At 74.4% G+C, this 57,671-nt stretch carries 44 protein-coding genes (2 of these 44 cut by a window edge); 18 read left to right on the top strand and 26 right to left on the bottom strand.

The window, feature by feature from the left end; all coding sequences use genetic code 11:
* Nucleotides 1-231, bottom strand: partial view of a HAMP domain-containing sensor histidine kinase gene (locus DMB38_RS28410; protein ID WP_047018508.1) — the start only. The gene continues 1,038 nt to the left of window position 1, outside the view; only the first 231 of its 1,269 coding nucleotides appear in the window; its start codon is at nucleotides 229-231; its stop codon lies off the left edge, out of view.
* A gap of 39 nt (nucleotides 232-270) precedes the next feature.
* Nucleotides 271-924 carry a response regulator transcription factor gene (locus DMB38_RS28405; protein WP_125937530.1) on the bottom strand — a complete coding sequence of 218 codons (654 nt, stop codon included), beginning with the start codon at nucleotides 922-924 and terminating at the stop codon, nucleotides 271-273.
* Between the two features lie 294 nt (nucleotides 925-1,218).
* Between DMB38_RS28405 and DMB38_RS36270 the strand changes: the two genes are divergently transcribed.
* A complete protein-coding gene (locus DMB38_RS36270) occupies nucleotides 1,219-1,395 on the top strand; it encodes a hypothetical protein (RefSeq protein WP_164492590.1) in 177 nt (58 codons plus the stop codon).
* A 234-nt stretch (nucleotides 1,396-1,629) separates the two neighbouring features.
* On the opposite strand, the gene DMB38_RS28400 is transcribed toward DMB38_RS36270, so the two are convergent.
* On the bottom strand, nucleotides 1,630-2,454 hold the full coding sequence (locus tag DMB38_RS28400; protein ID WP_125937529.1) for an inositol monophosphatase family protein: 825 nt from the start codon (nucleotides 2,452-2,454) through the stop codon (nucleotides 1,630-1,632).
* 86 nt (nucleotides 2,455-2,540) lie between these two features.
* Nucleotides 2,541-3,656, bottom strand: coding sequence for a ferrochelatase (locus DMB38_RS28395; RefSeq protein ID WP_125937528.1), 1,116 nt, complete (start codon nucleotides 3,654-3,656; stop codon nucleotides 2,541-2,543).
* Between the two features lie 151 nt (nucleotides 3,657-3,807).
* Here DMB38_RS28395 and DMB38_RS28390 point away from each other — a divergent pair, with 151 nt between their 5' ends.
* The gene (locus DMB38_RS28390) at nucleotides 3,808-5,139 is read left to right on the top strand and encodes a D-arabinono-1,4-lactone oxidase (RefSeq protein ID WP_125937527.1); all 1,332 of its coding nucleotides are present in this window, start codon (nucleotides 3,808-3,810) and stop codon (nucleotides 5,137-5,139) included.
* Between the two features lie 25 nt (nucleotides 5,140-5,164).
* Here the strand turns inward: DMB38_RS28390 and DMB38_RS28385 are convergent, their stop codons facing one another.
* On the bottom strand, nucleotides 5,165-6,247 hold the full coding sequence (locus DMB38_RS28385) for a hypothetical protein (protein ID WP_125937526.1): 1,083 nt from the start codon (nucleotides 6,245-6,247) through the stop codon (nucleotides 5,165-5,167).
* A gap of 411 nt (nucleotides 6,248-6,658) precedes the next feature.
* On the opposite strand from DMB38_RS28385, the gene sepH reads away from it, so the two are divergent.
* The gene (gene sepH, locus DMB38_RS28380) at nucleotides 6,659-7,744 is read left to right on the top strand and encodes a septation protein SepH (protein WP_125937525.1); all 1,086 of its coding nucleotides are present in this window, start codon (nucleotides 6,659-6,661) and stop codon (nucleotides 7,742-7,744) included.
* A 130-nt stretch (nucleotides 7,745-7,874) separates the two neighbouring features.
* Here sepH and DMB38_RS28375 read toward each other — a convergent pair whose 3' ends face one another.
* Nucleotides 7,875-8,702 (bottom strand): sulfurtransferase, encoded by an 828-nt coding sequence (locus DMB38_RS28375; RefSeq protein WP_206337756.1) that lies wholly within the window; start codon nucleotides 8,700-8,702, stop codon nucleotides 7,875-7,877.
* 207 nt (nucleotides 8,703-8,909) lie between these two features.
* Here DMB38_RS28375 and DMB38_RS28370 point away from each other — a divergent pair, with 207 nt between their 5' ends.
* The gene (locus DMB38_RS28370; RefSeq protein WP_240662511.1) at nucleotides 8,910-9,671 is read left to right on the top strand and encodes a VOC family protein; all 762 of its coding nucleotides are present in this window, start codon (nucleotides 8,910-8,912) and stop codon (nucleotides 9,669-9,671) included.
* Between the two features lie 45 nt (nucleotides 9,672-9,716).
* Here DMB38_RS28370 and DMB38_RS28365 read toward each other — a convergent pair whose 3' ends face one another.
* The 3 genes from DMB38_RS28365 to DMB38_RS28355 form a co-directional block, all read right to left on the bottom strand.
* Nucleotides 9,717-10,931 carry a nucleotide pyrophosphatase/phosphodiesterase family protein gene (locus DMB38_RS28365; RefSeq protein ID WP_125937523.1) on the bottom strand — a complete coding sequence of 405 codons (1,215 nt, stop codon included), beginning with the start codon at nucleotides 10,929-10,931 and terminating at the stop codon, nucleotides 9,717-9,719.
* Entirely contained in the window at nucleotides 10,931-11,521 is a 591-nt protein-coding gene (locus DMB38_RS28360) for a DUF5998 family protein (protein ID WP_047018498.1), read from the bottom strand. Before DMB38_RS28360 ends, DMB38_RS28365 begins: the two co-directional genes overlap by 1 nt.
* 182 nt (nucleotides 11,522-11,703) lie before the next feature.
* Nucleotides 11,704-14,643, bottom strand: a complete 2,940-nt coding sequence (locus DMB38_RS28355; protein ID WP_125937522.1) for a GNAT family N-acetyltransferase — start codon at nucleotides 14,641-14,643, stop codon at nucleotides 11,704-11,706.
* A gap of 222 nt (nucleotides 14,644-14,865) precedes the next feature.
* On the opposite strand from DMB38_RS28355, the gene DMB38_RS28345 reads away from it, so the two are divergent.
* Complete coding sequence (locus DMB38_RS28345; RefSeq protein WP_047018496.1) at nucleotides 14,866-15,150, top strand: HPr family phosphocarrier protein; 285 nt, start codon at nucleotides 14,866-14,868, stop codon at nucleotides 15,148-15,150.
* A gap of 118 nt (nucleotides 15,151-15,268) precedes the next feature.
* Here the strand turns inward: DMB38_RS28345 and DMB38_RS28340 are convergent, their stop codons facing one another.
* From DMB38_RS28340 to DMB38_RS28330, 3 genes are all read right to left on the bottom strand, one after another.
* Nucleotides 15,269-15,958 (bottom strand): GntR family transcriptional regulator, encoded by a 690-nt coding sequence (locus DMB38_RS28340; protein ID WP_125939329.1) that lies wholly within the window; start codon nucleotides 15,956-15,958, stop codon nucleotides 15,269-15,271.
* Between the two features lie 151 nt (nucleotides 15,959-16,109).
* Entirely contained in the window at nucleotides 16,110-17,474 is a 1,365-nt protein-coding gene (locus DMB38_RS28335; RefSeq protein ID WP_125939328.1) for a pitrilysin family protein, read from the bottom strand.
* Nucleotides 17,475-17,494: 20 nt separating this feature from the next.
* Nucleotides 17,495-18,850, bottom strand: coding sequence for a pitrilysin family protein (locus tag DMB38_RS28330; protein WP_125937521.1), 1,356 nt, complete (start codon nucleotides 18,848-18,850; stop codon nucleotides 17,495-17,497).
* Nucleotides 18,851-19,027: 177 nt separating this feature from the next.
* Between DMB38_RS28330 and DMB38_RS28325 the strand changes: the two genes are divergently transcribed.
* The 4 genes from DMB38_RS28325 to DMB38_RS28310 all read left to right on the top strand — a co-directional run bounded on the left by DMB38_RS28325 (nucleotide 19,028) and on the right by DMB38_RS28310 (nucleotide 24,950).
* Nucleotides 19,028-21,481 (top strand): DNA topoisomerase IV subunit A, encoded by a 2,454-nt coding sequence (locus tag DMB38_RS28325; RefSeq protein ID WP_125937520.1) that lies wholly within the window; start codon nucleotides 19,028-19,030, stop codon nucleotides 21,479-21,481.
* Between the two features lie 110 nt (nucleotides 21,482-21,591).
* A complete protein-coding gene (locus DMB38_RS28320; RefSeq protein ID WP_125937519.1) occupies nucleotides 21,592-22,545 on the top strand; it encodes a pyridoxal-phosphate dependent enzyme in 954 nt (317 codons plus the stop codon).
* Between the two features lie 93 nt (nucleotides 22,546-22,638).
* Nucleotides 22,639-23,313: a DUF485 domain-containing protein gene (locus tag DMB38_RS28315; RefSeq protein WP_125937518.1), complete on the top strand. Its 675-nt coding sequence runs from the start codon at nucleotides 22,639-22,641 to the stop codon at nucleotides 23,311-23,313.
* On the top strand, nucleotides 23,310-24,950 hold the full coding sequence (locus DMB38_RS28310; RefSeq protein ID WP_125937517.1) for a cation acetate symporter: 1,641 nt from the start codon (nucleotides 23,310-23,312) through the stop codon (nucleotides 24,948-24,950). Before DMB38_RS28315 ends, DMB38_RS28310 begins: the two co-directional genes overlap by 4 nt.
* A 15-nt stretch (nucleotides 24,951-24,965) precedes the next feature.
* On the opposite strand, the gene DMB38_RS28305 is transcribed toward DMB38_RS28310, so the two are convergent.
* Both DMB38_RS28305 and DMB38_RS28300 read right to left on the bottom strand, forming a co-directional pair.
* Complete coding sequence (locus DMB38_RS28305; RefSeq protein ID WP_125937516.1) at nucleotides 24,966-26,630, bottom strand: sensor histidine kinase; 1,665 nt, start codon at nucleotides 26,628-26,630, stop codon at nucleotides 24,966-24,968.
* A gap of 157 nt (nucleotides 26,631-26,787) precedes the next feature.
* A complete protein-coding gene (locus tag DMB38_RS28300) occupies nucleotides 26,788-27,762 on the bottom strand; it encodes a sucrase ferredoxin (RefSeq protein WP_125937515.1) in 975 nt (324 codons plus the stop codon).
* Between the two features lie 221 nt (nucleotides 27,763-27,983).
* On the opposite strand from DMB38_RS28300, the gene DMB38_RS28295 reads away from it, so the two are divergent.
* The 7 genes from DMB38_RS28295 (at nucleotide 27,984) to DMB38_RS28265 (ending at nucleotide 37,284) form a co-directional block, all read left to right on the top strand.
* Complete coding sequence (locus DMB38_RS28295; protein WP_125937514.1) at nucleotides 27,984-28,988, top strand: LacI family DNA-binding transcriptional regulator; 1,005 nt, start codon at nucleotides 27,984-27,986, stop codon at nucleotides 28,986-28,988.
* A 136-nt stretch (nucleotides 28,989-29,124) separates the two neighbouring features.
* Complete coding sequence (locus DMB38_RS28290) at nucleotides 29,125-30,519, top strand: extracellular solute-binding protein (protein WP_125937513.1); 1,395 nt, start codon at nucleotides 29,125-29,127, stop codon at nucleotides 30,517-30,519.
* 2 nt (nucleotides 30,520-30,521) lie between these two features.
* Nucleotides 30,522-31,472 carry a sugar ABC transporter permease gene (locus DMB38_RS28285; RefSeq protein ID WP_125937512.1) on the top strand — a complete coding sequence of 317 codons (951 nt, stop codon included), beginning with the start codon at nucleotides 30,522-30,524 and terminating at the stop codon, nucleotides 31,470-31,472.
* 16 nt (nucleotides 31,473-31,488) lie between these two features.
* Entirely contained in the window at nucleotides 31,489-32,370 is an 882-nt protein-coding gene (locus DMB38_RS28280; protein ID WP_125937511.1) for a carbohydrate ABC transporter permease, read from the top strand.
* A 50-nt stretch (nucleotides 32,371-32,420) separates the two neighbouring features.
* The gene (locus DMB38_RS28275) at nucleotides 32,421-34,076 is read left to right on the top strand and encodes a glycoside hydrolase family 13 protein (protein ID WP_125939327.1); all 1,656 of its coding nucleotides are present in this window, start codon (nucleotides 32,421-32,423) and stop codon (nucleotides 34,074-34,076) included.
* 246 nt (nucleotides 34,077-34,322) lie between these two features.
* A complete protein-coding gene (locus DMB38_RS28270; protein WP_240662510.1) occupies nucleotides 34,323-36,059 on the top strand; it encodes a glycosyl hydrolase family 28-related protein in 1,737 nt (578 codons plus the stop codon).
* Between the two features lie 136 nt (nucleotides 36,060-36,195).
* Nucleotides 36,196-37,284, top strand: a complete 1,089-nt coding sequence (locus DMB38_RS28265; protein WP_125937510.1) for an alpha-mannosidase — start codon at nucleotides 36,196-36,198, stop codon at nucleotides 37,282-37,284.
* 51 nt (nucleotides 37,285-37,335) lie between these two features.
* On the opposite strand, the gene DMB38_RS28260 is transcribed toward DMB38_RS28265, so the two are convergent.
* Nucleotides 37,336-39,450: a DNA topoisomerase IV subunit B gene (locus DMB38_RS28260; RefSeq protein ID WP_125937509.1), complete on the bottom strand. Its 2,115-nt coding sequence runs from the start codon at nucleotides 39,448-39,450 to the stop codon at nucleotides 37,336-37,338.
* Between the two features lie 432 nt (nucleotides 39,451-39,882).
* Between DMB38_RS28260 and DMB38_RS28255 the strand changes: the two genes are divergently transcribed.
* Nucleotides 39,883-40,113: a hypothetical protein gene (locus tag DMB38_RS28255; protein WP_047018479.1), complete on the top strand. Its 231-nt coding sequence runs from the start codon at nucleotides 39,883-39,885 to the stop codon at nucleotides 40,111-40,113.
* 187 nt (nucleotides 40,114-40,300) lie between these two features.
* On the opposite strand, the gene DMB38_RS28250 is transcribed toward DMB38_RS28255, so the two are convergent.
* The 10 genes from DMB38_RS28250 to DMB38_RS28210 form a co-directional block, all read right to left on the bottom strand.
* Nucleotides 40,301-41,140, bottom strand: coding sequence for a serine protease (locus DMB38_RS28250; protein ID WP_125937508.1), 840 nt, complete (start codon nucleotides 41,138-41,140; stop codon nucleotides 40,301-40,303).
* 187 nt (nucleotides 41,141-41,327) lie between these two features.
* Nucleotides 41,328-43,601, bottom strand: coding sequence for a hypothetical protein (locus DMB38_RS28245; protein WP_125937507.1), 2,274 nt, complete (start codon nucleotides 43,599-43,601; stop codon nucleotides 41,328-41,330).
* An 82-nt stretch (nucleotides 43,602-43,683) separates the two neighbouring features.
* On the bottom strand, nucleotides 43,684-44,637 hold the full coding sequence (locus DMB38_RS28240) for a patatin-like phospholipase family protein (RefSeq protein ID WP_125937506.1): 954 nt from the start codon (nucleotides 44,635-44,637) through the stop codon (nucleotides 43,684-43,686).
* A gap of 276 nt (nucleotides 44,638-44,913) precedes the next feature.
* A complete protein-coding gene (locus DMB38_RS28235; RefSeq protein ID WP_047018476.1) occupies nucleotides 44,914-46,497 on the bottom strand; it encodes an RNA polymerase sigma factor in 1,584 nt (527 codons plus the stop codon).
* A gap of 727 nt (nucleotides 46,498-47,224) precedes the next feature.
* Nucleotides 47,225-48,229 (bottom strand): FadR/GntR family transcriptional regulator, encoded by a 1,005-nt coding sequence (locus tag DMB38_RS28230; protein ID WP_125937505.1) that lies wholly within the window; start codon nucleotides 48,227-48,229, stop codon nucleotides 47,225-47,227.
* 67 nt (nucleotides 48,230-48,296) lie between these two features.
* The gene (locus DMB38_RS28225) at nucleotides 48,297-50,246 is read right to left on the bottom strand and encodes an ABC transporter ATP-binding protein (protein ID WP_125937504.1); all 1,950 of its coding nucleotides are present in this window, start codon (nucleotides 50,244-50,246) and stop codon (nucleotides 48,297-48,299) included.
* A 260-nt stretch (nucleotides 50,247-50,506) separates the two neighbouring features.
* The gene (locus DMB38_RS28220) at nucleotides 50,507-51,262 is read right to left on the bottom strand and encodes an NUDIX domain-containing protein (RefSeq protein WP_125937503.1); all 756 of its coding nucleotides are present in this window, start codon (nucleotides 51,260-51,262) and stop codon (nucleotides 50,507-50,509) included.
* 75 nt (nucleotides 51,263-51,337) lie between these two features.
* Nucleotides 51,338-52,906 (bottom strand): glycogen debranching protein, encoded by a 1,569-nt coding sequence (locus DMB38_RS28215; RefSeq protein ID WP_240662509.1) that lies wholly within the window; start codon nucleotides 52,904-52,906, stop codon nucleotides 51,338-51,340.
* Nucleotides 52,891-53,706: a glycogen debranching N-terminal domain-containing protein gene (locus DMB38_RS37720; protein ID WP_346429525.1), complete on the bottom strand. Its 816-nt coding sequence runs from the start codon at nucleotides 53,704-53,706 to the stop codon at nucleotides 52,891-52,893. The genes DMB38_RS28215 and DMB38_RS37720 overlap by 16 nt, the downstream gene beginning before the upstream one ends.
* 127 nt (nucleotides 53,707-53,833) lie before the next feature.
* Complete coding sequence (locus DMB38_RS28210; protein ID WP_125937502.1) at nucleotides 53,834-55,132, bottom strand: DUF4192 domain-containing protein; 1,299 nt, start codon at nucleotides 55,130-55,132, stop codon at nucleotides 53,834-53,836.
* 198 nt (nucleotides 55,133-55,330) lie between these two features.
* Here DMB38_RS28210 and DMB38_RS28205 point away from each other — a divergent pair, with 198 nt between their 5' ends.
* Nucleotides 55,331-56,200: a methyltransferase domain-containing protein gene (locus DMB38_RS28205; RefSeq protein ID WP_125937501.1), complete on the top strand. Its 870-nt coding sequence runs from the start codon at nucleotides 55,331-55,333 to the stop codon at nucleotides 56,198-56,200.
* 75 nt (nucleotides 56,201-56,275) lie between these two features.
* On the opposite strand, the gene DMB38_RS28200 is transcribed toward DMB38_RS28205, so the two are convergent.
* On the bottom strand, nucleotides 56,276-57,671 hold the 3' portion of the coding sequence (locus tag DMB38_RS28200) for a RecQ family ATP-dependent DNA helicase (RefSeq protein WP_125937500.1). The gene runs 764 nt beyond the window's last position; 1,396 of the gene's 2,160 nt are visible here — the last part of the coding sequence; the start codon falls outside the window, past its right edge; its stop codon occupies nucleotides 56,276-56,278.

The following is a 57,671-nucleotide window of genomic DNA, read 5'->3' as shown; positions in this document are numbered from 1 at the left end:
CAGCTTGAAGGGGGTGGCGAAGCTGTCCAAGGCGGTGGCGGCCAGCAGGTAGATGATCGCCAGCAGCACCATGCCGGCCATGAGGAACATGCCGCCGTAGATCAGCGTGAGGCGTATCCGGATGGTCGGGCGCAGCCAGTACGGCGCCGCGCCCTCCCGGGGGTCCCAGGTGGGCTTGGGCGGGGTGCCGGCGGGCAGCTCGTCCGACGCGGAGCGTCTGTTGTCGTCCATGAGGCCATCCGTCGGGTGCGTGGGGGTGCGTCGGGAGCGTCAGATGCGGTAGCCCGAACCGGGCACCGTGATGATCACGGGAGGCTCGCCGAGCTTGCGGCGCAGCGTCATGACGGTGACGCGTACGACGTTGGTGAACGGGTCGGTGTTCTCGTCCCACGCCTTCTCCAGCAACTGCTCCGCGGAGACCACACCGCCCTCGGCCCGCAGGAGCACCTCGAGCACCGCGAACTCCTTCGGCGCGAGCTGCACGAGCCGCCCGTCCCGGTAGACCTCCCGGCGGCCCGGGTCGAGCTTGATCCCGGACCGCTCCAGCACCGGGGGCAGCGCCTGGGTGCTGCGGCGGCCGAGGGCGCGCACGCGCGCCGTGAGTTCGCTGAAGGCGAACGGCTTGGGCAGGTAGTCGTCCGCGCCCAGCTCGAGACCTTCGACGCGGTCGCGGACGTCGCCCGCCGCGGTGAGCATCAGCACGCGGGTGGGCAGGCCCAGCTCGACGACCTTGCTGCACACGTCGTCGCCGTGGACCAGGGGCAGGTCGCGGTCGAGCACGACCACGTCGTAGTCGTTCAGCTCGATGCGGTCGATGGCCGCCGCGCCGTCGTAGACGACGTCCACGGCCATCGCCTCCCGGCGCAGGCCGGTGGCCACCGCGTCGGCGAGCAGTTGCTCGTCCTCGACGACGAGTACGCGCACGGCGGGGTCCTCTCTACGTGGTGCGTGGGGGCACGGAACGGTGCTGAAGAACAGCTCCATCCTGCCTGCAATGTGCGTAAACCGGTGGTAAGCAGCCGGGCACCCAAAGATTCTGCGGATCCGATGTTTCCACCCCCGGGAGTGCGGGGAGGACGATTCCACACCCGCCGATCACGTTTCCCAGCCTCCATTCCCGGCATGGCACACAGGCTGTAGCCGGAAGGACGGTCTCCGTGATCTGAACCGTCGGCACACCCCCAAGTGCCTCGACCCGACGACGAGGGGGCGCACACAATGGACGCTTTCACCGCTGGCATTCTGCAGCGCATCAAGAAGGCCGAGAACGAGCTGGACCGCGCCCGCGAGGAAGGCGACGAGTTCGGTGTCGAGGTCGAGCAGGAGGAGCTGGACGATCTGCGCCGGCTCGCCGCCGACCACGGCGTCGAGGTCGGCGCCGGCTCCGGAGTCTGACCCGCCCGACGCCCACACCGCCCCGGCACCCCGACGGTGCCGGGGCGCCGCATTGTCCGCGGGTGTCCGGGAGGCGTCGGCGAGGTGACGTGGAGGTTGCGGGGTACGGGCGGGAAGGTGGCGCCGCTCCGGCGGGGGCATGCGTGCCGGGAGCGGCCGGGGGTACCGGCCGCGGGACCGGGGCGGGGCCGCACGGCCGCCCGAGGCGGCGGTACGGCGCGGGGCCCGGAGGGCTCAGTCGTGCCAGGCGCCCAGCTCGTCCAGCAGCCGCTGGAGCGGCTCGAAGAGCCCCGGCACCGCGGCGACGGTGAGGTCACCGTCGGGCCGCCCGCCGGGCCGGGAGCCGGTCAGCGCGCCGCCCTCGCGGGCGATGAGGTCGCCGGCGGCCAGGTCCCACGGATTCAGGCCGCGCTCGTAGTAGCCGTCGAGCCGGCCGCAGGCCACGTCGCACAGGTCGATCGCCGCCGAACCGCCGCGGCGGATGTCGCGCACCCGGGGAATGAGCAGGCGGGCCACCTCGGCCTGGTGCGCGCGCACGTCGAGGACGTAGTTGAAGCCGGTGGAGACCAGCGCCTGGTCCATCGGCGGGGCGGGGCGGCAGTGCGCCGGTGCGCCGTTGACGAAGGCGCCGCCGCCGCGTACGGCGTGGTACGTCTCGCCGCGCATCGGCGCCGCCACGACGCCGACGACGGGCTCGCCCGCGTACTCGGCGGCGATGCTGACCGACCAGTCGGGACGGCCGTAGAGGTAGTTCACGGTGCCGTCGATCGGGTCGACGACCCAGCGCACCCCGCTGCTGCCGGGCCGGCTCGCGCCCTCCTCGCCCAGGATCCCGTCTTCGGGCCTGTGCTCGGTGAGGAAGCCGGTGATCAGCTTCTCGGCGGCGAAGTCCATCTCGGTGACGACGTCGATGGCGCTGGACTTCGTCGCGGCCACGCCGAGGTCGGCGGGCCGGCGGTCGCGCAGCAGCTCGCCCGCGCGGCGCGCGGCCTCCAGCGCCAGGGCCAGCAGCTCGTCCTGGGGCGCGGCGGCGGGCTCGGGGCGGGGCTCGTCGGTCACGGTGCTCCTCGGGTGCGGGGGTGGGTGCCGCGGGCGGCTGCCGGGCGGCCGTCCGCCGGCCGTTCCGGCGGCGCCTTTCCGCGGCGTCAGTCGGCGCCCGCGGTCGCGGGCCGGGGGTTGCGGGCCGGGCAGCAGCCCGCCGGGCAGACGTCGTGGCTCGGCCCCAGGCGGCCCAGCGCGGGCCGCTCGACCGGTTCACCGCGCTCGGCCGCGGCCCGCTCCAGGACCAGCTTCCGCAGCGTCCCGACGAACGCCGGCCGCGCCCCGACGGTCGCGGACCGCACGGCGGGCAGGCCCAGCTCCGCCGCCTTCGCCGCCGCCTCGGTGTCGAGGTCGTACATGACCTCCATGTGGTCCGAGACGAAGCCGATCGGCACCATCACGACCGCGGGCGCCCCGGCGGCGTGCAGCTCCTCCAGGTGGTCGCAGATGTCCGGCTCCAGCCACGGGATGTGCGGGGCGCCGCTGCGCGACTGGTAGACGAGCCGCCAGGGCCGCTGCACCCCGGTGAGCACGGCCACGGTGTCCGCGACCAGCTTGGCGGCGTCCATGTGCTGCGCCACGTACGCGCCGCCGTCGCCGTGGTCCGCCGGGGGGCCCGAGGTGTCGGCCGCGGCGGTGGGGATGGAGTGGGTGGTGAAGGCCAGGTGGGCGCCGTCGCGTACGTCCTCGGGCAGCCGCGCCAGCGCGTCCTGCACGCCGGTGACCATGTCACGGACGAAGCCGGGGGCGTTGAAGTAGTGCCGCAGCTTGTCGACGCGCGGCGGCTCCAGGCCCTCCGCGGTCAGCTCGGCCAGCGACTCGGCCAGGTTCTCGCGGTACTGCCGGCAGCCCGAGTACGAGGCGTACGCGCTGGTGACCAGCGCCAGCACCCGCCGGTGCCCGGCCTCGGTCATCTCCCGCAGGGTGTCGGTGAGGTACGGGGCCCAGTTGCGGTTGCCCCAGTAGACCGGGAGGTCGAGGCCCGCCTCGGCGAAGTCCTTGCGCAGGGCCGCGAGCAGCGTGCGGTTCTGGGCGTTGATGGGGCTCACGCCGTCGAAGAGGTAGTAGTGCTTGCCCACCTCCTCCAGCCGCTCGCGCGGGATGCCGCGTCCCCGGGTGACGTTCTCCAGGAACGGAACGACATCGTCCGGGCCCTCGGGGCCGCCGAAGGAGAGCAGCAGAAGGGCGTCGTACGGCTGGGGGGACGGCACGTCTGGCATGTCTTCGATCCTGCCATGCGCCCGCCGTTCGCCCGAGCCGGGCACCGGCGTCGGGACGGTCCGTACGCGCGAGTATCATCCCTCTCCAACCGGGGGGCGAGAGCCGGGACGAGGGGCCGTACGACCGGCCCGTTCAGCGGATGGACGGCGGATGCATCAGGTGAGGGGCACGAGCGCCGCGGGCGCCTGGCGCAACTGGGCGGGCACCGTCACCGCCCGCCCCGCGCGGACCGTGAGCCCCGCCACCACCGCCGAGGTCGCCGACGCCGTACGGACCGCCGCCGAGGAGGGGCTGAAGGTCAAGGCCGTCGGTACGGGCCACTCCTTCACCGCCGCCGCGGCCACCGGCGGGCTCATGATCCGCCCGGAGCGGCTGGTCGGCATCCACGAGATCGACCGCGGGGCCGGCACCGTCACCGTCGCCGCGGGCACCCCGCTGCACCAGCTCAACCACGCCCTCGCCGCCGCCGGCCTCTCGCTCACCAACATGGGCGACATCATGGCGCAGACCGTGTCGGGCGCCACCGCCACCGGCACCCACGGCACCGGCCGCTCCTCCGCCTCGCTGGCCGCCCAGATCACCGCCCTGGAGCTGGTGACGGCCGGCGGCCGGGCGCGTACGTACACGGCGGCCGACACCGGCGAGGACGCGGCGGTCTTCGCCGCCGCCCGGCTCGGCATCGGCGCGCTGGGCGTCGTCACCTCGCTCACCTTCGCGGTGGAGCCGGTCTTCCTGCTCACCGCGCGGGAGGAGCCGATGGCGCTCACGGACGTCCTCGCGTCCTTCGATGAACTGGCCGGGGAGAACGAGCACTTCGAGTTCTACTGGTTCCCGCACACCGGCCGCTGCAATACCAAGCGCAACAACCGCAGCGAGGGCCCCGCCGAGCCACTCGGCCGGATCGGCGGGTGGATCGACGACGAACTGCTCTCCAACGGCGTCTTCCGGGCGGCCTGCGCGGTGGGGCGGGCGGTGCCCGCGGCGATCCCGGGCATCGCGGCGGTCTCCAGCCGCGCGCTGTCGGCGCGGACGTACACCGACATCCCGTACAAGGTCTTCACCAGCCCGCGGCGGGTGCGGTTCGTGGAGATGGAGTACGCGCTGCCGCGGGCGGCGGCCGTGGCCGCGATCCGGGAGCTGAAGGCGATGGTCGACCGGTCGCGGCTGCGGATCAGCTTCCCGGTGGAGGTACGGGTCGCGCCCGCCGACGACATCCCGCTGTCGACGGCGTCGGGGCGGGACACGGCGTACGTCGCGGTGCACCTGTACCGGGGGACGCCGCACCAGGCGTACTTCACGGCGGTGGAGCGGATCATGACGGCGCACGGCGGCCGGCCGCACTGGGGGAAGCTGCACAGCCGGGACGCGGAGTATCTGGCGGGGGTGTACCCGCGGTTCGGGGAGTTCACCGCGGTACGGGACCGGCTGGACCCCGGCCGGGTGTTCGGGAACGACTACTTGCGGCGGGTGTTGGGGGACTGAGCGCGCCCCCGGGCGGCAGCCGCGGCTACTGCGGCGCCCCCGGTGCCGTGGCGCCGTCCGGCTGCGGGGTCGCCGGCGTCTCGCCCGTGCCGGGCTCCTCGGGTTCCCCGCCGGTGCCGGGCGGCGTCGGGGTGGGCGTGGGGGCCGGGGTCGTGCCGCCCTCCGTGGTGCCGGGCGCGGGGCCCTCGCCGCTGCCGGGCCGCGGGGTGGACGAGCCGCCGGGGCCCGGGTGTTCGCCGGTTCCCTCGTCGGGGGAGCCGGTGGAGCCGTCGCGGGGTTCGCCGGAGCCGGTGCCGGGGGTGCCGCCGGTGCCGCCGGTCTCCTCGGTGCCGGGCTCGTGGGTGCCGGTGGTGTGGCCGCCCTCGCCGGGCGCCGGCGGGGAGTCGGACTTTCGTTCGCCGGGGCTGAAAGACGTGCCGGTGCGGTCGTCGCCCCAGGCGTTGGAGAGCGGTCCGCCGGTGAGCTTCTCGATGCCGAAGACCACGGCCATCACGGCGGCGAACGTCCCGGCGGCGACCAGCGCGAGGCGCCGCCAGCCGCGGGCGCGGGTGCCGTGCGTACGCGCGCTGCCGAAGCCGCCGGTGGGAGCGGGTGCGCCGAGCACGGTGGCGTCGTCGCCGGGCTCCGGGCGCGCGACGGGCAGAAGTTGCGTCGCGTCGTCGGCCGGGGGGCGCGCGACGGGCAGGAGTTGCGTCGCGTCGTCGGCCGCGCCGGGCGCGCCCGGGAGGAGCCGCGCCTCCTCCCCGGCCGCCGGCGCCACGGTCCTGAGCAGGTGCGTCTCGTCGTCCGCCCGGTTGCGTACGGGCGTGGGCAGCGGCGTCGTCTGCTTGTGCAGCGCCTTCGGCGCCGCGACCGCCGCGTCCTTCAACTGCTGGCCCGTACGCCGGAAGAGGTGCTGGAAGAGCGCGCCGCCCGCGGTGGCTCCCACGCTGACGACGCCGGCGCCGATGATCGTGCCGTACACGCCCATGCTGGAGGCGAGGAACGCGGCCACCATCGTGGCCGACGCACCGCCCGCGACCTGGGCGCCGCTGAGTTCGATCTTCCCCTTGCGCTTCTCCTCGCCGCCGTCGTCCGCCGTCCTGTCCGCCGTGCCCCGCATCTCCATCCCAAGATCGCTCCGATGGGCTCCTGCCCTCATGGACGAGCGCACGGACGGACCCGTTAGTTCCGATTCCGGGGATTCTGTGATGCAACGCACCTCTTGATCGAACCGGGGCGCAACAGGCAGACTCAACTGCCGTGCAACGTTCCGCGTTCGGTGGCGCGCCGGTCCACCCGCATGGCTCGAATGGAGTACTGTGGGCGAGCCAGTGCTCCGGTGTCCGTCCGACGGCGGCGATCACGGCCGCTGCGTTGCAAATGCGTAACCGTGTCATAACGGCGCATCGGGTTCCAAGACCCGACACGCCGGGCAACTCAGCAATGTTGTGGCAGGCTGCACCCGGGCAGGCCACACTCGACTAGCGGGAAGAGCAGCGACGCACCGAACGTCGGCAGGCACCACCGGGAGGTTCCCATGCCCGAACTGCGTGTCGTGGCGGTCAGTAACGACGGCACACGGCTGGTGCTGAAGGCTGCGGACAGTACGGAGTACACCCTTCCGATTGACGAGCGTCTGCGCGCCGCGGTGCGCAACGACCGTGCGCGGCTCGGCCAGATCGAGATCGAGGTCGAGAACCACCTGCGCCCCCGCGACATCCAGGCGCGGATACGAGCCGGAGCGTCCGCCGAGGAGGTCGCCGCGCTCGCCGGGATCCCCGTCGACCGCGTCCGCCGCTTCGAGGGCCCCGTGCTCGCGGAGCGTGCGTTCATGGCCGAGCGCGCCCGCAAGACGCCCCTGCGGCGGCCCGGCGAGAGCGCGGGGCCCGCGCTGGGCGAGGCGGTCGCCGAGCGGCTGATGATGCGCGGCGCGGAGAAGGATTCCGCGCGGTGGGACTCCTGGCGCCGGGACGACGGCACGTGGGAGGTCCTGCTCGTCTACCGCGTCGCGGGTGAGCCGCACAGCGCCGGCTGGACGTACGACCCGCCGCGGCGGCTCGTGCAGCCCGTCGACGACGAGGCGCGCGCGCTGATCGGCGAGACCGACGCCTCGCCCGAGCCGAGCCTGCCGTTCGTGCCCAAGATCGCGCGGCTGCCCCGGAGTCCGGAGCGGCCTTCCGACGGGCGCGGGGACCGGGACGGCGCCGGCGAGGACCGCGACTCGCTGACCAGCCTGCTGGAGGCGGTGCCGAGCTTCCGGGGCGACCTGGTGGTGCCGGACCAGTCCGCGCCCGCGGCCGCGTCCGACGGGCCCGCCGCCACGGCGGGTTCGGCGGGTTCCGCGACCAAGCCGGGGCCGGTCCACGGTCCGGTGCCGGGGCCGCCGCCGGAGGAGGAGCCCGAGCCGGCCGCGGTGGAGGAGGAGCCTCCGGCGCCCGCGGCGAGCGCGGGTTCCGCGTACGCGGACGTGCTGATGCCGCGGAGCGTCTCGGCGCACCGGGAGCGGCTGACCGGGCAGACGGACCGGCAGGCGGAGGCCGACGGCGTGCGGCCCGGCCGCCGGGCCGCGGTGCCGAGCTGGGACGAGATCGTGTTCGGAAGCAGGCGCAAGAAGCCGGAGTAAGCGTGCGACGGGGCGCGGTTCGCGGGGATTCGTCCCTGCGGGCCGCGCCCCCGCGCTCCGCCGTGCCGCCCCGGGCGACGCCGCCCGCCCCGGTGCCGCTCCGGTATGCGGGCGGCGCCACCCCGCGCCGTCAGCCGGGCTCCGCGCCCGTCGCCACCGGCCGCGCCGGGTCCGCGACCCACTCCGACCACGAACCCGGGTACAGCGCCGCGGGGATGCCCGCGATCTCCAGGGCCAGCACCTCCTGGGCGGCGGAGACCCCCGAGCCGCAGTACACCCCGACCTCCGTGCCCGGCGCCGCCCCGAGCGCCCGGAACCGTGCCGCCAGCTCCGCCGCGGGCAGGAAGGTCCGGTCCGCGCCGAGGTTCTCCGCCGTCGGCGCCGAGACGGCGCCGGGGATGTGGCCCGCGACCGGGTCGATGGGCTCCGTCTCGCCGCGGTAGCGCTCCCCCGCGCGGGCGTCGAACAGCACGCCGCGGCGGGCGAGTGCGCCGGCCTCCGCCGCGGTGAGCACCGGCAGGGCACCGGGCTCGGGCGTGAAGTCCCCCTCGCCGGCCGCGGGCGTCTCCCGGGAGAGTGCGCCGGGCCAGGCGGCGAGGCCGCCGTCGAGGACGCGGACGTCGGGGTGGCCGGTGTAGCGCAGCAGCCACCAGCAGCGCGCGGCGGACCAGCCCTGCCCGCCGTCGTATACGACCACGGGCCGGTCGCCGGAGACGCCCGCGCGGCGCATGGCCGCACCGAAGACGGCGGGGTCGGGGAGCGGATGGCGGCCCGCGGGCCCGGGCGGGGCGGCCAGCTCGGCGTCCAGGTCGACGTAGACGGCGCCCGGGATGTGGCCCGCCTCGTACTCGGGGCGGCCCGGCGGGCCGCCGAGCGTGTAGCGCACGTCGAGCACGACCGGCGGCCGCGGGCCCGCCAGGTCGCTCGCGAGATCGGTTCCGGAGATGATGGCATCCATGGAGGCCATCCTGGCGCAGTGCCGCGCCGCGCCTCCCGCCACCGCCCCCCAGCCCGCCCGAAAGCGAATATCTCCTGGCGAGACGGACAATTCTTCAGATCGATCGGCGCAGAGGGGGCGCACTGCGGCACGGGGGATGGAAATATCTGCAGAGGCGTCACCGGAACGTCACCCACCGCCACCTTCCGATGGTCAGAGAGGGCTGCCATGTCCGAAGGAGCGATCCTCAGCGCGCCGGGCACACCGTGCTGGGTGAGCCTGATGGTGCACGGCCTGGACACGACCGAGGAGTTCTACCGGGGCCTGTTCGGCTGGACCTTCGAGGAGGGCCCGCGCACGCTCGGCGCGTACCGGCTGGCGCGCCTCGACGGCGGCCAGGTCGCCGGGATCGGCGCGATGGCGCCGGAGCGCAGGCTGCCGGTGGCCTGGACCCCGTACCTGGCGACCGACGACGCCGACGCCGCCGCCGAGCTGGTGCGCTGCTGCGGCGGGACGGTGGGCGTGGGGCCGCTGGACGCCGACGCGGCCGGCCGGAAGGCGATCTGCTCGGATCCGGCGGGGGCGGTCTTCGGGGTGTGGCAGCCGCGGCGGCCTCCGGAGGTGGTGCGGCGGGTGCGTCCCGGCACGCCGGTCTGGAACGACCTGCTGGTGCCGGAGCCGATGATGGTCGCGAAGTTCTACGAGCTGGTCTTCGGCTACGACGTGCGTGCGGAGGGCGACACCGCGACGCTCTACGTCCAGGACCGGCCCGTGGCGTCCGTCTGCGCCGCCGGCGAGGAGACGCTGCGCGAGACGGGCCCGCGCTGGACGACGCACTTCGAAGTCGCCGACGTGGACGCCTCCGTGGCGCGCGCGGTGGAGCTGGGCGGACGGCTGGTGCGCGAGCCGCACGAGACGGCCGCGGGGCGGATGGCGGAGGTCGCGGACATCGAGGGCGCGCGGTTCACGCTGGTGCACACGCCGCAGTAGCCGTACGGCACCGCCGGTCCGCCCCGCCGCGGCGGGGTTCGCGGGTCAGGAGCGTACGGTCAGCAGCGGGACCAGCTGCTCCGCCGGGGTCAGCGAGCCGTGCATGCCGGCGAGCGCGGACTCCTTGGGCTCGGTGCGGGTGGCGACGATCGCGATGTCGTCGGCCGCCGCGACGATGACGTCCCCGAGCCGGTCCCGCACCCGGTCGTCGACCTTCGGCCCGAACCACCCCAGCGCCACGGCCTCGTCGCGGCTCACCACCCAGGCCCGCTCGCCCAGCACCTCGCGCCAGACGGTGAGCACGTCGGCGGCGGCGCCCGGGGCAGCGTACAGGTGCCGGGCGCGGCCCTCACCGCCGAGGAGGCGGACGCCGGCGCGCAGCTCCCAGTCCTCGTCGACGTCGTAGCGGGCGTCGTCGGTGAAGGGGATGTCGACCATGCCGTGGTCGGCGGTGACGTAGAGCGCGGCGCGCGGCGGCAGTTGCTCGGCGAGCCGGCGGGCGAGGCGGTCGGCGTAGCCGAGCTGGCCGCGCCAGGCGTCGGAGTCGACGCCGTGCCGGTGGCCGTTGCCGTCGACCTCGCTGTAGTACGTGTAGACGAGCGTGCGGTCCGCGGCGGCGAGTTGCTCCGCCGCGAGGTCCATCCGCTCCTCCCCCGACAGCCGGCCGTGGAAGGTGCCGCCGCTGAGCGCGACGGTCGTCAGCGGGGTGGTCTCGAATGCGGGCGAGGAGACCTGCGCGGTGTGCACGCCCGCGTCGTGGGCCAGTTGGAAGACCGTCGGGTACGGCTGCCACGCGCGCGGCGCCGTCCAGGGCTGCCAGCGCAACTGGTTCATCAGCTCGCCGGTCTCCGGGTCGCGCACCGTGTAGCCCGGCAGGCCGTGGGCGCCGGGCGGCAGGCCGGTGCCGACGGAGGCGAGCGAGGTGGCGGTGGTGGCGGGGAAGCCGGCGGTCAGCGGCTCGCCGGTGGCGAGACCGTGCAGGAACGGGGCGTCCTCGGGGTGGGCGAGCAACTGCTCCCAGCCGAGGCCGTCGATGAGGAACACGCAGACGCGGTCGGCCGGTTCGACTCCGGCGAGGACCGGGCCGAAGCCGGGGACGCCGAGGCCGGCCGCGACGCTGGGCAGCAGGTCGGCCAGGGAGCCGGTGCCGTAGCGGGGGGCGGGCGCGGCGGCGGGGTCGAGCGGCGCGGGCCAGTCGCCGTGGCCCGGTGGCGCGCCGTCCCGCGTTCCGCTTCCCGGTGTCCCCCCCGCGGCGGCCATCAGGCTTCGGGGCCGGCGGCGGTGGCCTCGGAGAGCGCCTGCGCGAAGGTCAGGGCCTGCCGTACGGTCTCGGGGCCGTCGCCCGCCTCGCTGACGCGCAGGCTCAGGTCGTCGGCGGTGGCCGAGCCCGTGTAGCCGTGGTCGGCGTCGCAGTTGGGGTCGCCGCAGGTGGCGGGCTCCATGTCGAGCCGGCTGACGGCGCCCCAGCCCACGGTGAGGACGACCTCGCGGGGCAGGGTGCCGGGCGTGTACGCCTCGGGGTTGCCGACGACGCGGCTGAGGACGACGGAGGAGATCCGGGCGAGCTTGACGGACTCGGTGGAGGTGGTGGCGTACGGCGTCGGGGAGGTGGTGTCCGCGGCCTGCTCGTCGGTGTGGCTGACGATGAAGCGGCTGTCGGTGAGCACGAGCACGGTGACGTGCCGCCGGACCTCGTTGGCGTCGAACGTCGTCTCCTGGTGGACCAGGTACGCGGACACGGGCTCCCCGCCGACGGCGGCCTCCACCGCCTCCGCCACGAGGGCGGGGTAGTAGCCGCTGCGCTCGATCGCCGCGCGCAGCCCCTTGGTCGCGGTCCCGGTCTTAGCCATGCGCCCATCCTACGGCCCGGAGGGGCCGCCCCGGTCCGCTGTCGCGAGGCTCGGGGGGCGGACGGGGCACGCGGGTTGGCCCCCGCACCGGCCCCGGCTCGGGCGCGGGCCGGCATCCGGGCCGGTCGGGCCGCCGGGCGCCGCCCGGGCCCGCCGGGCGCCGCGGGCCGGGCGGCCGGGGGTCAGTAGCGGGGCATCCGGCGGGCGCCGAGGTCGATCCGGGGCGGCGGCGGGGCCAGCCGCAGGGCGGCGGAGAGCACGCTGACGCCCTGCGGGGCCACCACGACCGGGGACAGCTCGGCGGAGACCACCTCGGGGTGCTCGTCGACGAAGATCGACAGCCGCAGCAGCAGCTCCTCCAGCGCCGCGGTGTCCACCGGCTGCGCGCCGCGCCAGCCGAAGAGCAGCGGGGCGCCGCGGATGGCGCGGATCAGCTCGGCGGCGTCGCGGTCGGTGGCGGGCACGAGCCGGTGCGCGAGGTCGCCGAGCAACTCGGAGGGGGCGCCGGCCAGGCCGAAGGAGAGCACCGCGCCGACGCCGGGGTCGACGGTGGCCCGTACCACGGTGTCGACGCCGCGCGGGGCCATGGCCTGCACCACGGGCTGCACCTCGGCGGCGGCGCCGAGGGTGCCGGTCAGCTCGGCGTGGGCGAGGCGCAACTGGTCCTCGCCGGCGAGGTCGAGGCGTACGCCCCCGAGGTCGGGGCGGTGCCGCAGGTGGACGGCGGTGGTCTTGAGCGCCACGGGGTAGCCCAGCCGGGCGGCGGCGGCCGCGGCGGCGTCCGGGTCGGGGGCGGGCAGGGCGGGCAGCACGTCGATGCCGTAGCGGCGGAGCACGCGCGCGGCGGCCTGCTCGGGGACGTCGACGGGCACGCCTTCCGGGTACGGGGTGGGCGGCGCGGGGGTGCGCCGGGCCGTACGCGCCGCTGCCGCACCGGCGGCATCCGCGGCCGTGCCGAGCCCGGCTCCGGCTCCCGCCGGGCCGGCCCCGGCCGCGCCGTCGCCCTCCGCCGGCCGCCACGCGCCGCCCGGCGCCCAGTCCGGGGCGACCCCGCCCTCGTCCCCGGCGGCCCGCCCCCGCTCCCCCAGCAGCGCGGCGATGTCGGCGGCGGCCCCCGCCGGGTCCAGGTCGTCGTACTCCGGCACCCGCCCCGGGTCCGCCGCCCGCCGGCGCCACTGGGCGTACCGCACCGCCTGCGCCAGCGCCCGCGCGGCCCGCTCCCCGGCGGGGTACGTCGGGATGCCGTCCGGCGGGGCGGCCAGGGCGCCGGGCAGGCCCTCGATCTCCAGGTGGACGACGGCCACCGGCTTCGTCGCGCCGGCCGCCGCCGCGCGGAGCGCGTCCGCGAGCGCCCCGGCGTCCTGCGGTCCCGGCACCGCGGCGAGCGCGGGCACGTCGGGGTCGGCGACCCAGGGGATCGCCGTCACCAGCACCGCGTCGCAGCCGTCCTCGGCCAGCGCGGCGGCGACCGCGGCCCGGAAGTCCCCGGGCGCCGCGGCGGCGGTCAGGTCGCGCGGGGGCAGCGGGCGCAGCCCGGCGGCGCGGCAGGCGTCGTACGCGAGGAGGCCGAGGGAGTCGGAGTTGCCGACGATCGCGACCCGCGGCCCGGCGGGCAGCGGCTGGGCGGCGAGCAGCAGCCCGGTGTCGACGAGTTCGGTGACGGTGTCGACGGCGACGACTCCGGCCTGGCGGAGCAGCGCGCCGACGGTCTCGGCGGGCACCGACGTGCCGGGCACGGCGTGTCCCGGCGGCGTACTGGCGCTGTGCCGGGCGCCCTTGACGACCACGACCGGCTTGACGGCGGCGGTGCGGCGGGCGAGGCGGGTGAACTTGCGCGGGTTGCCGAGGGATTCGAGGTACATGAGGACGACGTCGGTGGCGCCGTCGTCGTGCCAGTACTGCAGCAGGTCGTTGCCGGAGACGTCGGCGCGGTTGCCCGCGGAGACGAACGTGGACACCCCGGTGAGCACCGCGCCCGGCCGCCGGTGCAGCCCGGACAGGAGCGCGATGCCGATGGCACCGGACTGGGTGAAGACCCCGACGCGGCCGCTGTCCGCGGGGTCGGGGGCCAGGGTGGCGTTCAGGCGGACGGGCGGGGCGGTGTTGAGGACGCCGAAGGCGTTCGGGCCGATGACCCGCATGCCGTGGCCGCGGGCCTGCCGGACGAGGTCGCGCTGCCGCGCCCGCCCGGCGGCGCCTGCCTCGGCGTAGCCGGAGGAGAGCACGACGAGTCCCTGGACGCCCTGTTCGCCGCAGTCGTCGACGACGTCGGGGACGCGGGCGGCGGGCACGGCGACGACGGCGAGGTCGACGGGCTCGTCGATGTCCCGTACGGAGCGGCGGGCGGGGACGTCCTCGGGCAGGAGCCGGTCCTGGCCTTCGGGATAGGCGTGGTTGACGGCGTAGAGGCGGCCGGTGAAGCCGCCGGCGAGGAGGTTGGCGAGGACGGTGCGGCCGACGCCGCCGGGGCGGCGGCCGACGCCGATCACGGCGACGGAGCGCGGGGCGAGCAGCCGCTGGACGGAGCGGGCCTCGGCGCGCTGCTCGCGGGCGTGCATGACGGCGAGCGAGCGCTCGGTGGGCTCCAGCTCGAACTCCAGCCGCACGACGCCGTCCTCGAAGCTGCGCTTCTGGGTGTAGCCGGCGTCCGTGAACACCTTCATCATGCGGCTGTTGGCGGGGAGCACGTCGGCGACGAAGCGGCGTACGCCGCGCTCGCGGGCGCAGGCGGCGATGTGCTCCAGCAGGGCGGAGGCGACGCCGCGGCCCTGCTGGTCGTCCTGGACGAGGAACGCGACCTCGGCCTGCGGCGCGCCGTCCGCCGCCGGCTCGATCCGGTCGTAGCGCACGGTGGCGATGAAGGCGTCGCCGACGACGGCCGCCAGGCCCACCCGGTCGACGTAGTCGTGGTGGGTGAAGCGGTGGACGTCCCGGGCGGACAGCCGGGGGTGCGGGGCGAAGAAGCGCAGGTACTTGGACTCGTCGGAGACCCGGTCGAAGAACGCGACGAGCCGGTCGGCGTCGTCCGGGACGATCGGCCTGACCTGTGCGGTGCCGCCGTCGCGCAGCACGACGTCGGCCTCCCAGTGGGTGGGGTACTCGGGTGCCGACGGGGTGGCCATGGGGCCCAGGTTACGGTCCGCGCACGCTGGCGGGAGCGGGCGCGGCAGGGCAGTCTGAGGTGACCGCGGGGCGTGCCGGGCACCGCGGGCGGCCGGGGCGGGCGGCGCAGGGCCGCGCTCCGGGACGTAAGCACAGGCCGGCCGCGGTGTGACCGCGGTCCGGCCGGCTCGGCGCGCGTGCGAGGATGGTCTAGACAACCAGAACGAGGGAAGGGCAACACCATGGTTGAGCGCCGCGTCACCGTCGGCTGGGCCGAGGGGCTGCACGCCCGTCCCGCGTCGATCTTCGTGCGGGCGGCCACCGCCGCCGGCATCCCGGTGACGATCGCGAAGGCCGCCGACGGGAACGCCGTCAACGCCGCCTCCATGCTGGCCGTGCTGGGCCTGGGCGCGAAGGGCGGCGACGAGATCGTCCTCGCCTCGGAGGACGACGCCTCGGACCGCGCGCTCGACCGGCTGGCGAAGCTGGTCCAGGAGGGCCTGGACGAGCTGCCGGAAACCGTCTGACGCCCGTACGCGCGAATCCGCGCACCCGGCGGCAGGGAATTGGCCGGTTACCGCCGCTCGAATTCCGGAGGGTCCCGCATATTCGCCCGTCCCGCCGATTTCCGCGGGCACGTCATTGTTACGGCTGATCGCTTCCCGTGTTTACGGCATGTTTCCGGGAACTCACCCGCACGGTTCTCCGCAATTCGTACGCGCCCGCCGAGCGCTCCACGTGCGCCGTGGCCAGACTCCGCGCCCGCTCGGCGTCACCGCGCGCCACGGCGTCGGCGATCGCACCGTGCTCGTCCCACGCCTCCACCGTCCGGACCGCGGGCGAGGCCCCGTAGAGCCAGGCCACCTTCCGGCGCACCTGCACCAGCAGCGCGGTGAGGTTCCGGCTGCCGGTGGCCTGCGCCAGCGTCTCGTGGAACCACGTGCTCAGCGACGGCAGCTCCGCGACGTGCCCGCGCTGCGCCCGCTCCCTGCCCAGCCGCACCAGCCCGTGCAGCACCTTGAGATGGGCTTCCGTGCGCCGCTGCGCCGCGCGGGCCGCGCCCAGCGGCTCCAGCAGCGCGCGTATCTCCAGCAGGTCCGCGGCGTCCTGCGCGGTGGGCTCGGCGACGCAGGCGCCGGCGTGCCGCTTCGTGGTGACGAAGCCCTCCGACTCCAGCGTCCGCAGCGCCTCGCGGACCGGCACCCGCGAGACGCCGTACCGGCGCGCGAGGTGCTCCTCGGCGAGCCGGGCGCCCTGGGCGAAGAATCCCGAGACGATGTCGTCCCGGATCGCCGAGCACACCGCCTGGGAAATACCGCCGTTCACCGCGCACACCGCATCATCCACGCCCCTTAGCGCCGCCGGGTGAACAGTATGGCAGCGGTATGCGAAATGCGGCAGGAACGCGAAAGAGCCCGGCGTCCCCGCCGGGCTCTTTCCGGTCTGCTACGGGCCGTTCACCGCGGGCCGCGGTAAAAGCCGGCAATCAGCCGGACACGACCCTGACCTCACCGATGCCCAGCTCCCGCACCGGCTCGGCGATCTTCTCCGCGTCGCCGACGAGCACGGTGACGAGCCGGTCCGTGGGGAACGCGCTCAGCACCGCCGCCGTGGCCTCCACCGTGCCGGTGTCCGCGAGCCGGGCGTACTGCTTGGCCTGGTAGTCGTCCGGGAGCTGCTGCTCGACCTGGTCGGCCAGCGTGCCGGCGACCGCGGCCGAGGTCTCGTACCGCAGCGGGGCCACGCCGACGAGGAAGTCGGCGGCCGCGTCCCGCTCGGCGTCGGTCAGCCCGTCGGCCAGCGAGCGCAGCACCTGCCAGGTGTCCGCGAGCGCGGGGCCGGTCACGTCGGTCTCCACGGAGCCGCCGATGGCCAGCAGCGCGGCGCCGGTGCCGTCGGCCGGCGAGCGCAGCGACTGGGCGGAGGCGCGGACCCCGTAGGTGTAGCCCTTCTCCTCGCGCAGCACGACGTCCAGGCGGGAGGTGAGGGTGCCGCCCAGGCAGTACGTGCCGAGGAGCTGGGCGGGCCAGACGGCGTCGTGCCGGTCGGCGCCGACCCGGCCGACGAGCATCTGCGTCTGCACCGCGCCCGGCCGGTCGACGATGACGACCCGGCCGGTGTCGTCCGCGGCCACCGGCGGCAGCGGGCGCGCCTCGGCGGGGGTGCCGGTCCAGGCGCCGAGACTGCCGGCCAGCGCGGCGCCGACGTCGACGCCGGTCAGGTCGCCGACGACCACGACGGTGGCGGTGGCCGGCCGGACGTGGGCGTCGTAGAAGGCCCGTACGGACGCGGCGTCGATGCGCGCGACGGACTCCTCCGTGCCCCAGCGGGGGCGGGAGAGCCGGTCGCCGGCGTCGAAGAGCTCCGCGTACAGCGCCATCGCGGCCCGCCGGCCGGGGTTGGCCAGCTCGTGCGGGATCTCGTCCAGCCGGTTGGCGACCAGCCGCTCGATCTCGTCGTCGGGGAAGGCGGGCGCGCGCAGCGCGTCGGCGAGCAGCCCGAGGCCGCGGCGGAGCCGGGAGACGGGCACCTCGAGCGAGACGCGGACGCCCGGGTGGTCGGCGTGCGCGTCGATGGTGGCGCCGGAGCGCTCCAGCTCGGCGGCGAACTCCTCGGCGGTGTGGGTGTCCGTGCCCTCGGAGAACGCCCGCGCCATGATCATGGCGACGCCGTCGAGACCGGCGGGCTCGGCGTCCAGCGGCGCGGCGAGGCACACCTCGACGGCGACGACCTGCTGGCCGGGGCGGTGGCAGGTGAGCACCGTGAGCCCGTTGGCGAGGGTGGTGCGCTCCGGGGCCGGGAAGGCCCAGGGCCGCGCCTCGCCGGCCTGCGGGCGGGGGTGGAAGGTCATCGTGCTGGTCGTCTCGGCGGTCACGCCTGAACCTCGTCTTCCTCGGCGCCCGCGGCGCCGGCGTTCTCGTCCGCGGCGGGGGCGGTGGGCTCGTACACGAGGGCCGCGCGGTTCTCCGGGATGAGCCGCGCCTTGGCGACGGCCTGCACCTCCTCGGCGGTCACGCCGAGGATCCGCTCGACCGCGCCGAGCGCGAGCTTCGGGTCGCCGAAGAGCACGGCGTAGCGGCAGAACTCGTCGGCCCGGCCGCCGACGGTCGCGAGCCGGTCCAGCCACTCGCGCTCCAGTTGCGCCTGTGCCCGCTCCATCTCCTCGGGCGTCGGCCCCTGTTCCGCGAAGCGCGCCAGCTCCTCGTCGACGGCGGCCTCGATGGCGGGCACCTCGACGCCGCCGGACGCCTTGACGTCCAGCCAGCCGAGCGACGGCGCGCCGGCGAGCCGCAGCATCCCGAACCCGGCCGCGACGGCGAGCCGGTCGCGGCGCACCAGGCGGTTGTAGAGCCGGGAGGACTCGCCGCCGCCGAGCACGGTCAGGGCCAGGTCCGCGGCGTCGGCCTCGCGGGTGCCGTCCTCGGGCAGCCGGTACGAGGCCATCAGCGCCCGCGACGGCACCTCCTCCACGAGCGGCACGCGCTGCGCGCCGCCGAGGGTGTCGGGCAGCGAGCCGTCGCGCGGGGGCTGCTTGCCGTCGTGCGCGGGGATGGAGCCGAAGTACTGCTCCACCCAGGCCAGCGTCTGCGCCGGGTCGATGTCGCCGACGACGGAGAGCACCGCGTTGCCCGGCGCGTAGTACGTGCGGAAGAACTCCTGGCAGTCCGCGAGCGAGGTCGCGTCCAGGTCGGCCATCGAGCCGATCGGGGTGTGGTGGTAGGGGTGCCCTTCGGGGTACGTCATCGCGGCGAGCTTCTCGAACGCCGTGCCGTAGGGCACGTTGTCGTACCGCTGCCGGCGCTCGTTCTTCACCACGTCCCGCTGGTTGTCCAGGCTCTCCTGGGTGAGCGCGACGAGCAGCGAGCCCATCCGGTCGGCCTCCAGCCACAGCGCCAGTTCGAGCTGGTGGGCCGGCATGGTCTCGAAGTAGTTGGTGCGCTCGAAGCTGGTGGTGCCGTTGAGCGAGCCGCCGGCCCCCTGCACCAGTTCGAAGTGCCCGTTGCCGGAGACCTGCGCCGAGCCCTGGAACATCAGGTGCTCGAAGAGGTGGGCGAGGCCGGTGCGTCCGGCCACCTCGTGGCGCGAGCCCACGTCGTACCAGATGCACACCGAGGCGACGGGCGTGAGATGGTCCTCGGAGAGGATGACCCGCAGCCCGTTGTCCAAGCGGTGTTCTTCCAGTGTCAGTCCGCCTGAGTTGGCCTGCGGGGTGGCCGTCTGACCCATGGGCATGGAGTCCCTTCGATCGCTGCTGTACGCGGGACACCGGACGTCCGGTGTCGCGCCCCCACTGTATGCCGGGGGCTGTGCGCCGGGTCGTGGTCGGCGATGTCGGCGCGTGGGTCCACAATGGGGGCGCACGCCGACCGCCCGTGAACGAGCCGATGAGGAGCAGCAGCCGAGATGGCCCGCCGCAGAAGCAGTGCCCCGCCGCCAGAGGAGTTCGAAGAGCGGATCCTCGACGTCGACGTCGTGGACGAGATGCAGGGCTCCTTCCTCGAGTACGCGTACTCGGTCATCTACTCCCGCGCGCTCCCCGACGCCCGCGACGGCCTGAAGCCCGTACACCGCCGCATCCTGCACCAGATGAACGAGATGGGCCTGCGCCCCGAGCGGTCGTACGTGAAGTGCGCGCGCGTCGTCGGCGAGGTGATGGGCCGGCTGCACCCGCACGGCGACTCCGCCATCTACGACGCGCTGGTGCGCATGGCGCAGCCGTTCTCGATGCGGCTGCCGCTCGTCGACGGCCACGGCAACTTCGGCTCCCTCGGCAACGACGACCCGCCCGCGGCCATGCGCTACACCGAGTGCCGCCCCGCGCCCGCCGCGACGCTCATGGTCGAGTCGATCGACGAGGACACCGTCGACTTCGCCCCCAACTACGACGGCAGCGAGCAGGAGCCCGTCGCCCTGCCGTCCGCGTTCCCGAACCTGCTGGTGAACGGCGCCTCGGGGATCGCGGTCGGGATGGCGACCAACATGCCGCCGCACAACCTGGGCGAGGTCATCGCCGCCGCGCGGCACCTCATCCGGCACCCGGGCGCCGACCTGGAGACCCTGATGCGGTACGTGCCGGGGCCCGATCTGCCCACCGGCGGCCGGGTCGTCGGCCTCGACGGCATCCGGGACGCGTACGAGACGGGCCGCGGCAGCTTCAAGATCCGCGCCACCGCGACGGTCGAGCAGGTCTCCGCGCGCCGCAAGGGCATCGTCGTCACCGAGCTGCCCTTCACCGTCGGCCCGGAGAAGATCCGCGCCAAGGTCAAGGACCTCATCGGGGCGAAGCGGCTGCAGGGCATCGCCGACCTGAAGGACCTCACCGACCGCGAGCACGGGCTGCGGCTGGTCTTCGAGATCAAGAACGGGTTCCACCCCGAGGCCGTGCTGGAGCAGTTGTACAAGCTGACGCCGATGGAGGAGACCTTCGGCATCAACAACGTGGCGCTCGTCGACGGCCAGCCGCTCACCCTGGGCCTGAAGGAGCTGCTGGAGGTCTTCCTCGACCACCGCTTCACGGTGGTGCGGCGGCGCAGCGAGTTCCGGCGCACCAAGCGCCGTGACCGGCTGCACCTGGTGGAGGGCCTGCTCGTCGCGCTGCTCGACATCGACGAGGTCATCCGCATCATCCGGGCCAGCGAGAACGCCGCGCAGGCCAAGGAGCGGCTGATCCGCCACTTCTCGCTCTCCGAGATCCAGACGCAGTACATCCTGGACACCCCGCTGCGCCGGCTGACGAAGTTCGACCGGCTGGAGCTGGAGGCCGAGCGGGACCGGCTGACGGCGGAGATCGAGGAGCTGACGCGGATCCTGGAGTCCGACGCGGAGCTGCGCAAGCTGGTGTCCGGGGAGCTGTCCTCGGTGGCGAAGAAGTACGGCAGCGAGCGCCGCACGGTGCTGCTGGAGGCCGGCGGGGAGCCGGCCGCGGCGGTGCCGCTGGAGATGTCCGACGACCCGTGCCGGGTGCTGATGTCGTCGACGGGGCTGCTGGCCCGTACCGCCAACGGCGATCCCTTCGGCGAGCCGGCGCCGGCGAAGCGCGTCAAGCACGACGTGATCGTCTCCGCCGTGCCGACGACGTCGCGGGCGCACATCGGGGCGGTCACCTCCGAGGGGCGGCTGCTGCGGGTGTCGGTGATCGACCTGCCGGTGCTGCCGGAGACCGCGGCCCGGCCCAGCCTGGCCGGCGGAGCGGCGGTCTCGGAGTTCCTCACGCTGGCGGAGGGCGAGAAGGTCGTCTGCCTCACCACGCTCGACGAGTCCTCGCCCGGCCTGGCGCTGGGTACGGAGCAGGGCGTGGTGAAGCGGGTGGTGCCGGACTACCCGGCGAACAAGGAGGAGTTGGAGGTCGTCACGCTCAAGGACGGCGACCGGATCGTCGGCGCGGCGGAGCTGCGCACGGGCGAGGAGGACCTGGTGTTCGTCACCAGCGACGCGCAGTTGCTGCGCTACCCCGCGGGGCAGGTGCGGCCGCAGGGCCGGCCGGCGGGCGGCATGGCGGGGGTGAAGCTGGCCGACGGCGCGAAGGTCGTCGCGTTCCACGTGGTCGATCCGGCGGCGGACGCCGCGGTGCTGACGGTCGCGGGCTCCACGGGGGCGCTGGACGGCGCGTGGGTGCAGACGGCGAAGCTGACGCCGTTCGACCAGTTCCCGCGGAAGGGGCGGGCGACGGGCGGCGTGCGCTGCCAGCGGTTCCTGAAGGGCGAGGACTGCCTGACGTTCGCCTGGGCGGGACCGGTGCCGGCCCGCGCGGCGGGGCGTACGGGCGGCCCGGTGGAGCTGCCGGAGCCCGACCCGCGCCGGGACGGCTCGGGGACGCCGCTGGCGAAGCAGGTGACGGCGGTGGCGGGCCCGGTGTAGTAGTCCGCGGGCCGGCGGCGGGCGCTGTCCTGGGTGGTCCCCTGCGCTCTGCCGCGGGCCTGTCGGAAACCGTGCTGGACCCGGCGTCCCGCGGCTGCCAGCGTGGGGCCATGAGGACTCCGACCGTCACCGACGCCCTGCTCGCCCGCCGGCTGGTCCGCGACGTGCTGCCGCCCACCCCGCTGTGGTCGTACGCGACGCTGGACCGCGGACCGGCCGCGGCCCTCTTCGTCAAGCACGAGAACACCCAGCCGACGGGCGCGTTCAAGGTACGCGGCGGCCTCGCCCTGCTCGCCTCGATGACCGCCGAGGAGCGCGCCCGCGGCATCGTCGGCTACTCCACCGGCAACCACGCGCAGTCGCTCGCCTACGCCGCCGCCCGGCACGGCGCGCCGTGCACGATCGTGATGCCGGAGCGCGCCAACCCCGGCAAGGTGCGCGCCGTCACCGCCCTCGGCGCCGAGCTGATCCAGCACGGCGCCACGTTCGACGAAGCCCGGCCGTACGCCGCGCGGTTGGCCGCCGAGCGGGGCGCCCGGCTGGTGAGCGCCGCGGACGAGCCGGAGATCGTCGCCGGCGTGGCCACCGCGTACCTGGAGCTGTTCGAGCAGGCGCCGGACCTGGACACGGTGATCGTCCCGGTCGGCGGCGGCAGCGGCGCCGCCGCCGCGTGCCTGGCGGCCGCGGCCGTCGCGCCTGCCTGCCGGGTGGTGGCGGTGCAGTCGGCGGCCTCCCCGGCGGCGTACGAGTCCTGGCGCGCGGGCAGCCTGGCCGAACGCCCCAACCGCACCCGGGTCGAGGGGCTGGCCACCGGCACCGGCTTCGCGCTGCCGCAGGCGCTGATGCGCACCGGGCTCGCGGACTTCCTCCTCGTGGACGACGACGCGATCACCCTCGCCCAGCGCAGCCTGATGCGCGACGCGCACACGCTGGCGGAGGGCGCGGGCGCCGCGGCGCTCGCGGCGCTGCACACGCACCCGGACGCCTTCGCCGGGCAGCGCGTCGCGGTCGTGTGTACAGGAGGGAACGCCCAGGAGACAGAAATCGCCAGGGCTATCGCCTGAAGGTGTGAAAGGCCGGGAATGCCCCGTCTGTGATCTTCCCGCGTTGCCCATTCTGGGCAGTCGGCAACCCCGCCGAGCGAGGAGAGCACTCCGGTGAACAACCCCCAGGGGCCCGAGGGGGCCCCGCCAGCCCCGCCCCACGATCCGTGGTCCGACCGGCCGGACTGGTCCTGCCGGCCGGACGTGCAGCCCTGGCCCGAGGCGCAGCCCTGGCCGGACGCCTCGCCGTGGCCCGTCCGGACCGCGCCGACCGACCGGCGGGAGCAGCTCTACGTGCCCGCGTCCCCGGCTCCCGGCTGGGGCTGGGACGGCTGGGAGCCGGAGCCCGCCCCCGCCCCGCCGCCTCCCCGGGCCGCGGTGGGCGCCGGCTCCGGCGCGCGGGACGGCGACGGCGAAGCGGACGACGCCGTGTACCTCGCCGTCCACGCCACCCCCGAGTTCCAGCGCGTACGGAGCCGTTACCGCCGCTTCGTCGTGCCGGCCGCGCTCGCGTTCCTCGTCTGGTATCTGTCGTACGTCGTCGCCGCCACCGCCGTCCCCGAGCTGATGGGCCGCCGGGTCGCGGGACCGCTGAACGTCGCGCTGCTCGCCGGACTCGGCCAGTTCGCGACGACGTTCCTGCTCACCTGGGCGTACGCCCGGCACGCCCGGCTCCGGCGCGACCCCGCGGCGCTCGACCTGCGCTGGGACATCGCCATGCGGACCCGCCGCCCGGAGGGCGGCCCCGGCCCCGCCCCCGCGCGCCCGGAGCAGGAGCCGGGCCGGTGACCGGGGAGCACCAGAAGCTCGCGCTCCTGCTGTTCTGCGCGTTCGTGGCGCTGACGCTGGCCCTCACGCTGTGGGCGGGCCGGCGGCGGCACGGCTCACCGGAGGAGTTCTACGCCGGCGGCCGGCTCTTCACCCCGATGGAGAACGGTTTCGCCATCTCCGGGGACTACATGTCCGCCGCCTCCTTCCTCGGCATCTCCGGCCTCATCGCGCTCTACGGCTACGACGGCGTGCTGTACTCCGTCGGCTTCCTCGTCGCCTGGCTCGTCGTGCTGCTGCTCGTCGCGGAACTCGTCCGCAACTGCGGCCGGTTCACCCTCGCCGACGTCGTCGCCTCCCGGCTGCGCCGGCCGCGGGTGCGGTTCGCCGTGGGCATCTCGTCGGTCACGGTCTCGGTGCTCTACCTCGTCGCGCAGATGGTCGGCGCGGGCAGCCTGGTGGTGCTGCTGGCCGGCGACCACACCGGCACCGGCGCGCGCACCGCGGCGGTGGCGGGCGTCGGCGCGCTGATGGTCACGTACGTCGTGCTCGGCGGGATGCGCGCGACGACCTGGATCCAGATCGTCAAGGCCGTGCTGCTGCTGGCGGGGGCGCTCACCCTCACCGTGCTGGTGCTGCTGCGCTTCCACGGCGACCCCGGTGCGCTGCTGGAGGCCGCGGCCGGGCGCAGCGGCCACGGCTCCGACTTCCTCGCCCCGGGGCTGGCATACGGCGGCGGGCTCGCCGACCGGCTGGACTTCCTCAGCCTCGGCCTCGCGCTGGTCCTCGGCACCGCGGGGCTGCCGCACATCCTGGCCCGCTTCTCCACCGTGCCGACGGCCACCTCCGCGCGCCGCTCGGTCGTCTGGTCCATCGGGCTGATCGGCGGCTTCTACCTGATGACGATCGTGCTCGGCTTCGGCGCCGCGGCGCTGGTGGGCGGCGACACGGTGCGCGCGGACGACCCGTCGGGCAACACGGCGGTGCCGCTGCTGGCGCTCGACCTCGGCGGCGGCGCGGCCTCCACCGGCGGCACCGTTCTCTTCGCGGTGGTGGCGGCGGTGGCGTTCGCGACGATCCTGGCGGTGGTCGCGGGGATCACGCTGGCGTCGTCGGCGTCGGTGGCGCACGACCTGTACGCGACGGTGCGCCGCTCCCGCGCGCGGCGCCGCGCGGGCCGTACGCCGGACGGCGCGGACGGCGCGTCCGCCGGCGCCGACGAGGTGGCCGTGGCACGGGTGGCGGCGGCGGTCGTCGGGGCGCTCGCCATCGGCCTCGGGCTGCTGGCCCGGGACCTCAACGTGGCGTTCCTGGTGGGGCTCGCGTTCGCGGTGGCTGCCTCGGCGAACCTGCCGGTGCTGCTCTACGCGCTCTTCTGGCGCCGGTTCACCGCGCGCGGCGCGCTGTGGGCGGTGTACGGCGGTCTCGGCCCGGCGGTGCTGCTGGTGGTCTTCTCGCCGGTGGTCTCGGGCAGCCCTGACGCCCTCTTCCCGGGCGTCGACTTCCACGTCTTCCCGCTGCAGAACCCGGGCCTGGTCTCCGTGCCGCTGGGCTTCTTCGCGGGCTGGCTGGGCACGGTCACGTCCGCGGAGCCCGCCGATCCCGTACGGCACGCGAAGACGGAGGTCCGGGCGCTCACCGGGGCGGGGGCCGCGTAGCGGCGGATCAGCGGGCTACGGGGCCGGCAGCCGGCTGCCGGGGACGTGCCCGGGCGCCGGCGCCAACGCCTCGGGGAGCACGACGGTGAACTCCGCGCCCCCGCCCGGCCGCTCGCCGGCCTCCGCGTGACCGCCGTGCCGCTCCGCGAGCCGCCGCACCAGCGCGAGCCCGAGGCCCCGCTTGCCGTGCGCGGGCGGCTCCTTCGTCGTCCAGCCGTCAGCGAAGACCAGCTCGCGCCGCTCCGCCGGTATCCCGGGCCCGGAGTCGGCGACCCGCAGCCGCACCGTCTCGCCGTCCGCCCGCAGGTCGACCTCGACCAGCGGGACCGGTGAACCCACCGCCGCGTCCAGGGCGTTGTCGACCAGGTTGCCGACGATCGTGACCAGACCGCGCGGGTCCACGGCCCGGTCCGGCAGCTCCCCCGTCAGCACCAGCGGCACGCCCCGCTCCGCGGCGACGGTCGCCTTGCCGACGAGCAGCGCGGCCAGCAGCGGGTCGCGGATCCGGCCGGTGACCTGCTCCGCGGTGGCGCGGCGGCCGCCGGCGGCCTCGGCGATGTACTCGGTGGCCTCCTCGGTCATGCCCAGCTCCAGCAGCCCAAGCAGGGTGTGCAGGTGGTTGGCGTGCTCGTGGTCCTGGGCGCGCAGGGCGTCGATGAGGCCGCGGGTGGAGTCGAGTTCGCGGCCGAGTTGCTCCAGTTCCGTGCGGTCGCGCAGGGTGGCGACGGCGCCGCCGTCGGCGGTGGGCATGCGGTTGGCGACGAGCACCCGCCCGTCGCTGACCGTCAGCAGGTCGGAGCCGGCGACCCGGCCGGCGAGCACGTCGGCGGTACGGCCCGGGCGCAGCACGTCGTCGAGGGGCCGGCCGGTGTGCTCGGGGTCGATGCCGAGGAGCCGGGCGGCCTCGTCGTTGACCAGCCGCAGCCGGCCGGCGCCGTCGAGCGCGACGACGCCCTCGCGGATGCCGTGCAGCATCGCCTCGCGCTCGTCGAGGAGCGCGGCGATGTCGGAGAACGCGAGGTCGCGGGTGCGGCGCTGGAGCCGGCGGGAGTGCGCGAAGGCGACCAGCGCGCCGACGGCCAGCGCGCCCCCCGCGTACGCCAGCACGCCGGGCACCGCCGCGATGACCCGGTCGCGGACGCCCTCGTACGGGATGCCGACGGAGACCGCGCCGACGATCCGCCCCTCGCGGTCGTAGAGCGGCACCTTGCCGCGGGCGGTCCGCCCCATGGTGCCGGTGTCGATGCCCATCCACTCCTCACCGGCGAGCGCGGCGGAGGGGTCGGTGGAGACGCGGTGGCCGACGCGCTCGGGCAGGGTGTGCGACCAGCGCACGCCGCGGGTGTCCAGCACGACGACGTACTCGGCGCCGGTGGCCCTGCGGATCCGCTCGGCCCGGCGCTGCACGGGCCCGTCCGGGTCCGCGGGGGTGGTGAGCAGGTCCTCGGCGAGGCCGGGGTCGACGGCGGTGCTCTGCGCGATGGCCATGGCGCGGCGCATCACCTGCCGGTCCAGCTCGTCGCTGTACGGCGCGAGGAACAGCGCCGCGGCGAGGATCGTCACCCCCGTGGCCAAGGCGAGCTGCATGAGCAGGATCTGCGAGGAGACACGGCGCGGCCAGCCGAGCCGCCGGCCGGAGCCGCGGGGCTCGCCGCGGCGTGCGGTCGAGGGGGCGCCCATGAACGCGAACCGTAACCGACCGGGACGCTACGGGCACTCCCCCGGACACACATCCCCGCACATCAACCCTCACGTCACCTCCCCCCACCCCCCGCACACCCGCCCTAGGGTAGCTCCATCCGACTACACAGAGTAGTCGGGCGAGGGGTCCGCGGGCTCAGTGGAGTCTCGGCGGCCCCGCGGCCATCCGCGTCTGCGCCACCGGGGCCGCGCCGCAGCTCGCCGGGGTGGCCACCGCGGCGGCGCGCGGGGCGATGGGCACGTCCCAGGCCCGCCCGTCGCGGTGCGCCACGGTCACCAGCCAGCCGTCGCCTTCGGCGTCACCGCCGCCTTCTGTGCGTACGACGCTCAGGTCGTCCACGCCGTACGCGCCCGCCAGCCGCCGCACCGCCAGCTCCGCCGCCTGCCCCTGCCGCTCCCACGTCGAGCGCCCGCGGCAGCCCTCGGGCACGACCAGCCCCGAGGCCAGCGACTCGACGACCTCCTTGACGGCGTGCGGGGTCATGCGGCCGTAGGCGTAGCCGTGCGGCAGCAGGAGCAGCGTGGGCGAGAAGCGGTGGCCGCCGATGTGCGTGATCTCCCAGGTCTCGGTGGACCCCGCGGCGTGCAGATCGGCGGCGAGGCGGCGGCCGAGGAGCGCGCAGCAGCGGTCGCGCCTGCCGTTGGTGCAGACGAAGACGAGCGGCAGCGATCCCGGGGTCTCGCCAGGCCCCCGGGGCCCGGGGGACGGATCGCCGCGGTACGGGCCTGCGCCGAGCGCGGCGTCGAACCCGGCGTGCTCGCCGCGGCCGAGGGCGGCGAGGTCGAGGCCGACGAGGTCCGCGGGGTCGCGGACGTCGGTGGCCCGGATCCAGGCGCCGCCGGGGGCGGTGTGGGCGGCGAGGACGCGGCGGCTTGCCGGGCGGCGGACGTCGGCGTGCCTGCCGGGCCGGCGGATGAGCGCGACGCGCACGCCGGTGCCCTCGGCGCGCTCCTCCAGCGCGCGGCCGATCCCGGGGTCGAGGTGGCTCTGGGTCAGCGCCTCTCTCCCCCACGGGCCGGTCTGCTCGACCAGCAGCCAGGTCGCGGCGACGGCCGCGGTCCCGGCGAGCGGTTCGGCCAGCTCTCCGGAGGCGGTCGCGCACGTACTCACGAAGGTGAGCCTAACCGTTCTTCAACGCCCCGTCCCGCGGGGCCCGTCCGTCCCGGTGATCCCTCCGCGCCCCGGGTGCCCCGCGGTTCGCGGGGCACCCGGCGAGCCGCAGCCACCGCCGCGTCCGCCCGCGCCCTCCGCCGTACCGCTGACGTGGGTGGAAACGATCCGTTCCGCACCCACCGCAAGCTGCTTGCGTTTCTTGCGCTAATCTTGCGTCCATGACTCGACGACTTGCTGAGGTTGCCAAGAAGGTGGGGGTCTCCGAGGCCACCGTCAGCCGCGTGCTGAACGGAAAGCCCGGGGTGTCGGAGGCGACCCGGCAGGCCGTGCTGTCGGCCCTCGACGTACTCGGCTACGAACGGCCCACCCAACTGCGCGGCGAGCGCGCCCGGCTGGTCGGCCTGGTCCTTCCCGAGCTGCAGAACCCGATCTTCCCCGCGCTCGGCGAGGTGGTCGGCGGCGCGCTGGCCCAGCTCGGCCTCACCCCGGTGCTCTGCACCCAGACCAAGAACGGCGTCTCCGAGGCCGCGTACGTCGACCTGCTGCTGCAACAGCAGGTCTCCGGCGTGGTGTTCGCCGGCGGCCAGTACGCCCAGTCCGCCGCGCCGCACGAGCACTACCGCCGGCTGGCCGAGCGGCGCATCCCGGTGGTGCTGATCAACGCCGCCATCGAGGACCTGGGCTTCCCCCGCGTCTCCTGCGACGACGCCGTCGCCGTGGAGCAGGCGTGGCGCCACCTGGCGTCGCTCGGGCACCGCCGCATCGGCATGCTGCTGGGCCCCGCGGACCACGTGCCCTCGGCCCGCAAGCTCGCGGCCGCGGCGGAACTGGCGCGGCAGACCGGCCTGGAGCTGCCGGAGTCACGGGTGGCGCGGGCGCAGTACTCGCTGGAGAGCGGGCAGGCGGCCGCGACGCGGATGCTGGACGACGGCGTCACGGGCTTCGTCTGCGCCAGCGACCCGCTCGCGCTCGGGGTGATCAGGGCGGTGCGGCGGCGTGGCCTGGACGTGCCGGGGGACGTGTCGGTGGTGGGGTACGACGACTCGGCGTTCATGAACTGCACGTCGCCGCCCCTGACGACGGTGCGGCAGCCGATCGAGTCGATGGGCCGGGCGGCGGTCGAGCTGCTGTCGGCGCAGATCGGCGGCGCCCCGGTGGCGGCCGACGAGCTGCTGTTCGAGCCGGAGTTGGTGGTGCGCGGCTCCACCGGCCCCGCTCGGTGAAGGATCTTCAACTTCCAGTCTCATTCTTGCAATTTCTGCGCGACATATTGCGAAGACCTGTCGACGGTGGTTGAGTGTGCGCGCCACGGCAGCGTGCAGCCGTGGCTTCCCGCTCCTGCCCAGAGGGGTCACCGAGATGAGACACACCGGGTTCCGCCGTACCAGCGCCGCCCTCGCCGTCAGCGCCACCCTGGCGCTCGTCGCCGCCTGCGGCACCTCCAGCTCCGACGAAGGCGGGGACGACACGGCCGAACCGGCCGACGCCGCCGCCCCGCTGGACCCGGAGACCGAGGTCACGCTGACGATCGACTGCATGCCCCCGGCGGCCGAGAAGGCCGAACTGAAGGAGTGGAAAGAGGACGTAGCGGCGTTCAACAAGGAGTACCCGAACGTCACGATCGAGGGGAAGCAGACCGACCCCTGTCTGGAGCCCCCGCGGTTCACGGCCATGCTCAAGGCCAAGTCCCAGCCGGACGCCTTCTACACGTACTTCACCGACCTGCAGCAGGTGCTGGACAACGACGGCGCCGCGGACATCACCGCGTACGTCAACGAGAAGACGGTCCCGGCGCTCGCGGACATCGACCCGCAGGTCCTCGACGTGCTCAAGCAGGACGGCAAGCTCTACGGGCTGCCGACCAGCAACTACACCATGGGCCTGCTCATCAACCGCAAGCTCTTCGAGGAGGCCGGCCTCGACCCCGACGACCCGCCGACGTCCTGGGACGAGGTCCGTACCGCCGCCAAGGCGATATCCGGCCTCGGCGACGGCATCAGCGGCTTCGGCGAGTACAGCGCCGGCAACAACGGCGGCTGGCACTTCACCGCCTCGATGTACGGCCTCGGCGGCGACATCGTCTCGGCGGACGGCACCAAGGCCGCGTTCAACGACGACACCGGCCGCGAGTACGTCGAGAACCTCCACGCGATGCGCTGGGAGGACGACAGCATGGGCAAGACGCAGTTGCTCAAGTGGGGCGACCTGCAGAAGCAGATGGCGTCCGGGAAGCTCGGCATGTTCCTCGCCGCGCCCGACGACATCACGTACATGGTCCAGCAACTGGGCGGTGACTACGCCGACTTCGGCATGGGTCCGATGCCCGGCGGCGAGGCGACCCTCTTCGGCGGCAACGACTACCTGATCAAGAAGGGCAGCTCGCCCGACCAGATCAAGGCCGCCATCGCCTGGCTGAACTTCAAGTTCCTCACCCCCGGCAAGGGCCAGTTCGACTGGGCGCGTACAAAGGCGGACGGGCTGCCCGTCGGGCTGCCCCAGCCGGACTTCTGGAAGGGCGAGAGCAAGCGGCAGGACGACGGGCTGCGCGCCGAGCACTCCACCATGCCGGTCGAGAACTTCCAGCCGTTCCGCGACGACCCGGTCCCCGGCCGCGCCGAGCCGCCCAAGGCCCAGGAGATCTACAAGGTCCTCGACACGGTGATGTCCGGCGTGCTCACCAACGAGGACGCCGACCCCGCCGGGCTGCTCGACACCGCCGAGGACCAGGTCAACCAGGTCCTCGCGAACCAGTAGCCATGGCGGCGCCCACCCTCTCCCGGCCGGCCGCCCCCGCCGGGGGGCGGCCCGCCGGCCGGCGGCGCACGGGCCGCGAGGACTTCGGCCGCGCGCTGCGCCGCAACCTGACCGCACACGGCTTCCTCATCGGCGCCGTGCTCTGCTTCACGCTCTTCTCCTGGTATCCGATGGTCAGGGAGTTCATCCTGGCCTTCCAGAAGAACGAGGACGGCGAGACCGTCTGGGCGGGCTGGTCGAACCTCAGCTACATCTTCAACGACCCGGCCTTCTGGCAGGCGTGGCGCAACACCTTCGCCTTCACCGGCCTCGCACTCCTCCTCGGCTTCGCCGTGCCGTTCGCGGTCGCGATCGTGCTGAACGAGTTCCGGCACGGCCGCGCGTACCTCCGGATCCTGGTGTACCTGCCGGTGATGCTGCCGCCGGTCGCCTCCGTGCTGCTCTTCAAGTACTTCTACGACCCGGGCCACGGGCTCTTCAACCGCATCCTGGAGACCTTCGGCCTGCCCGCACAGGACTGGCTGCAGTCGGGCGACACCGCGATGATCTCCGTCGTCATCGCCGCCACCTGGATGAACATGGGCGCCGCCACGCTGATCTACCTGGCCGCGCTGCAGGGCATCCCGGGCGAGCTGTACGAGGCCGCGGAGCTGGACGGCGCCGGCCTCTTCCGCAAGATCTGGCACGTCACCATCCCGCAGACCCGGCTCATCCTGTCGCTGATGCTGCTGATGCAGATCATCGCCACGATGCAGGTCTTCGTGGAGCCGTTCCTGCTCACCGGCGGCGCCGGCCCGGAGAACTCGACGCTCACCGTCGTCCAGCTCATCTACCAGTACGCCTTCACCTTCAACAACTACGGCAGCGCCGCGGCCCTCGGGGTCGTCCTCATGCTGGTGCTCGCCGCCTTCTCCGCCGCGTTCGTCCGCCTCGACCGCGGCAGCGAAGACTGAAGCCGGGAGACCCCAGATGGCCGAAGTACAAAGGACGCTGATCTCGCCGGCGGTGCTGGCCAGGCCGCGCGGAAAGGCCCTGTACTGGACCGCCTTCGCCCTGGTCATGGCGGTCTTCACGCTGGCGTTCATCGGACCGCTCTACTGGATGGCGACCAGCGGGCTGAAGTCCTCGCAGGAGTTCGCGCAGACCCCGCCGACGCTGGTGCCGGGCGAGGTGCAGCCGGAGAACTACTCCGAGGCGTGGAGCGTGCTGGACCTGGCCCAGTTGCTCCTCAACACCTGCGTGTACGCCTTCGGCGCGCTGGCCTTCATGCTCGTCTTCGACGTGGCCGCGGCGTACTCGCTCTCCAAGCTCCGCCCCGTGCTGGGCAAGGTCATCCTCGGCGCGATGCTCGCGACGCTGATGATCCCGGCCACGGTGCTCGTCGTACCGCAGTACCTCACGGTGCTCGACGTGCCGCTGGTGGAGCGCAACCTCATCAACTCGCCGTGGGTGATCTGGCTGCCGGCGGTCACCAACGCCTTCAACATCTTCCTCCTCAAGCGCTTCTTCGACTCCATCCCCCGGGAGCTGATGGACGCCGCCGCCATGGACGGCGCATCGCCGCTGCGCACCCTGCGCTCCATCGTCCTGCCGATGTCCCGGCCGATCCTCGGCGTCGTGTCGATCTTCGCGGTCGTCGCCGTGTGGAAGGACTTCCTCTGGCCGATGCTCACCCTGCCCGACCCGTCGAAGCAGACCCTCAACGTCGGCATCTACTCGCTGGGCGCGAGCGTGCCGGAGAACCAGCTCATCGCGGCCCTCGCGATCGCCTCGGTGCCCACGTTGGTGATCTTCCTCGTCTTCCAGCGCAACATCATGCACGGCCTGACCGCCGGCAGCCTCAAGGGCTGACGGTAAGGGCCCTCCTCCTGAACCAGTAGGGATTTCCTGTGAGGGATTCAGTGTCGGATACGAGCTGGTGGCGCAGTGCCGCCATCTACCAGGTCTACGTACGCAGCTTCGCCGACGGCGACGGCGACGGCACCGGCGACCTCGCCGGCGTCCGCGCCCGGCTGCCGTACCTCGCCGAGCTGGGCGTGGACGCCATCTGGTTCACCCCGTGGTACGTCTCGCCGATGGCCGACGGCGGCTACGACGTCGCCGACTACCGGGCGATCGACCCGGCGTTCGGCACCCTGGACGAGGCCGAGAAGCTCATCGCCGAGGCCCGCGCCCTCGGCATCCGCACGATCGTCGACGTCGTGCCCAACCACGTGTCCGACGCGCACCCCTGGTTCCGCGCCGCGCTGGCCGCCGGGCCCGGCAGCCCGGAGCGCGAGCTGTTCCACTTCCGCCGGGGCCGCGGCCCCGGCGGCGAGCTGCCGCCGAACAACTGGCCCTCCCAGTTCAACGGCGAGTGCTGGACCCGGCACGCCGACGGCGACTGGTACCTGCACCTGTTCTCCGAGCGGCAGCCGGACCTCAACTGGGCCCACCCCGCGGTGCGCCGGGAGCACGAGGAGGTGCTGCGCTTCTGGTTCGAGCGGGGCGCCGCGGGCGTACGCATCGACTCCGCCGCCCTCCTCGCCAAGGACCCCGAGCTGCCCGACTGGGACGAGGACGACCCGCGCGGCGAGCCCAGCCCGTACGTCGACCGCGACGAGCTGCACGACATCTACCGCTCCTGGCGGGCCATCGCCGACGAGTACGACGGCGTGCTCATCGGCGAGCTGTGGGTGCCCGAGCCGGAGCGCTTCTCCCGCTACCTGCGCCCGGACGAGCTGCACACCGCGTTCAACTTCGACTTCCTCGCCCGCCCCTGGGACGCCGCCGAGCTGCGCGCGTCCATCGACACCACGCTCGAATACCACGCGCCGGTCGGCGCACCCGCGACCTGGGTGCTCTGCAACCACGACGTGACCCGCACCGTCACCCGCTACGGCCGCGACGACGCCGACCCGGGCACCGGCTTCGACTTCGCCGCCAAGCGCTTCGGCACCCCGACCGACCCGGTGCGCGGCACCCGCAGGGCGCGCGCCGCGGCGCTGCTCTCGCTCGCCCTGCCCGGCTCCGTCTACCTCTACCAGGGCGAGGAACTGGGCCTGCCGGAGGCGGAGATACCCCGGGACCGCATCGTCGACCCGATGCACTTCCGCTCCGAGGGCCGCGACCCGGGGCGGGACGGCTGCCGGGTGCCGCTCCCGTGGCGTCCCGGCGGACCGTCGTACGGGTTCAGCGACCCGGCGGACGCGGGCGACGGCGGTACGTCCCGGGAGGGCGACGGCGCCGCGCCGGCCGGACCGTGGCTCCCGCAGCCGGCGGGCTGGGGCACGTACGCCGTCGAGCGCCAGGAGGGCGACCCGCGCTCGATGCTGCGCCTCTACCGCGACGCGCTGCGGCTGCGCCGCGGGGAGCCGGGGCTCGGCGACGGGCCGATACGCTGGCTCGACGCCCCCGCGGGCGTGCTCTCCTTCGCCCGCTCCGACGCGTTCGTCTGCGTCGTCAACCTCGCCGCGGAGCCCGTGCCGCTCCCGGCCCACCGAGACGTCCTGATCGGCAGCGGCCCCCTGGACGACGGGCGGCTGCCGCGGGACACGGCGGTCTGGCTGCGCACCTAGGGTCTGTCTTCAATCTCCCGTCTGCGGCGCGACGCCTGGCACGCACGCTCGCTGCGTTGTCGGGATCGACCGAATAGGCCCACTATGCGGGCGACCCTCCGCCTTGCGATCGCACGCACCAGACGCCGCGCCGCCCGCCCTACGGGCGAACGACGCGAGATTGAGGACAGACCCTAGGAGCGCTGCGCCGCGCGGCCGGGCCGCCGGCCCGTCACCCCCCACCCACCCCCCACGGGAAGGTTCGCCATGCGCAAGGCACGCACAGGAAGGATCATGCTGGCCGCGTCCGTGGCCGCCGCCGCAGTGCTCGTCGCCGTGCCCGGCGGCGCCCACGGCGCGCCGGAGGCGGGCGCCGACCTGCCGTTCGTCTCGATCGAGGCGGAGGCGGCGGAGACCAACGGCAGCCTCGTCGGCCCGGACTACACGCAGGGCACTCTGGCCTCGGAGTCCTCGGGGCGGCAGGCGGTGCGGCTCGACGCCCAGGGCGAATACGTCGAGTTCACGCTCACCGCGCCGGCGAACGCGGTGAACGTCGCGTACAGCGTCCCCGACGGCAAGTCCGGCAGCCTCGCCGTCTACGCCAACGGCACCGAGCTCGACGCGTCGCTCGCCCTCACCTCGACGTACTCATACCTCGACACCCCCTGGATCCCCGGGGCCAAGACCCACCACCTGCTGGACAACGCCCGGGTCAGGCTCGGGCAGGACCTGGAGGCAGGCGACACCGTGCGGCTCCAGGCCGACGACCTCGGCGGCGGTCCCTACACCGTCGACGTCGCCGACTTCGAGCAGGTCGCCGCACCCGCCCAGCCGCCGGCCGGCGCCGTCTCCGTCGTCGGCAAGGGCGCCGACCCGACCGGCGCGGCGGACTCCGCCGCGGCGTTCCGCAGCGCCATCGCCGAGGCGAAGGGCGGCGGCACGGTGTGGATCCCGCCGGGCGACTTCACGGTGGGTTCCGAGCTCTCCGGCATCGAGAACGTGACGCTCAAGGGCGCCGGCGCCTGGCACTCCGTGGTGCACAGCTCCCGCTTCGTCAACCAGCCGGGCTCCGCGGGCAACGCGCACCTCGCCGACTTCGCCGTCATCGGCGAGGTCACCGAGCGCGTCGACAGCAACCCGGACAACTTCGTCAACGGCAGCCTCGGCGCCGGCTCCACGGTCTCCGGGATGTGGCTCCAGCACCTGAAGGTCGGGCTCTGGCTGACCGGCACCAACGACGGCCTCGTGGTCGAGCGGAACCGCTTCCTCGACATGGCCGCCGACGGACTGAACCTCAACGGCAACGCCAAGGGCGTCCGGGTGAGCGACAACTTCCTCCGCAACACCGGCGACGACGCGCTCGCCATGTGGTCGCTCAACGCGCCCGACGTGGACTGCGTCTTCGCCCGCAACACCATCTCGCAGCCCAACCTGGCCAACGGCATCGCGATCTACGGCGGCACGGACATCACCGTCGAGGACAACCTCGTCCTCGACACCAACGCGCTCGGCAGCGGCATCGCGATCTCCAACCAGAAGTTCCTGGACCCGTTCCACCCGCTGGCCGGCACCCTCACCGTCGCGGGGAACGAGCTGGTGCGTACCGGCGCGATGAACCCCAACTGGAACCACCCGATGGGCGCGCTGCGCGTCGACTCCTACGACAGCGCCATCGAGGCGGACGTGAGGATCACCGGCACCGTCGTCACCGACAGCCCGTGGAGCGCCTTCCAGTTCGTCTCCGGCGGCGGTACGGGCAAGGCCGTGCGGAACGTCACCATCGACGGCGCCACCGTGGCCGGCGTCGGCAGCGTCGTCGTGCAGGCCGAGACGGAAGGCGCGGTGACCGCCGGCGGCGTCACCGCGACGGACGTCGGCGTGGCCGGCGTCTACAACTGCCCGTACCCGGAGGGCAGCGGCACGTTCACACTGACCGACACAGGCGGCAACTCCGGCTGGGACAGCACGTGGGAGGACTGCTCCGCCTGGCCCGGCCAGGACTGACCCCGCTCCCCTACGGCACAGCGCTCCCGCACGGCGCACCACGGCACATCTCACCACGGCACAGCGGTCCACTCGTCCGGGCTCCCGGTCCACCCCCACGGGCCGGGAGCCCGCCCCCCATGAGAGGAGCACCACCGTGACCACCCGAAGGGCCTTCCTCGCCGGCGCCGCGGGCGCCGGCCTCGCCGCCGCGGGCGGCCTGCCGTCCGCCGCCGCGGCCCCCGGCGCGGGGACCCGCGCGGCCGGCGCCGCCGAGCCGTCCCCGTACGTGCACGCCTTCTACTACTCCTGGTACGGAAACCCCGACCACCACGGCTCGTGGGTGCACTGGCAGCAGGGCGGGCACACCCCGCCCGACGACATCGGCGCCGACTTCTACCCCGCCCTCGGCGCGTACGACTCCGGCGACTACGACGGCGCCGTCGCGCAGCACATGGCCTGGGCGCGGCAGGCCGGCATCGGCGTGCTGGCGTACAGCTGGTGGGGCCGCGGCGGCTACGAGGACCGGCTCGCGGCCGGGGTGCTGGACGCGGCGGCGGCCGAGGGGCTGCAGATCGCCTGGCACATCGAGCCCTACGCGGGGCGCACGGCGGCGTCCGTCGTCGACGACGTGGCGTACCTGGAGGAGAACTACGGCTCCCACCCCGCCTACCACCGGGCGGCGGACCGGGGCGGGCGCTGCGCGTACTACGTCTTCAACAGCCTGAACGTCACCGACTGGGCGCCGATCGCGGCTATCCGCGACAGCGCGCTGGTGATGGCGCAGACCACGGACGTCTCCCGCGTCACGCACTTCGGCGGCATCTACACGTACGACGCCATCGCGGGCGCGAACGACCCGGACTGGGGCGGCGTCGCCGCCTGGTGCCGGCGGAACGGGTACGTGTGGGCGCCGTCCATCGGCCCCGGCTACCTCGACGACCGCGCCGTGCCGGGCAACACCTCGCCGACCGTGGACCGCGCGGACGGTGCGGTGTACGACCGCAGTTGGGGCTACGTGCTGGACCCGGCGAAGGGCGGTCCCGCGGACTGGGTGACGCTCACGTCCTTCAACGAGTGGCACGAGGGCAGCCAGCTGGAGCCGGCCGCGGCGGCGCCGCCGCGGCCGGTCTACGTCACGTACGACGGTGCCTACGGGCGGACCGGCGCGGCGGCCGAGACCGCGTACCTGGACCGGACCCGGCACTGGGTCACCGAGTTCGAGGCGGCGTCCGGCCGGGGCTGAGGCGGGCCCCGCGCGGGCCTGAGCCCCGGCCGGCTCCCGCCGGTCCGGGGCTCAGGTGTCGATCCGCGAACGGTCCAGGGTGGCCGCCGAGTTGGTGATGAACTCCTTGCGGGGGGCGACCTCGTTCCCCATCAGCAGGTTGAACACCTGCTCGGCGGCGTCCAGGTCGCTGATGTTGATCCGCCGGAGCGTGCGGTACCGCGGGTCCATCGTGGTCTCCGCGAGCTGGTCGGCGTCCATCTCGCCGAGGCCCTTGTAGCGCTGGATGGAGTCCTTGAAGCGCGTGCCCTTGCGCTGGAGGTCGAGCAGGGTCTCGCGCAGCTCGGAGTCCGAGTACGTGTAGATGTACTTGTCCTGGCCCCTCTTGGGCTGGACCAGCTCGATGCGGTGCAGCGGCGGCACCGCGGAGAAGACCCGGCCCTCCTCGACCATCGGGCGCATGTAGCGCTGGAAGAGGGTGAGGAGCAGGGTGCGGATGTGCGCGCCGTCGACGTCGGCGTCGGCGAGGAAGATCACCTTGCCGTAGCGCGCCTGGTCGATGTCGAACGTCCGCCCCGAGCCGGCTCCTATCACCTGGATGATCGCGCTGCACTCGGCGTTCTTCAGCATGTCCGCGACGGACGCCTTCTGAACGTTGAGGATCTTGCCGCGGATCGGCAGCAGGGCCTGGAACTCCGAGTTGCGCGCGAGCTTGGCCGTGCCCAGCGCGGAGTCGCCCTCGACGATGAACAGCTCGGAGCGCTCCACGTCGTCGCTGCGGCAGTCCGCGAGCTTGGCGGGCAGGGAGGAGGACTCCAGCGCCGTCTTGCGGCGCTGCGCCTCCTTGTGCTGCCGGGCGGCGATACGCGTACGGGCCGCGGCCACGGCCTTCTCCAGCACGGCGCGCGCCTGCTGCTTGGCGTCCCGCTTGGTGGAGGTGAGGAACGCCTTCAGCTCCTTGGTGACGACCTGGGCCACGATCCGGGAGGCCGCCGAGGTGCCCAGCACCTCCTTGGTCTGGCCCTCGAACTGCGGCTCGGCGAGCCGGACGGTGACCACGGCGGTGAGGCCCTCCAGCGCGTCGTCCTTGACGATGTCGTCCTCGGCGACGCGCAGCAGCTTCAGGCTCCGCAGCGCGTCGTTGACCGTGCGGGTCAGGGAGCGCTCGAAGCCGGTGACGTGGGTGCCGCCCTTGGGGGTGGCGATGATGTTGACGAACGACCGGATCGTGGTGTCGTACCCGGTGCCCCAGCGCAGCGCGATGTCGACGCCGAGGTCGCGGGTGACCTCGGTGGGCGTCATGTGCCCGCGGTCGTCGAGCACCGGGACGGTCTCCTTGAACGTCCCCTGCCCGGAGAGGCGCAGCACGTCGCAGACGGGGCGGTCGGGGGCGAGGAACTCGCAGAACTCGCTGATCCCGCCGTCGTAGCGGAAGGTCTCCGCGGTGTGGTCCGCCTTGTCGGCGGAGCGCTCGTCGCGCACGGTGAGCGTGAGGCCGGGCACGAGGAAGGCGGTCTGCCGGGCGCGCGCGTGCAGGTCGTCGAGCGAGAGCGCGGCGTCCTTGAGGAAGATCTGCCGGTCCGGCCAGAAGCGGATGCGGGTGCCGGTCCGCGTCTTGGGGATCTTCTTGCCCTTGGTCATGCCGCTGGCGGGCTCGAAGGCGGCGTCGGCGCCCTTGCCGGAGAACCGGCCGGGGACGCCGCGGCGGAAGCTCATCGAGTGCGTCCTGCTCGACAGGTCGACCTCGACGTCGAGCCGGGCGGACAGCGCGTTGACCACGGAGGCGCCGACGCCGTGCAGGCCGCCGGAGGCCGCGTACGCGCCGCCGCCGAACTTGCCGCCGGCGTGCAGCTTGGTCATGACCACCTCGACGCCGGAGAGCCCGGTCTTCGGCTCGACGTCGACGGGGATGCCGCGGCCGTCGTCGTCGACCTGCACGGAGCCGTCGGCGGCGAGCAGCACGTCGATGTTCCGGCAGTACCCCCCCAGGGCCTCGTCGACGGAGTTGTCGATGATCTCCCACAGGCAGTGCATGAGGCCGCGGCTGTCGGTGGAGCCGATGTACATGCCGGGCCGCTTGCGGACGGCCTCCAGACCCTCCAGAACGAGCAGGTGCCGCGCGGTGTAATTGGAGCCGTCGCGCTCGGCGGCGGCCAGCACGGACGGCACGGACGTGTCGGCGGTCACTCAGTTCGCTCCTCGCTGAATTCGGGCCCGGGTGGCGGTGGCGGGCCTCATCTGCCGGTCAGAGGGTACCGAGGCTCTATAGAGCCGGTACGCAGCCACCCGCATGTGACTCGATACTAGTCCCGCTTCGAGTGCATGTTCGATCCCTCGGAGGGGTGATTCGTTTATCACGTTCCCTTACGCGCATGAACCATTTAGGCTCCGGGCACGTCCTCATGAACAACCGGCAACCCAGCCGGGGAGGTCAAAAAGGCCCAAAGACGCTCATTACGGCACAGGCACGACAAGCATTACGGCTCATCCGCCGCCACCTGGCGACATCGGGCCTGGTCAGGAACGCTTTCCGGATCGCGACCCACGAGCGGGAACGTTTTCGGCCTGGTTGGATGTTGACCCTGGTACGACAGCTCGTCGAGCTAGAGAAGAGGCGACGTGACTACTGTTCTGACTCCCGCAAGCCCGCTGACGGCCGCCGACCGGTGCGACCGCTGTGGCGCCCAGGCTTACCTGCGTGTTGTCCTGACGAGCGGCGGCGACCTGCTCTTCTGTGCGCACCACGGCCGTAAGTTCGAGCCGGAGCTCAAGAAGATCGCTGCCGAGATACAGGACGAGACGGAGCGGCTCCAGACCACTCCCGCGTCGGCATCCGCCGACGAACGCTGACGCGCCGACGTCAGCCCGACGAGCCTCGTGCGGCCCCTGGGCCGGACCTGGGCGGTCATTCCCACTGGGGGTGGCCGCCTCGTCGGTTTCCGGGGCGGTACGGGCCCGTACGCGGCGGGCGGCGTGATGCGCAGGCGAAGCGGGGGCGAGCACCGGGCAGAAGAGCCCTGAGGGGCGTCTGCGGTCCTCAGGGGGTCTTGACGGGCCTGTGTGCCGCGACCGTCTTCACGGCCGCGGAGATGCGCGTATAGACGCCGGGACGGCCCTTCTCACCGCAGCCCTCGCCCCACGAGACCAGGCCCACCAGCCGGCCCTTCACGACCAGCGGGCCGCCACTGTCGCCCTGGCAGGCGTCCGGGCCGCCGCGCATCAGCCCCGCGCAGACCATCGACTCGGCCACGTAGCGGCCGTCGGAACTGCCCGGGTACGCCCGCTCGCAGACCGTGTCCGGCAGCACCTCGACGTCCGCGGCGTGCAGGGTCGTCGGGTAGCTGGCGTTCCCCTCGGTGTCCCCCCAGCCGTAGACCCGCGCGGGCGAGCCCGGCTCGTACGCCGGGTCGTCCGGCTTCTCCGCCAGCTTCAGGAAGGTGGTGGCCTCGGCCGGGCTCTTCAGCCGCAGCACGGCGAGGTCGCCGGCGTTCGTCCAGGCGTCGTAGTCGGGGTTCACCCAGACCTTGTCGAGGGCGAGCTCCTTGCCCTCGGTGCCCGCGAGGTCACCCCGGCCGGCGACGACGGCCAGGTCGCCGACCTTGCTCCAGTGCTCGCCCAGCGTCTCCTCGGCGAGGCAGTGCGCGGCCGTCAGCACCACCTTCGGGGAGACCAGCACGCCCGCGCAGAACTGCCCCGACCGTTCGCCGCCGAAGAGCTTCCTGCTCGTCAGCGCGACCGTCCAGGGGCTGTCGTCGATACGCACCGGGTGCCCGCCCACCACCACGCCGTCCGCCGCCGCCGGCGGCGCCTGCCCGAGCACGGCCGGGGGCAGCAGCACGGCGACGGCGGCGGCGATCGAGCGAAGACGCGGGTGCATGGGGTCTCCCTGACGGCGTGAGGCTTGGCGGTCGTGCACTACAGCCTCATTCAGCAGGGCGCGGGCCGCACCTCAGTCGCGCTGCCCGCGGAGCCCCGGGATCCCCGCGCGACCTGCGGCAACGACGGTCCGGCGGGGCATGGCATCCGAACGACCCGCGCCCCCGGACGGTGCCCGGGGGCCGCGGTCACGGCGCCGCCGGTGCCGCCGCCGGGGACGACGTCAGCGCGGATGCCGCCGTCGCCGCCGGGACCGGCAGGTGGCGCAGCCGTTCGGAGGCGAGACAGGCGCGCGTCAGGATGGTGCGTACCTCGTCGGCGGCGCTGCCGCTGCACCGGGCGAGGTAGAAGATCACGATGTTGATGGCGGCCACCGACCCGGCGTAGATGTAGATGTCCTTCGCCGTGCCCACGTAGATCGACAGCCCGATGCCCCAGCAGGCCACGCTGTAGAAGCCGGCCGTGAGCGTCCAGCTGTAGAGCGCGTCGAGACCGGCGATCCGGCCCTGCGGCACGGTGCCCAGTTGCCTGCCGCGGGCCTCGGCGACGGCGGCTCGGGCGAAGACCAGGCAGGCGGCGTTGCACAGCGCGGTGGAGAGGATGCCGACGGCGGTGCAGATGGGCCACCAGTCGCGGTGGAACAGCGTGGTGGACAGCACCAGCACGGCGGGGATGAGGGTGAAGAGCCGCATCGCGACCTCGGCCAGGACCGCCCGCCGGCTCAGCCGCCCCTGCTCCCGGCCCGCGACCAGCGGGGTGAGACCGGCGAAGAGGTTCTGGTAGTACCGGGCGCCGGCCAGCAGGAAGCTCATGCCGACCAGCCGCACCGGCGCGTTGGCGGAGTGGTCGGGGATGGTGTAGCCGTCCAGCCGCAGCCCGTCGAGCAGCGGTAGTTCCTCCTCGCCCGCGCTGTTGGTGCGCTGCAGCAGGGTGATGTAGTTGTTGCCCCAGCTCCAGTTGAGGTCGCGCAGCCAGTACGTGAGGACGATGCTCGCCGCGACGTACCAGGCCGCGGCCGACAGCCAGGAGAAGAAGAGCAGCCAGCGCACGTGCATGCCGCGGTGCGGGTCGTGGTAGAGCGACTGGGTGCGCCGGATCCGCCACATCTGGAGCTGCTGCCTCGGCGCCCCGGCGAGTGGCGTGTACAGCCGGACGAAGCGGGTGCCGGCGCTCTGCGCCCGGGTCGCCTCGACGGCCGCCAGCTCCTCCTCGTAGAAGTGGAGCAACTGCGGATAGAGACGCTCGCCCGGCACGGGCCGGAACAGCAGCAGCCGGTTCTCCGGGACCGGGTCGGTGAGGTCCTCGATGAACCGCGCCAGCAGCGGCGTCTCGGCGTAGAAGGCGTCGGGTACGGTCACGGCGCGCGCGCCGGATCCGGCCGTCTCCCGGTGCTCGCTGCCGATCGCGATGAGGAGCTGCCCGACGGAGTACAGGTCCGCCTGCCGGGGGTCGACGACCATCGTCTCGCTGCGCACCTCGGGCGCCACGAACGCCGCGTCCGGTCCCCCGGAGCCCGGGACGGTGTGGGAGTAGAGGTAGTTGACGCCGAGGTCGATGAGGACGAAGCGGCGGCCCCCCGCGCCCGTACCGCCGCCCTGTCCCGAACCCGCGCCGCTGAGGATGATGTTGGAAGGGGAGAGGTCGCCGTGGCGCAGGCCGCACCGGTCCAGCTCGTCCAGCACCCCCAGCAGCCGGGGCCCGAGGTCGCGCAGGAGATCGAGCCGGATGCGCGTGCTGTCCGGCTGCCGGCCCAGATACTCCGCCAGCGTCTCGCCGGGCACGAAGTCCATGAGGATCCAGCGCCCGCTGCTCGCCCACGCGCGGGCCAGCGGCAGCGCCTCGGTCGCCGCCTCCTCCCCCGCGCGGACGTCGCCGTAGGCGGAGCGGTACTCGCGGGTGGCCCGGACGATGGTCGGCACCCTCAGGTACGGGTAGACGATGCACTTGAGGGCGAACGGGATGCGCCTGCCGTGCGCCTGGCGCAGCGGGAGGCCGGTCAGGATGAACGACGTCGTGCCGTGGCGGTGGAACCGCAGCGTCCCGATGTCGACTTCGCGCCACGCGTCGAGCGTCGCGGCGTCCTCGTCCGCGCTGCCCTCCACGTCCGGAATCGCGACGTCGGGCGCGTACAGCGTCCGTATCGCGTCCCGCACGGCCGGGTCCTCGACCGCCGGCCCGCACAGGGCCGCGCAGTCGTGCGGCGTCCGCTCGCCCTGGTCGTAGCGGCGCTGGTAGGAGTGCGCCAGCGACACCAGGGTGAGGAGGAGCAGACCGAGATATCCCCCCACCGCCCGGAACTCGGTGCGAAACGACTCCGGGCGGGTGGCGAATTCCGTACGCCAGCGTGTCACCTGTTCGATGACCGATTCCCACGACTGCTCGAACTCGCCGCTAAAGCTGTGCGCCTCGAACGGCAGGCCGAAAAGGACCCGGCTCCAGTCCTCCCGGTCCCACTCGCACAACTCGTTCTCCGCCCGGGTCGCGGCGCCTGCCCCGCCCGGCGCGGATGACGATGTGGATAAGGCGCGGATGATCGCGCGGAGATTACGCGCGCTGCCGGTTGTTGGCATCGTCCTTCGTCACGATGGTCAGTTGGGGTACGGCACGAATACGGCCGTTCTTTATCAGCGCCGGGTCTTTTCCCTCGACGGCGCAGTACATCACCTCGTACCCGCCGCGGGCACCGCCGAGAATCCGTCCCGGATCCAGCTCGTGCCGCTTGACCTGCGGCATCCACGACAGGGGCGCGAGGTCGAGCACGTACGGCGCGTCACCCGGCTCCGTCATCCGCCGCTGGAGCATGACGCGCTCGTCCCGGTAGCGCTCGATGGCCTCGCCGTAGCCCCGGCCGAGGCCGTCGCGGATGCGGTCGAGATGGCGGATGGCCCAGCGCTGCGAGACGGACAGCTTCTGCGCGGGCGGCTGGATGGGACGGGTGCTCAGGGAGAGCACGTGCGTGCAGCCGTCCGCCAGCGCCAGCTTGTACGGGTGCGGGGTGAGGACGCCGCCGTCGACGGCCCGGGAGCCGCGGAAGTCGGCGGTGCCGCGCAGCGCGACCGGGAGCCAGGCGCTGGCGATGAGGGCGGCCCGCAGGTCGGCGCGCGAGGTGAAGTCGGTGACGGCCTCGGTGCGGATGTCGTCGACGAGGGTGACGGCGACGTGCAGCCGCGTCGGGGAGGCGATGACCTCCTCGTACCCGAGGGGCTTGACGTTGTCCACGACCTCGAACGCGTAGTCCAGGTCCATGATGCGGCCGCGCAGCACGCGCCGGAAGTCGACGAACGTCCGGGTGGCGAGGTCGTCGTAGTAGATCGAAAGCGGATACCAGGTCTCGCCGTTGAGGAAGTAAGCGCTGTTGATGGCACCGGAAGAAGCGGAATAGATGGTGTCGAACGCCTGATTGAGCCCGCAATCCTCAAGGGCGCAGAGCATGGCGGCCGAGACGACGCCGCGGATGCCGCCCCCCTCGACGGCAAGCCCGATCTTGAGGTCGTCCACGGGCTTGTCGTGCGTATGGCCCTTTTCCCGGCGACGGCGTAAGGCGGTCAGCACAGGATGGTCCGCGTGCCACGGCATGGCACTACTCATGAGTCATGTCCTCCCTGAGCATCCGAGATTGTCATGCCCGGCAAGTGGCGTCAATTCCCGGAGAGTTCACGAATTCGTACCGTCTTCCGCACGTATCGCGACAGCGGCGGCAGGCGCCGCACCACCGGCGAAGAAACGCCCCCGACCCGCGGCAGGGCAGGTCAGGGGCGCCGGAGGCCGCTCGGCTCAGTCGAGATAGTCGCGCAGCACCTGGGAGCGCGACGGGTGCCGCAGCTTCGACATGGTCTTGGACTCGATCTGGCGGATGCGCTCGCGCGTGACGCCGTACACCTTGCCGATCTCGTCCAGGGTCTTGGGCTGCCCGTCGGTGAGGCCGAAACGCATGGAGACCACGCCCGCCTCGCGCTCGGAGAGCGTGTCGAGGACGGAGTGGAGCTGCTCCTGCAGCAGGGTGAAGCTGACCGCGTCGGCCGGCACGACCGCCTCGGAGTCCTCGATCAGGTCGCCGAACTCGCTGTCGCCGTCCTCGCCGAGCGGGGTGTGCAGGGAGATGGGCTCGCGGCCGTACTTCTGGACCTCGATGACCTTCTCCGGGGTCATGTCCAGCTCCTTGGCCAGCTCCTCCGGGGTGGGCTCGCGGCCCAGGTCCTGGAGCATCTGGCGCTGCACGCGGGCCAGCTTGTTGATGACCTCGACCATGTGCACCGGGATGCGGATCGTACGGGCCTGGTCGGCCATCGCGCGGGTGATCGCCTGCCGGATCCACCAGGTGGCGTACGTGGAGAACTTGTAGCCCTTGGTGTAGTCGAACTTCTCGACGGCGCGGATCAGACCGAGGTTGCCCTCCTGGATGAGGTCCAGGAAGAGCATGCCGCGGCCCGTGTAGCGCTTGGCGAGCGAGACCACGAGGCGGAGGTTGGCCTCCAGCAGGTGGTTCTTCGCGCGGCGGCCGTCCTCGGCGATGATCTCCAGCTCGCGGCGGAGCTTGGGCGCCAGCTTGTCGGCGGCGGCGAGCTTGTCCTCGGCGAAGAGGCCGGCCTCGATCCGCTTGGCGAGCTCCACCTCCTGCTCGGCGTTGAGGAGGGGGACCTTGCCGATCTGCTTCAGGTAGTCCTTGACCGGGTCGGCGGTGGCGCCGGCCGCGGCGACCTGCTGCGCGGGGGCGTCGTCCTCGTCCTCGTCGGAGAGCACGAAGCCCTCCGCCTCGGCCTCGGCGGGCGGCTCCTCCTTCTCCAGGGAGCCGTCGTCCGGGCCCTCGGCACCGGACTCGCCGTCCTTGGCCGCGCCCTTCTTGCCGGCCGCCTTCTTGGCCGGGGCCTTCTTCGCCGCGGTCTTCTTGGCGGCCGCCTTCTTGGCGGTGGTCTTCTTGGCGGCGGCCTTCTTCTCCGGCTCGTCCGCCGGGTCGCCCAGGCCCGCGGGCACCGGATCGTCCATGGGGGCCTCCTGGACCGCGTGCGCCGTGGCCGTGGCCGTCGGCTTCTTCGTCGCGGTCTTGGCGGGGACGGCTTGCTTGGCGACCGCCTTGGTGGCGGTCCGTTTCGCCGGGGTCTTCGCCGGCACGCTCTTGCGGGTGCGCTTGGGCGCCTCTGCGGCACTGACCATCAGTGTCACACCCTCCTCTTCGAGGATCTGATTGAGGCTGCGCAGGACGCTCTTCCACTGGGTGGGCGGAATCTGGTCAACCTCGAAGGCACGACGCACGTCATCACCGGCGATCTGCCCTTCGGCCTTCCCCCGCTCGATGAGTGCCATCACGGACTCAGCTTCGGCGATCTCCGGCGGGAGCGTACGGGATGTGCTGGCCGACACGAACAACCTCTCGAAACGATGGGAACGACCGGTGGCGGGGATGGACCACCGGCGTAGAGGCGGAACCGCGATACGTGCGCCACCACCTCTTAGGTCATCGCGCCTTCCCGCACAGCGTTACGCCCAATCCACGTGGCCCAGGTCACAATCTACCGCCACCGGCGCGGCGGCACGAAAGCCGCCCGGCTGGCGCCCGCCCCTCCGGGCGCCCGGAGGGCGTGCGGACGCCCGGGCGGAGCGCGGCGTGCGCCCGCCGTCCGGCGGTTGTGCGCCGGGGGGCGCGGGGCGCGCGGGGCTGGTCGGGCCGGGTACGGCCGGGTGGGTGCACGGGCGGGCGGTCCGGCGGCGTTCCGGGGTCTCCGGAGAGTGGGTGCTGCGGGTGCCCGGGTGGTGCCCGGGTCGTGGCCGGGCGGCCTCCGGGGGCCTTCGGGGGCTCGTACGGGCCGGGGTGCGGGCGTCACGGTACGTGCCCGGGCGGCTGCCCGGACGGGTCGTCCGGAGGGTGTCCGGGGATCTGCCGGGCCGCCCCGCGGTGTGGGGTGTCCCGGGGGCACGCGCCCGCGGCCGGGCGGCGCGGCCCGGACCCGGCCCGGGTGTCGCGGGCCGTAAGGCGGTGGGCCGGTCCTGCCGGAGCGCGGCGCCGCCGTCCCCGGCGGGGGCCGGCGGCGGTGCCGGTGCGCGTACCGCCGGGGGCGCGGGGCCGGGACCTCGCGCCCGTACCCCGCCGTCAGTGCTCGCGCGGCGCCGGCACGACGCGGTCGCCCGCGCCGATCTCGGTGTGCACACCCAGCAACTGCCGCATCGCCGACTCGGCCGCGGCGCCGTCGCCGCTGCCCAGCGCCTCCACGATGTGCACGTGGTGGGTGACGGACTGCTCGCTCGGGCGGTCGCAGCCGCCGGCGGGGCCGCCGGAGACCTGGAGCGCCGCGGTGACCACGCCGGCCAGGTGCTCCAGCATCCGGTTCCCCGCGACCTGCAGGACCAGACCGTGGAACTCGGCGTCGGCGCGGGCGAACGTGACCGTGTCGCCCTGCACCAGCGCGTGGCTCATGATCTCGGCCATGTCCGTGAGCCGCTGCTGGACGGCGCCGCGGCCGTGGCCCGCCGCGAGCCTGGCGGCCAGCGGCTCGATCGTCCAGCGCAGCTCGCACAGCTCCCGGCGCTGGTCCTCGCGCTGCGGGCCGAAGGCCCGCCACTCGATGATGTCCGGGTCGAGCAGGTTCCAGTCGCTCACCGGGCGGACCCGGGTGCCGACGTTGGGGCGGGCGCTGACGAGGCCCTTGGCCTCCAGCACGCGCAGGGACTCGCGCACCACGGTGCGGGAGACCTCGAAGCGCTGCCCGATCTCCTCGGGCACGAGCGGGCGGTCGGCGCCCAGATCGCCCGAGACGATCATCTGGCCGAGCTGCTGGACGAGTTGGCCGTGGAGGCCGCGGCCCCGGCTGGTCGCCGCGCGGCGGCCGACGCGGCCGATCTCCGGCTCCCCGGCGTCCCACGCGGGTGGCGCGGGCGGGGCGGCGGGCGGCGCGGCGGGGCCGGGGGCGGCGGCGGGGGGGACGGGCGCGGCGGGGGTGGCCGCGGGGCCGTCGGGATACGGGTAGCGGTCCAGATCCCCGTGGCCGGCGAAGCCGGACTCGGAGGAACGGGCCGTCATCATGGTCTGCGCAAGGGTACTCACGAAACCTTTGTCGGCGGGCGTCCCGGCCGCCTTGAGGGCTTTGGTGAAAAGCACACGAAAGGGTGATCGCCCAGCGCCCCTCCATTGACGCCGCGGCGACCTCAAACCGGTGGGAAACCGGCTATTCACCAGGCGAGTTGAAAACCCTCCGTACGAAACTCGGACACCCGCTCCGCTCCAGCGCGCGCCCCAGGGACCGGGCCCGGCCCGCGGTGAGGACGTACGCCCCGAGGAGGGCGCCGAGCGACAACACCAGCGCGTGCCCGAAGGGTTGGGCGGGCACGCCGAACACGCCGCCGAGGTCCGGTCCGCCGCCGGGCCGCGGGATGTGCAGTACGCGCATGAGCTGCACCGGGAGTTCTCCGAGGCGGCGTACGGCGCCCGTGCCGGCGAGCGCGTGGATGCCGGGGGCGACGGCGACGGGCACGGTGAGCACGGCGGCCAGGCCCAGGGACGCCGACGTGAACAGCCCCGCGGCGAGCACCCCGGTCCAGGCGCAGCCCACGGTCACGCCCGCCCAGCTCAGCAGTTGCAGACCGCCGTCCGCGGGCATGTCCACGACGTCGCCGAAGAGCACGAGCAGCGCCGTCGCGTCCGCGAGCAGCACCGCGACGAAGAGGAGCAGCGCCACGGCCGTGCTCACGGCGAGCTTGGCGAAGAGCAGACCGAGGCGGCGCGGCACGGCGCCGACGGCCGGGGTGAGCGAGGGGAAGCTGAACTCCTGGCCGAAGGCGTGCGCGCCGAGCAGCCCGGCGCCGATCGCGGCGGGCGGCAGCGGGAGGAACGGCGCCCAGCCGGTGAGCATGCGCACGGCGGGGGCGTCGGAGACGGCGGAGCCGCCCGCGGAGTGGGCGAGGAGGGCGGCGCCCGCGATGGAGGCGGCGAGGGTGCCGGCGGCGGCGACGCGGGGCAGCCGGGAGCCGGAGGTGGCGCGGCGCAGCTCGTAGCGGAGGGGGTAGGCCGGGCCGGGGAGCCAGCGGCGGCGCAGCGGTCCCGCGAGGGGGGCGTCGTCCGGGCCCGCGACGGGGGCGGGGATGAAGGTGCCGGCGGGCGGGGTGTCGCCGTCGGCCCGCGGCTCGGCGGCGGTGTCGGTGTCGGTGCCGGGTTCCAGGGTGGCGGTGGCGGTGCGGGTGGCCGCGGGCGCGGTGGCTTCGGGGGTGGCGGCCTGGGGCGCGCCGGGTTCCGGGATGGCGGTGGGGACGGACTCGTGGGAGGAGTCGGTGAGCTGATGGAGCAGGATGCCGTTGCGGTAGGCGAGTTCGCCGACGGCCGCGCTGTCGGTGCCGTAGACGGCCAGGGCACCGCCGTCGCGGCGTACCACCTCGATGCGCCGTTCCGGCGTGCTCGCCTGCCGCGTCAGATAACTGGCGAACCGCTCGGACTGCGGCGTCCTGATGAGGACGCAGGGGCGCAGCCGCAGCCGGGCGAAGTCGTCGGCCTCCTCGTCGGCGACGAGCCGGCCGGCCCGCAGCGTCAGCACCCGGTCGGCGAAGCGGGCGGCGACGCGCGGCTGGGCGGTGGCGAGGACGACGCAGACGCCGGCGGCGGCCAGCTCGCGCAGCAGGGCGTAGTAGAACGCCGCCTCGCGGCGCGGCAGATCGCGTACGGGGTCGTCGAGCAGCAGGGAGTGCGGCTGGCCGAGGAGCGCGGTGGCGAGGCCGAGGCGGCGGTCCATGCTGAGGGAGAGGGCATCGAGCCGGTCGTCGGCGAGCGCGTCGAGGCCGACGTGGGTGAGCAGGGCGTCGGCGCGGGCCGCGGGGACGCCGACGGCGGCGGCGAGCATCCGCAGGTGGCTGAGCACGGTGCGGGCGGGGTGTCCCGCGACGTCGCCGAGCACGGCGCCGACCTCGCGGGCGGGGGCGGGGAGCCGGCTCAGCGGGCGGCCGTCGTACAGCGCGATGCCGCGGCCGCTGTCCAACTGGAGCATGAGACGGAGCGCGGCGGTCTTGCCGGCGCCGGGCTCGCCGAGCAGCGCGGTGACGGTGCCTTCCTCGGCCTCGAACGTGAGGTCGCGCACGGCAGGCGGGCGGCCGCCGCGGGGCCTGCTCGTGAGTCCGATGGCCTGGATCACCACGCCTCCCTAAATCGGTTGATATCCGACATATAAGGATGATCGCGCAGGAGGTGCGCCGGGACCGGGATTTCACCCCGGGGCGCGGTGCGGCGTCGCGGATGTGTGCTCGTACGACTCGTATGTCCGGAAGGGCGTAGTCCGGAGGCCGTCGGCTCGGGACGGGTCACCGGGGGCCGTCCGGGGCGTGCCGCCGGGGCCTTGCCGGAGCGGGCCGCGCGGGCGCGCGGTAAGGAAGGGGCCGTGCGGCCCGGTGGTCCTCAGACCTCGGGGCGCAGCATCGGGGGGTTGAGGATCGTGGCGCCGCCGGCCTGGAAGAGCTGCGCGGGACGGCCGCCCTGGCGGGTGGTCGTGCCGCCGGTGGGGAGCAGGAAACCGGGGGTGCCGGTGACCTTGCGGTGGAAGTTGCGCGGGTCCAGCGCGACGCCCCACACCGCCTCGTAGACCCGGCGCAGCTCCCCGACCGTGAACTCCGGCGGACAGAAGGCCGTGGCCAGCGACGAATACTCGATCTTCGACCGGGCCCGCTCCACCCCGTCGGCCAGGATCCGGCGGTGGTCGAAGGCCAGCGGCGGCTGCTCCCCGTCCTCGTCGGCCGGGCCGACGAGGGTCGCGACCGGCGCCCACCGGGCGCCGCCGACGTCGCCGCCGGGGCGCGGCGCGGGAAGGTCCGGCGCCAGCACGAGGTGGGCGACGCTCACCACGCGCATCCGCGGGTCACGCTTCGGATCGCCGTAGGTGGCGAGCTGTTCGAGGTGCGCGGCGTGCGCGGGGGCGTCCTCCTCCACCGGGCCGTGCGCGTGCAGGCCGGTCTCCTCCGCGAGTTCACGCGCCGCCGCCTCCGTCAGGTCCTCCTCCTCGCGCACGAAACCGCCGGGCAGCGCCCACCGGCCCTGAAAGGGGGCCTCACCGCGGCGGACGATCAGGGCGCTCAGCGCGTGCCGGCGCACGGTGAGCACGACCAGGTCGACGGTCACGGCGAACGGCGGGTAGGCGGTCGGCTCGTAGGGGGGCATGGCGGGGATCTTAGTCGTCTGCCTGACGATAATCAGGACTTCCCGGGAGACGGGCCGGACGGGCGGGGCGGCGGTTCAGGAGCCGAGTTGGAGGCCGGGGGCGGCCTCTTCGACGACGGCGAGGCCGAGGCGGCTGACCCGTACGGCGAACGGCTCGCCGGCCAGCCGCCAGCCCGTGAGCTGCACCGCGCCCAGCGGGGCCGTGGCCGGCGGACGGGCGGCGACGGTACCGGCGGGGACGTCGGGGGCGATGCCGGTGAGTGCGGTGAGGACGTGCACCGCGGCGGCGGCCGCGACGGCGGACGGGCGGCAGGCGGCCGGGTGCGGGAGCGGGGCGCCGCCCGCGGTGCGCTGGTCGCCCGCGTACATCTCGGGGAGGTGGTGGCCGAAGTGGCCCGCGGCGCCGAGGAGTCCGCGGAGGAGGGCGCCGGCCTCCTTGTCGTATCCGGCGGTGAAGAGGCCGGCGACGGCGACGGCGGTCTCGTGGACGTGCACGGCGCCGGCGCGGTGGCCGAAGGGGTTGAAGCCGGGCTCGGCGGCGCCGAGGCTGCGCAGGCCCCAGCCGGAGTCGAGGGCGGGGCCGCCGAGGAGACGGGCGAGCTGACCGGTCTGGGCCTTGTCGAGAAGGCCGGGTGTGCTGTCGGCGGCAGGGAGGCTGCCGCCGTCGGCTGAGGCGGGCGGGGCGGCGGCGGGGCCGGCGTCGCCGTTGGCTTGTGCGCGGACGAGGGCGTCGGCCGCGGTCGGCAGGAGGTGGGCGGCGGGACTGCCGAGGTGGGTGAGCGGACGGCCGTCGGGGGCGAGGGCCGCCGCGGGCCTGCCACCCGCGACGTCCTCGGTCCAGAAGCCGGCACGGAACCGCTCGCGCAGGGCCGCGGCCCACTCGCGCCACTCGGCGGCGCCGGGACGGCCGCAGACGTCGAGGAGTTCGGCGCCGAGGAGGGCGGCGCGGTGGGCGTGGGCCTGGGTCTCGCAGCGGTACGGGCCGCCGGGAGCGGGGTCGGGGACGAAGCCGCGGTCGTCCGCGGCGGCGCGCAGCCACGCGAGGCAGCGCTCGGCGGCGGGCAGGAGCCCGTCGAGATCGCGCTCCGGCAGTCCCCAGCGGCGCGCCTCGGCGAGCACGGCGGGAAAGAGAAGGGTGGCCTCGACGCCGGTGGCGGCCGGGGGCAGATGCGGCCCCGAGTCCCGGAGGGTGCCGGGCAGCCGCGCCGGCTCCGGAGCCCCGGCTGCGGGGGCCGCGGGCCAGGTGCGGGCGACGGCGCGCAGGGTCCCGGCGGCCAGGCGCGTACCCAGCGGCAGGAGCATGCGGGCGGCCCAGAGCGCGTCCGCGGGAGCCAGCGCGCAGCGCCACGGCACCCCGGCGACGAGGTGCACGTCGGCCGGCTCGGCGGGATCGCGGAGCAGCAGGGTCCGCAGGTCGTCGAGCGCGGTGTCCAGCAACGGGGCGACCCCCGGATCGTCGCCCGCCGCGGCGGCGGCCGGGGCCCACGGCACCGGCGGCAGCTCCCGCGGGCCCGCCTGATCCGTACCGATCCGCAGCTCCAGCGTCCGGGACCCGCCCGGCGCCAACTCCAGTCGCCACCGCAGCAACCCGGCCGCGGCGATCACGTCGTCGGGCGGCGGCTCCGCCGTCACCAGGGCCCCCACCCCGGGGGCCCCACCCCCACCCCTCCCCCTCCGCCGCTTCCCTCGGCGCTCCGCGCCCCGCCGCCGGGCAGGGCCGTGGCCCCGCGCCCGCCGCTCCCGTGCGCCGCACCGCCGCTCGCTCCGTCTCCGCGCGCCGCACTGCCGCGCACACCGCCGCCGCCGGGCGTCTCGGCGCCGCCGTGGCCACCCGCGGCGGGTGCGCCACCGCCGGGCACGGTGCCGGTCCGCGCCGGGTCGGTGGCGCGTGGTCCTGCTCCCCCGGCGTCCGCGGGTGCGGCGTCCGGCTCGCGGCCGGGGCCCGCGAGGGCCGGGAGCGGGCGCCAGCGCAGGCCCGACTCGTGGACGCTGGCCGGGACTTCGCGGCGGTCGTGCCCGGCGGCGACCGCGCTCAGCTCGGCGAGGTCCGTGCCCAGCTCGGCCTCCAGCGTCAGGCGCAGCACGCGGGTGGCGCTGCTGTGCAGCGTGATCCGCTCGACGCCGGCGGCGTGCCGCACCCGCTCCACGACCACGGCGGGGTCCGGTCCCGACTCGGCGCCGGTGCGCACCGTGCCCACGAAGCGCACCCGGTCCGCGCCCGCGCGGCGCCCCTGCACCGGCATGGGCTCGACGCCGCCCACCCGCAGCCGCAGCCGTCCGACCAGCCGGCGCCCCGCCCGGTAGAACCCTTCGAGTCCGTTGCCGTCGAGCTGGCCGTGGCGGGCGGAGACGGCGAACGCCGGCATGGCGACGCAGACGAGCGCGTCGTGCGCGGGGCCGGGCACGGGTGGCCGCTGGCGCGGGGGGTGAAGGCTGGGAGACACGCGGCAGTCCTCTCGGGAAGCCGTGGACGGACGAGGCGGCGACCGGCCGCCGCCGTGAGAACGCCCGCGGGCCCCTCCAGGTCACGCCGACGGCACTCCGGCCGCCCCGCACCGCTCTCTCATGCCGTCATCGCTGCTCCTTGCTCCGCACGTCGCGGCGCCGGGCGGTGCGGCGCGCCGTGCGGCGGCCGGGCGGGCGGCGGGAGCCGCGGCTCGACGGCTGGGCAGGCGGCAGGCAGAGCGGCCGCGACCGCGACCGGGACGCCGCCGCGGGCGGCTGGGAGCGGGGCTCCGCGGGCGCCGGCGAGGCGGCCTCCTGGGCGCGGCGCTGGCGGCGCAGGGAGCGCCGCAACGGCTCCGGGTCCAGGCCCTCGTTGATCGCCTGGTGGAGCAGCCGGGCGAACAGGTATTCCGGGTCGGACGCCAGGGCGCAGCCGAGGGCGACGCGGGCAGCCGCCTCGTCGCCGCTCGACCACGCCACCCAGCCGGCGAGGGTCAACGGCGCCGCGGCGTGCTCCACATACGCTCCGACGCAGCGGCGGGACAGCGCCCGCCACAGCCGCAGCGCGCCCGCCCCTTCCTCGCCCTCCATCCGCTCGGCGGCGCGGTCGCGGGTGAGCCGGTCCTGGAGACCGACGATGAGGGCCGCGCACTCGTCGTCGGTGAGCAGCCTGTCGTCCCGCTCGTCGGTGTCCGCCGCCGCCTCCCCCGCGGGCGGCGGAGCACCGGTGAGCCGGGCGATCAGCCGGTCCGTCAGCGCCAGGGTCTCGGCGCGCACGGTCTCGCGGCCGGCGTGCTCCAGGATCCGCGGCACGAGCGAGCCACCGGCCGCGTCGAGCGCCCGCGTCTGCCGGTCGGCGTCCGGGTGGCGGGGCGCGATCCTGTCCTCCAGCGCGCGCAGCGATCCGGGGCGCCGCAGGCCCGCGTAGGCCGCGGCGGCGGCCATGGCGGAACTGCCGGGCGGGACGAGCTCCGTGCCTTCCGGCGGGCAGCAGCGCTCGTCCGGGCAGAGGTAGGACCAGTAGCGCCCGGCGGAGATGCACAACGCCTCGACGACCGGCACCTCCAGCCGTCCGCAGGCCACGCGGAGCCGCTGGGCGAGCGAGCGGAGCCGCTCCATGACCTCGCGCGGCTGCTCGCCCGCTCCGGGGTCCTGGCAGAGGAAGACGACGATGCCGTCCGGCTTGCCGCCCCGCTTCGCGCTGCCTTCGATGAGGCACTCCGCGAGCTGCGCGGCCACGTCCGGCCAGCCGTCCCGGTCCGGCGGAATGCCGAGCCGCAGCCGGCCGCCGAACCGTCCGTGCTCGCCGTGCAGCGCGGCGAGGACGACGCTGTCGTCCGGGTGGAAGCCCATCAGGTACGGCAGGGCGTCCGCCAGCTCGGCGGGGCTGCGGAGCACGACCTGCGTTTCGTTGTGCGTTGTCATGGCTTGAGGGTTTCGTGTCTCCGCGGGATCCGCGACCCCTGTGGATAACCCCTGGCAGGGCCATGCCATCACCCTCCCGGACCTGGGGAATCCGGCCAACCCGGGGGTTGGCCGGTTCGGTTCGGGCTCCTGGGTCCGGCGGGCCTCTACGGTGACGCGAGGAAGGCGACGTACGCCGACACGAAGGGGCAACGCGCCATGGCAACCGACGCGCACGACAGCGGCCTCGCTCCCCCGTCGCCCGAGGAGGTCGGTTCCGCGTACGACCGGTTCGGCCCGCTGTACGACCTGACGCAGGGCACCGCCGCCATCCATGTCGGCCGGTGGTCGGCGGACGGCGCGGGCCCGCCCGCGACCTCGCTCGGGAAGCTGGCCGACCAGGCGATGAACCGGCAGACCGACTACTACATCGACGCCCTGGCGCCCGGTGAGACCGACCACGTGCTCGACATCGGCAGCGGCACGGGCGGTCCCGCCGTGCGGCTCGCGGAGCGCACCGGGGCGCGGGTCACGGGGATCACCGTCAGCGAGACGCAGGTCGCCCGCTCCCGGGAGCGGGCCGCGGCCGCGTCGCTCGCGGACCGCGTGACGTTCGCCCTCAACGACGCGCTGGAACTCCCCTACGAGGACGCCTCGTTCGACGCCGCCTGGGCCATCGACTCCTTCGCCCACATCGCCGACCGGCTGCGCGGACTGCGCCAGGCGTGGCGTGTGCTGCCGCGCGGCGGGCGGTTCCTGATGACGGAGTTCACCCGCCGCGGCGAACCGTCGCGCGCGCAGTTGGACACCTTCCGGCAGGTCTGGACGTCGCCGCCGCCGCTGCCGCTGGCGGAGGGGGTGCGGCTGGCGTACGAGGCGGGCTTCGAGCTCGAGCGGCTGGAGAACCAGACCCATGACGTCATCATGAACGCCGAGGTCATGACCGTTCTCTACCGGGACCACCACGACGAGATCCGGGAGCGCTACGGGCTGGAGACGACCGCGGCGATGGATGCGTCGATCCCGTTGTTCCGCACCTTCGTCCGCGACCACCTCGGCTACTTCGTCTACCTTCTGCGCAAGCCGTAGCCAGCCGCACGGCCGGCGCGGTGCGGCCGCCGCCTCGCACCTCCGGCCCGCGCCCCCTCCGGGCCCCGCTTCGGCTCAGCCGCTCGCCGCGAGGACCAGCGGCAGCACCGCCTCGGCGCCCGCCCGCCGCAGCAGCCGGGCCGCGACGGCGAGGGTCCAGCCGGAATCCGTGTAGTCGTCGACGAGCAGCACCGGGCCCGGGTTGCCGGCCAGGGCGGCGGCGAGGTCGCCGGAGACGGTGAAGGTGCCGGTGAGGGTGGCGAGCCGCTGCGCCGAGTTGCTGCGGCGCACGGCGTGGCCGCCGTCCGGGTCCGCGTACGCCAGCGTGCCGAGGTACGGCAGCCGCCCGACGGTGGCGATGCCCCGGGCGAGCGAGTCGACCAGCAGCGGCCGGGACGTGGACGGCACGGCGACGACGCCCACCGGCCGCGCCGGGGCGTCCGGCCCGCCCGCCGCCCAGCCGCCCGGGGAGCGCGCCCAGTCGGCGAGCACGCCGACCGCGGCGCGCAGCACGTCGTCCGGCACGGGTGCGTCGGGGGTGTGCGGCGCGAGCAGCGGCCGCAGCCTGTTGCCCCAGCCGATGTCGGAGAGGCGTCCCAGCGCCCGCCCGGTGGCACCCTGCTCACCCGCCGGGATACGGCCCTTGAGGTCGATGCCCAGCGCTGCCATGCCGGTCGGCCACATCCGGCGCGGCTCGATCTCGGTCCCCGGCCGGTCCAGCTCCTTCTCGGCGCCCGTCAGCGCCTCCGCCGAGACGCCCGCGTCGATCCACGGGCCCGCGCAGTTGTCGCAGCGCCCGCACGGCTCCGCCCCCTCGTCGTCCAACTGCGCGCGCAGGAACTCCATCCGGCAGCCCGGCGTGCTCACGTAGTCCCGCATGGCCTGCTGTTCGGCGGCGCGCTGCCGCGCCACCCACGCGTACCGCTCGGTGTCGTACTCCCATGCGCGGCCGGTGGCCGTCCAGCCGCCCTTCACCCGCCGGACCGCCCCGTCGACGTCGAGCACCTTCAGCATCGTCTCCAGCCGTGTACGCCTGAGGTCGACGGCCGCCTCCAGGGCCGGGACGGACAGCGGGCGGCCGGCGTCCGCGAGCGCGGCGAGGGTCTGGCGGACCTGCGCTTCGGGCGGGAAGGCGGTGTCGGCGAAGTAGCGCCAGATGGCCTCGTCCTCCCGGCCCGGCAGCAGCAGTACGTCGGCGTGGTCGACCCCGCGGCCGGCGCGGCCCACCTGCTGGTAGTACGCGATCGGCGAGGACGGCGAGCCGAGATGGACGACGAAGCCGAGGTCCGGCTTGTCGAACCCCATGCCCAGCGCGGACGTCGCGACCAGCGCCTTGACCCGGTTCGCCAGCAGGTCCTCCTCGGCCTGCAGCCGGTCGGCGTTCTCCGTGCGCCCCGTGTACGAGGCCACGGGGAAACCGCGCTGCCGCAGGAAGGCCGCGGCCTCCTCGGCGGCGGCGACGGTCAGCGCG

The sequence above is a fragment of the Streptomyces sp. WAC 06738 genome (genome assembly GCF_003945505.1).
Classification (GTDB): domain Bacteria; phylum Actinomycetota; class Actinomycetes; order Streptomycetales; family Streptomycetaceae; genus Streptomyces.
The sequence above is the reverse complement of the archived record's forward strand: the minus strand, read 5'-3'. Positions and strand labels throughout refer to the sequence as shown.

Bases quoted from the DNA above. Each gene is read 5' to 3' on its own strand.
- DMB38_RS36270 (WP_164492590.1), top strand. From the start codon at position 1,219: ATGGACGCTTTCACCGCTGGCATTCTGCAGCGCATCAAGAAGGCCGAG.
- DMB38_RS28395 (WP_125937528.1), bottom strand. From the start codon at position 3,656: ATGCCAGACGTGCCGTCCCCCCAGCCGTACGACGCCCTTCTGCTGCTC.
- DMB38_RS28390 (WP_125937527.1), top strand. From the start codon at position 3,808: ATGCATCAGGTGAGGGGCACGAGCGCCGCGGGCGCCTGGCGCAACTGG.
- DMB38_RS28385 (WP_125937526.1), bottom strand. From the start codon at position 6,247: ATGGAGATGCGGGGCACGGCGGACAGGACGGCGGACGACGGCGGCGAG.
- sepH (WP_125937525.1), top strand. From the start codon at position 6,659: ATGCCCGAACTGCGTGTCGTGGCGGTCAGTAACGACGGCACACGGCTG.
- DMB38_RS28375 (WP_206337756.1), bottom strand. From the start codon at position 8,702: ATGGATGCCATCATCTCCGGAACCGATCTCGCGAGCGACCTGGCGGGC.
- DMB38_RS28370 (WP_240662511.1), top strand. From the start codon at position 8,910: ATGTCCGAAGGAGCGATCCTCAGCGCGCCGGGCACACCGTGCTGGGTG.
- DMB38_RS28365 (WP_125937523.1), bottom strand. From the start codon at position 10,931: ATGGCCGCCGCGGGGGGGACACCGGGAAGCGGAACGCGGGACGGCGCG.
- DMB38_RS28360 (WP_047018498.1), bottom strand. From the start codon at position 11,521: ATGGCTAAGACCGGGACCGCGACCAAGGGGCTGCGCGCGGCGATCGAG.
- DMB38_RS28355 (WP_125937522.1), bottom strand. From the start codon at position 14,643: ATGGCCACCCCGTCGGCACCCGAGTACCCCACCCACTGGGAGGCCGAC.
- DMB38_RS28345 (WP_047018496.1), top strand. From the start codon at position 14,866: ATGGTTGAGCGCCGCGTCACCGTCGGCTGGGCCGAGGGGCTGCACGCC.
- DMB38_RS28335 (WP_125939328.1), bottom strand. From the start codon at position 17,474: ATGACCTTCCACCCCCGCCCGCAGGCCGGCGAGGCGCGGCCCTGGGCC.
- DMB38_RS28330 (WP_125937521.1), bottom strand. From the start codon at position 18,850: ATGGGTCAGACGGCCACCCCGCAGGCCAACTCAGGCGGACTGACACTG.
- DMB38_RS28325 (WP_125937520.1), top strand. From the start codon at position 19,028: ATGGCCCGCCGCAGAAGCAGTGCCCCGCCGCCAGAGGAGTTCGAAGAG.
- DMB38_RS28320 (WP_125937519.1), top strand. From the start codon at position 21,592: ATGAGGACTCCGACCGTCACCGACGCCCTGCTCGCCCGCCGGCTGGTC.
- DMB38_RS28305 (WP_125937516.1), bottom strand. From the start codon at position 26,630: ATGGGCGCCCCCTCGACCGCACGCCGCGGCGAGCCCCGCGGCTCCGGC.
- DMB38_RS28295 (WP_125937514.1), top strand. From the start codon at position 27,984: ATGACTCGACGACTTGCTGAGGTTGCCAAGAAGGTGGGGGTCTCCGAG.
- DMB38_RS28290 (WP_125937513.1), top strand. From the start codon at position 29,125: ATGAGACACACCGGGTTCCGCCGTACCAGCGCCGCCCTCGCCGTCAGC.
- DMB38_RS28285 (WP_125937512.1), top strand. From the start codon at position 30,522: ATGGCGGCGCCCACCCTCTCCCGGCCGGCCGCCCCCGCCGGGGGGCGG.
- DMB38_RS28280 (WP_125937511.1), top strand. From the start codon at position 31,489: ATGGCCGAAGTACAAAGGACGCTGATCTCGCCGGCGGTGCTGGCCAGG.
- DMB38_RS28270 (WP_240662510.1), top strand. From the start codon at position 34,323: ATGCGCAAGGCACGCACAGGAAGGATCATGCTGGCCGCGTCCGTGGCC.
- DMB38_RS28250 (WP_125937508.1), bottom strand. From the start codon at position 41,140: ATGCACCCGCGTCTTCGCTCGATCGCCGCCGCCGTCGCCGTGCTGCTG.
- DMB38_RS28220 (WP_125937503.1), bottom strand. From the start codon at position 51,262: ATGCCCCCCTACGAGCCGACCGCCTACCCGCCGTTCGCCGTGACCGTC.
- DMB38_RS28210 (WP_125937502.1), bottom strand. From the start codon at position 55,132: ATGACAACGCACAACGAAACGCAGGTCGTGCTCCGCAGCCCCGCCGAG.
- DMB38_RS28205 (WP_125937501.1), top strand. From the start codon at position 55,331: ATGGCAACCGACGCGCACGACAGCGGCCTCGCTCCCCCGTCGCCCGAG.